The 42,286-nt window shown below is 71.8% G+C and carries 36 protein-coding genes and 1 riboswitch; of the genes, 21 read left to right on the top strand and 15 right to left on the bottom strand.

Annotated features, from left to right (window positions below; translation table 11 throughout):
• Positions 1 to 96: 96 nt before the first annotated feature.
• Together BM236_RS17590 and BM236_RS17585 are read right to left on the bottom strand one after the other, a co-directional pair.
• The gene (locus BM236_RS17590) at positions 97 to 672 is read right to left on the bottom strand and encodes a DinB family protein (RefSeq protein ID WP_091126466.1); all 576 of its coding nucleotides are present in this window, start codon (positions 670 to 672) and stop codon (positions 97 to 99) included.
• The gene (locus tag BM236_RS17585; protein ID WP_091126464.1) at positions 669 to 1,994 is read right to left on the bottom strand and encodes an MATE family efflux transporter; all 1,326 of its coding nucleotides are present in this window, start codon (positions 1,992 to 1,994) and stop codon (positions 669 to 671) included. The genes BM236_RS17590 and BM236_RS17585 overlap by 4 nt, the downstream gene beginning before the upstream one ends.
• A gap of 402 nt (positions 1,995 to 2,396) precedes the next feature.
• Here BM236_RS17585 and dnaB point away from each other — a divergent pair, with 402 nt between their 5' ends.
• The 3 genes from dnaB (at position 2,397) to BM236_RS17570 (ending at position 6,160) form a co-directional block, all read left to right on the top strand.
• Positions 2,397 to 4,358 carry a replicative DNA helicase gene (gene dnaB / locus BM236_RS17580; RefSeq protein ID WP_425434216.1) on the top strand — a complete coding sequence of 654 codons (1,962 nt, stop codon included), beginning with the start codon at positions 2,397 to 2,399 and terminating at the stop codon, positions 4,356 to 4,358.
• A gap of 142 nt (positions 4,359 to 4,500) precedes the next feature.
• Positions 4,501 to 5,508, top strand: coding sequence for an RNA polymerase subunit sigma-70 (locus tag BM236_RS17575; protein ID WP_245750410.1), 1,008 nt, complete (start codon positions 4,501 to 4,503; stop codon positions 5,506 to 5,508).
• 79 nt (positions 5,509 to 5,587) lie between these two features.
• Positions 5,588 to 6,160, top strand: coding sequence for a dihydrofolate reductase family protein (locus BM236_RS17570; protein WP_091126458.1), 573 nt, complete (start codon positions 5,588 to 5,590; stop codon positions 6,158 to 6,160).
• 35 nt (positions 6,161 to 6,195) lie between these two features.
• Here the strand turns inward: BM236_RS17570 and BM236_RS17565 are convergent, their stop codons facing one another.
• From BM236_RS17565 to BM236_RS17545, 5 genes are all read right to left on the bottom strand, one after another.
• Positions 6,196 to 6,963 (bottom strand): MerR family transcriptional regulator, encoded by a 768-nt coding sequence (locus tag BM236_RS17565; protein WP_091126457.1) that lies wholly within the window; start codon positions 6,961 to 6,963, stop codon positions 6,196 to 6,198.
• Between the two features lie 33 nt (positions 6,964 to 6,996).
• Positions 6,997 to 7,776, bottom strand: a complete 780-nt coding sequence (locus BM236_RS17560) for an ABC transporter permease (RefSeq protein ID WP_091126455.1) — start codon at positions 7,774 to 7,776, stop codon at positions 6,997 to 6,999.
• A gap of 1 nt (position 7,777) precedes the next feature.
• Positions 7,778 to 8,584, bottom strand: coding sequence for an ABC transporter ATP-binding protein (locus tag BM236_RS17555; protein WP_091126453.1), 807 nt, complete (start codon positions 8,582 to 8,584; stop codon positions 7,778 to 7,780).
• A 75-nt stretch (positions 8,585 to 8,659) separates the two neighbouring features.
• Complete coding sequence (locus BM236_RS17550) at positions 8,660 to 9,622, bottom strand: threonine dehydratase (protein WP_091126452.1); 963 nt, start codon at positions 9,620 to 9,622, stop codon at positions 8,660 to 8,662.
• A 58-nt stretch (positions 9,623 to 9,680) separates the two neighbouring features.
• Positions 9,681 to 10,487, bottom strand: a complete 807-nt coding sequence (locus BM236_RS17545; protein ID WP_175507741.1) for a MerR family transcriptional regulator — start codon at positions 10,485 to 10,487, stop codon at positions 9,681 to 9,683.
• Positions 10,488 to 10,579: 92 nt separating this feature from the next.
• Here BM236_RS17545 and BM236_RS17540 point away from each other — a divergent pair, with 92 nt between their 5' ends.
• The gene (locus tag BM236_RS17540) at positions 10,580 to 11,995 is read left to right on the top strand and encodes an MFS transporter (RefSeq protein ID WP_091126449.1); all 1,416 of its coding nucleotides are present in this window, start codon (positions 10,580 to 10,582) and stop codon (positions 11,993 to 11,995) included.
• Here BM236_RS17540 and BM236_RS17535 read toward each other — a convergent pair.
• Both BM236_RS17535 and BM236_RS17530 read right to left on the bottom strand, forming a co-directional pair.
• A complete protein-coding gene (locus BM236_RS17535) occupies positions 11,992 to 12,627 on the bottom strand; it encodes a DUF4396 domain-containing protein (RefSeq protein ID WP_245750409.1) in 636 nt (211 codons plus the stop codon). The two genes, BM236_RS17540 and BM236_RS17535, sit on opposite strands and share 4 nt — an antisense overlap.
• Positions 12,624 to 13,229 carry an NUDIX hydrolase gene (locus tag BM236_RS17530; protein WP_091126447.1) on the bottom strand — a complete coding sequence of 202 codons (606 nt, stop codon included), beginning with the start codon at positions 13,227 to 13,229 and terminating at the stop codon, positions 12,624 to 12,626. The genes BM236_RS17535 and BM236_RS17530 overlap by 4 nt, the downstream gene beginning before the upstream one ends.
• Positions 13,230 to 13,343: 114 nt before the next feature.
• Between BM236_RS17530 and BM236_RS17525 the strand changes: the two genes are divergently transcribed.
• The gene (locus tag BM236_RS17525; protein ID WP_091126445.1) at positions 13,344 to 13,973 is read left to right on the top strand and encodes an ATP-dependent Clp protease proteolytic subunit; all 630 of its coding nucleotides are present in this window, start codon (positions 13,344 to 13,346) and stop codon (positions 13,971 to 13,973) included.
• Entirely contained in the window at positions 13,973 to 14,575 is a 603-nt protein-coding gene (locus BM236_RS17520; protein WP_091126444.1) for a ClpP family protease, read from the top strand. The genes BM236_RS17525 and BM236_RS17520 overlap by 1 nt, the downstream gene beginning before the upstream one ends.
• 55 nt (positions 14,576 to 14,630) lie before the next feature.
• On the opposite strand, the gene BM236_RS17515 is transcribed toward BM236_RS17520, so the two are convergent.
• Both BM236_RS17515 and BM236_RS17510 read right to left on the bottom strand, forming a co-directional pair.
• Positions 14,631 to 14,951, bottom strand: coding sequence for a helix-turn-helix domain-containing protein (locus tag BM236_RS17515; protein ID WP_091126442.1), 321 nt, complete (start codon positions 14,949 to 14,951; stop codon positions 14,631 to 14,633).
• Between the two features lie 85 nt (positions 14,952 to 15,036).
• The gene (locus BM236_RS17510) at positions 15,037 to 15,609 is read right to left on the bottom strand and encodes a TetR/AcrR family transcriptional regulator (protein ID WP_091126441.1); all 573 of its coding nucleotides are present in this window, start codon (positions 15,607 to 15,609) and stop codon (positions 15,037 to 15,039) included.
• 106 nt (positions 15,610 to 15,715) lie between these two features.
• On the opposite strand from BM236_RS17510, the gene BM236_RS17505 reads away from it, so the two are divergent.
• The 4 genes from BM236_RS17505 (at position 15,716) to BM236_RS17490 (ending at position 20,088) form a co-directional block, all read left to right on the top strand.
• Complete coding sequence (locus BM236_RS17505; protein ID WP_091126438.1) at positions 15,716 to 16,972, top strand: MFS transporter; 1,257 nt, start codon at positions 15,716 to 15,718, stop codon at positions 16,970 to 16,972.
• 75 nt (positions 16,973 to 17,047) lie between these two features.
• A complete protein-coding gene (locus BM236_RS17500; protein WP_091126437.1) occupies positions 17,048 to 17,815 on the top strand; it encodes a lysophospholipid acyltransferase family protein in 768 nt (255 codons plus the stop codon).
• 79 nt (positions 17,816 to 17,894) lie between these two features.
• Positions 17,895 to 19,046 (top strand): benzoate/H(+) symporter BenE family transporter, encoded by a 1,152-nt coding sequence (locus BM236_RS17495; protein WP_091126435.1) that lies wholly within the window; start codon positions 17,895 to 17,897, stop codon positions 19,044 to 19,046.
• 37 nt (positions 19,047 to 19,083) lie between these two features.
• Positions 19,084 to 20,088, top strand: a complete 1,005-nt coding sequence (locus tag BM236_RS17490; protein WP_091126434.1) for an adenosine deaminase — start codon at positions 19,084 to 19,086, stop codon at positions 20,086 to 20,088.
• 183 nt (positions 20,089 to 20,271) lie between these two features.
• Here the strand turns inward: BM236_RS17490 and BM236_RS17485 are convergent, their stop codons facing one another.
• Positions 20,272 to 21,612, bottom strand: coding sequence for an FAD-dependent oxidoreductase (locus tag BM236_RS17485; RefSeq protein ID WP_091126432.1), 1,341 nt, complete (start codon positions 21,610 to 21,612; stop codon positions 20,272 to 20,274).
• A 197-nt stretch (positions 21,613 to 21,809) separates the two neighbouring features.
• A riboswitch (cobalamin riboswitch) is annotated at positions 21,810 to 21,954 on the top strand.
• A 102-nt stretch (positions 21,955 to 22,056) separates the two neighbouring features.
• Between BM236_RS17485 and BM236_RS17480 the strand changes: the two genes are divergently transcribed.
• The 3 genes from BM236_RS17480 (at position 22,057) to BM236_RS17470 (ending at position 27,481) form a co-directional block, all read left to right on the top strand.
• Positions 22,057 to 24,468: a ribonucleoside-diphosphate reductase subunit alpha gene (locus BM236_RS17480; RefSeq protein WP_091126430.1), complete on the top strand. Its 2,412-nt coding sequence runs from the start codon at positions 22,057 to 22,059 to the stop codon at positions 24,466 to 24,468.
• A complete protein-coding gene (locus BM236_RS17475) occupies positions 24,465 to 25,487 on the top strand; it encodes a ribonucleotide-diphosphate reductase subunit beta (protein ID WP_217645399.1) in 1,023 nt (340 codons plus the stop codon). Before BM236_RS17480 ends, BM236_RS17475 begins: the two co-directional genes overlap by 4 nt.
• A gap of 68 nt (positions 25,488 to 25,555) precedes the next feature.
• Positions 25,556 to 27,481: an acetoacetate--CoA ligase gene (locus BM236_RS17470; RefSeq protein WP_091126429.1), complete on the top strand. Its 1,926-nt coding sequence runs from the start codon at positions 25,556 to 25,558 to the stop codon at positions 27,479 to 27,481.
• Between the two features lie 241 nt (positions 27,482 to 27,722).
• Here BM236_RS17470 and BM236_RS17465 read toward each other — a convergent pair whose 3' ends face one another.
• Positions 27,723 to 29,099, bottom strand: a complete 1,377-nt coding sequence (locus tag BM236_RS17465; RefSeq protein WP_425434214.1) for an NAD-dependent malic enzyme — start codon at positions 29,097 to 29,099, stop codon at positions 27,723 to 27,725.
• Between the two features lie 52 nt (positions 29,100 to 29,151).
• Positions 29,152 to 29,667 (bottom strand): Lrp/AsnC family transcriptional regulator, encoded by a 516-nt coding sequence (locus BM236_RS17460; RefSeq protein ID WP_091126427.1) that lies wholly within the window; start codon positions 29,665 to 29,667, stop codon positions 29,152 to 29,154.
• 151 nt (positions 29,668 to 29,818) lie between these two features.
• On the opposite strand from BM236_RS17460, the gene hppD reads away from it, so the two are divergent.
• From hppD to fahA, 4 genes are read left to right on the top strand one after another with little or no spacing between them, the layout of a single operon-like run.
• Positions 29,819 to 31,024, top strand: a complete 1,206-nt coding sequence (gene hppD / locus BM236_RS17455) for a 4-hydroxyphenylpyruvate dioxygenase (protein WP_091126426.1) — start codon at positions 29,819 to 29,821, stop codon at positions 31,022 to 31,024.
• Between the two features lie 58 nt (positions 31,025 to 31,082).
• The gene (locus BM236_RS17450; protein WP_091126424.1) at positions 31,083 to 32,297 is read left to right on the top strand and encodes a homogentisate 1,2-dioxygenase; all 1,215 of its coding nucleotides are present in this window, start codon (positions 31,083 to 31,085) and stop codon (positions 32,295 to 32,297) included.
• A complete protein-coding gene (locus BM236_RS17445) occupies positions 32,294 to 33,163 on the top strand; it encodes a hypothetical protein (RefSeq protein ID WP_091126423.1) in 870 nt (289 codons plus the stop codon). Before BM236_RS17450 ends, BM236_RS17445 begins: the two co-directional genes overlap by 4 nt.
• Entirely contained in the window at positions 33,160 to 34,332 is a 1,173-nt protein-coding gene (gene fahA / locus BM236_RS17440; protein WP_091126421.1) for a fumarylacetoacetase, read from the top strand. Before BM236_RS17445 ends, fahA begins: the two co-directional genes overlap by 4 nt.
• Positions 34,333 to 34,350: 18 nt before the next feature.
• On the opposite strand, the gene BM236_RS17435 is transcribed toward fahA, so the two are convergent.
• Positions 34,351 to 35,823, bottom strand: coding sequence for an amidohydrolase family protein (locus tag BM236_RS17435; RefSeq protein WP_217645398.1), 1,473 nt, complete (start codon positions 35,821 to 35,823; stop codon positions 34,351 to 34,353).
• Positions 35,824 to 35,941: 118 nt separating this feature from the next.
• Between BM236_RS17435 and BM236_RS17430 the strand changes: the two genes are divergently transcribed.
• The 4 genes from BM236_RS17430 to BM236_RS17415 are packed head-to-tail and all read left to right on the top strand — an operon-like array spanning position 35,942 to position 42,169.
• Positions 35,942 to 37,393: a serine hydrolase domain-containing protein gene (locus tag BM236_RS17430; protein ID WP_091126418.1), complete on the top strand. Its 1,452-nt coding sequence runs from the start codon at positions 35,942 to 35,944 to the stop codon at positions 37,391 to 37,393.
• Entirely contained in the window at positions 37,390 to 38,991 is a 1,602-nt protein-coding gene (locus BM236_RS17425; RefSeq protein WP_091126416.1) for an ABC transporter substrate-binding protein, read from the top strand. The genes BM236_RS17430 and BM236_RS17425 overlap by 4 nt, the downstream gene beginning before the upstream one ends.
• A 20-nt stretch (positions 38,992 to 39,011) precedes the next feature.
• Positions 39,012 to 40,022, top strand: a complete 1,011-nt coding sequence (locus BM236_RS17420; protein WP_091126414.1) for an ABC transporter permease — start codon at positions 39,012 to 39,014, stop codon at positions 40,020 to 40,022.
• Positions 40,022 to 42,169, top strand: a complete 2,148-nt coding sequence (locus BM236_RS17415; protein WP_091126412.1) for a dipeptide/oligopeptide/nickel ABC transporter permease/ATP-binding protein — start codon at positions 40,022 to 40,024, stop codon at positions 42,167 to 42,169. Before BM236_RS17420 ends, BM236_RS17415 begins: the two co-directional genes overlap by 1 nt.
• Positions 42,170 to 42,286 lie beyond the last annotated feature (117 nt).

Genomic DNA, 42,286 nt, shown 5'->3' with positions numbered 1-42,286 from the left:
ATACGCGCCTCACGGCTTCGCAGGCTCAGCCCTGGCGCACTCGACCTCCCCGCCTCATCCGCCGCCTCGCAGGCTCGGCGGCGGGGCGGTGATGCTTCAGTACCGCTCGGCGAGCGCGGTCAGCTTGGCGACGTACGCCGGCCAGTCGTAGCCGTCGGGGACGTTGTCGCCCGGCCTGCGCCAGCCGACGGCCCCGTCGATCCCCTCGCGGAGGATGTCGACCTGGCCGCCGTGCTGGCAGAGGTCGTTGAAGTTGTGGATCAGGATCTCGTGCAGGGTGACCGCCCGGCCGCCCCAATGCTCGACGTGGCCGACCGCATCGAGGTCGAGCAGCTCGACGGTCTCCTCCGCGTGGGCGATCACCCGTCGGTAGAGGTCGATGATGCCTGCCAGCGTCTCGTGCTCGGTCGCGAACCAGTCCGTCTGAGGGTCGACGTCGTAGGACTCCTCGGGGACCAGCTCGTGCTCGCCGGGGAAGGGCCGGTCGAAGGTGAGGCCGAGGTAGATCGCCTCGACGTTCAGGACGTGCTTGACGATGCCGAGCAGGTTGGTCCCAGTCGGGGTCCGCGGCATCCGCGCATCGCGCTCGGAGAGGTCCTCGACCTTCCCGATGAGCGCCTCGCGCCGCTCGCGGTAGTACCGCTGCCAGACGGCCTTCGGATCTGTGGTCATGGAGCGACGCTAGTGGCGGCGCCGGTGACCAGCCACCGAGTTCCGCGCGCCCGGTGCACCAGCACCACGAGGCGGGCGCCCATGAAGATCGCCGAGAACGCGACCCACACCACGACGAGCGACGGGTGCAGCAGGACGACGACGGGCGCATAGACGGCGAGGGTGACCAGGCCGCCGTAGGCGAGGTAGCGGCCGTCCCCGGCGCCGATCAGCACGCCGTCGAGGACGAAGACGATCCCGCAGACCGGCTGGCCGATCGCCACCACGATCAGGACGGGGACGAGCAGGTCACGTACGGCATCGTCGCCGGTGAAGAGCGCGCCCAGGAACGGGCTCACCGCGACGACGGCGACCCCGGTGACCACGCCCGAGACCACCCCCCACCAGACCATTCGCGCGGCGATCGACCGGGTGCGCTCCACGTCTCCGGCGCCGAGCGACCGGCCGGTCAGTGCCTGCGCGGCGATGGCGATCGCGTCGAGGACGAACGCCAGGAAGGTCCAGAGCGTGAAGGCGATCTGGTGGGTCGCGAGCTGGGTGTCCTGGTCGGTGCCGGAGACCAGCGTGACGGCGTACGTCGTGACGAGCAGCGCGGCCCGGAGGGTGAGCGTGCGGACCACGAGCGCGACACCGGAGCGCGCCGCCTGCCGGATGCCGGGCAGGTCAGGCCGCAGGGACGCGTGGTGGCGGCGGGCGCCCCGGACGACGACGGCGACGAGCGTGGCGGCGGAGAGCGCCTGGGCGATCACCGAGCCGGTCGCGGAGCCCGCGATGCCGAGGTCGAGCCCGTAGACCAGCAGGAGGTTGAGGCAGACATTGGCGACGTTGCCGCCGATGGCGACGAGCATGGGTGTGCGGGTGTCCTGCAGGCCGCGGAGGACGCCGGTGGCGGCGAGCATCACGAGGAGCGGGGTGACGCCGAGGGCGGCGATGCGCAGGTAGGTGGTCGCCTCGTCGACGACAGCGCCGTGCGCGCCGACGGCCCTGGCCAGCGGCCGGGCGGCGAGCACGGCGGGGACCGTGACGAGCGCGCCGATGAGGACGGCCAGCCAGAGCCCGTCGACGCCTTGGGCGACGGCGCCGCGCACGTCACCCGCGCCCACCCGACGCGCGACGCTCGCGGTGGTGCCGTAGGCCAGGAACACGCAGATCCCGACGATGGTCTGCAGCACGACGCCCGCGATGCCCAGGCCGGCGAGCGGTGCCGTGCCCAGGTGGCCGACGATGGCGGAGTCGGCCAGCAGGAACAGCGGCTCGGCCACCAGGGCCAGGAAGGCCGGGACCGCCAGCCGGAGGATCTCGCGGTCGGGGGTGCGGTCCATGTCAGAGCACCCTAGGCGCGACGTCCGACCGGTGGATAACCGGGGGATAACTAGTGCGGGATGACCCGACCGGGTGCTTTGTCGACAAACAGGCCGGAAACGACCGGATGGCCCGGAAGTGAACTGGATCACGGCCGAAGTATTTCTGCTCCACACCCCTGGGAGGGCCGTTCCTGCAGGTCAGAGGGCCTTTCGCCGTCAGAGCAGAATGCGGGTCCACAGGCGCGTCCCCAGGTCGTGCACATGCCACCGCGTGTCGTCCACGGGGATTCCCAGGTTATGCACACCCCCCTGTGGACAAGGTGATTTCGCGGCGGCACCGATGGGACCTACGGTGACACGTCCGCGCACCCGCAGCAGCCTCTTCCGAGGCGCGCCGAGTGAGGTCGCGCGGGGTTGTCCATGGTCGCGTCTAGCGTGCAGGACAAGAGGGTCGAGTCGTCGAGCGGTGCGGAGGAGCGAGCAGTGAGCGTCACCGAGTCCGACTCCCGCAGCATCCCGGAGCCGCCCTTCGAGGAGTGGGGCGACGGGCCCGTCGCCTTCGAACCGGGCGAGCGTCGCAACTCCTCGCCGACCGACCGGACGCCTCCGCAGGACATGGCGGCCGAGCAGTCCGTGCTCGGCGCGATGCTCATCTCCAAGGACGCCATCGCCGACGTCACCGAGGAGATCCGGGGCGTCGACTTCTACCGACCCGCCCACGAGACGATCTTCGACGTCGTCATCGACCTCTACGGCCGCAACGAACCGGTCGACATGGTCACGGTCGCCGCGGAGCTGCAGCGTCGCGGCGAGCTGCAGCGGATCGGTGGGGCGCCGTACCTCCACACCCTGGCCGCCAACGTGCCGATCGCCTCCAACGCGGCGTTCTACGCCGAGATCGTCAAGGAGAAGGCGACGCTGCGTCGCCTGGTCGAGGCCGGCACCAAGATCGTGCAGATCGGCTATGCGGGTGAGGGCGACGTCGACGACATCGTCGACGAGGCGCAGGCCGAGGTCTTCCGGCTCACCGAGAAGCGCGCCAGCGAGGACTACGCCCCGCTGAGCGACATCATGGGCGGCGTCCTGGACGAGATCGAGGCGATCTCCAACCGCGAGGCGGGGATCTATGGCATCCCCACCGGCTTCGCCGACCTCGACGAGCTCACCAACGGCTTCCACGGCGGGCAGATGATCATCGTCGCGGCGCGTCCCGCGATGGGCAAGGCGCTCGCCCTCGACACCGTCCTGCCCACGCCGGGCGGCCGGACCACGATGGGCGAGGTGGCCGTCGGCGACCTGCTGCTCGACGCCCACGGTCGACCGACGCGCGTGGTCGCGGCGACCGAGGTGCTGATCGACCGTCCGTGCTACTCGCTGCGCTTCTCCGACGGGTCGGTGATCGTCGCCGACGCCGAGCACCAGTGGCTCACCACGCCTCTGGTCACCGACGGGGGCTCGGACGGCGGCTCGACCCCTGCGGATCCGGCCCCGGCGAGCATCGACGGCTCCTCCGCCGCCATCCGTACGACGGCCGAGCTGGCCGACTCCGTGACCCGGATCCACACGATCACGACTCCGGACGGCTACCTCGTGAAGGTCGAGGAGGTCCGCTCGGTGCCGAGCGTGCCGGTGCGTTGCGTCCAGGTCGACAACGACGAGCACCTCTACCTCGCCGGCCCGACCGGGATCCCCACCCACAACTCGACGCTGGCGCTCGACTTCTGCCGCGCGGCGTCGATCCACAACAACCTGACCAGCGTCTTCTTCAGCCTGGAGATGAGCCGCTCCGAGATCACCATGCGCCTGCTCAGCGCCGAGGCGAAGGTGCCGCTCAACCACATCCGCAACGGCAACATGACCGACGAGGACTGGAACAAGCTCGCCCGCAAGATGGGCGAGGTCTCCTCCGCGCCGATGTTCATCGACGACTCGCCCAACCTGACGATGATGGAGATCCGCTCCAAGGCTCGGCGGCTCAAGCAGAAGCACGACCTCAAGCTGATCGTGCTCGACTACCTCCAGCTGATGAGCTCGGGCAAGAAGGTCGAGTCGCGCCAGCTCGAGGTCTCGGAGTTCTCCCGGCAGATCAAGCTGCTCGCCAAGGAGCTCGACGTCCCGATCATCGCGCTCTCCCAGCTCAACCGTGGTTCCGAGCAGCGCGCCGACAAGCGCCCGATGGTCTCCGACCTGCGTGAGTCGGGGTCGCTCGAGCAGGACGCCGACATGGTCGTCCTCCTCCACCGCGACGACGTCTACGAGAAGGAGTCGACCCGCCCGGGCGAGGCCGACGTCATCGTGGCCAAGCACCGCAACGGCCCGACCCGCGACATCGTGGTGGCGTTCCAGGGTCACTACAGCCGCTTCGTCGACATGGCGCACTGACGATCCGAGCCGGCCCCGGCGTGGCACCGGTTGGCCGAGCAAGAGGGCGCCTGTGGGCGATCGGCGCGGCTCGGAGCGTTCCCGACGCGTCCGGATCGCCCAACGCCGCACTGGAACGCCCACAATGCGAGAGGATCCGACGGTGACCGGCGACCTGATCTCCCGCGCACGAGCGGGGGACGAGGACGCGTTCCGGGCACTGACCGATCCGCATCACCGCGAGCTCCAGGTGCACTGCTACCGCATGCTGGGCTCGGTGCAGGACGCCGAGGATGCGCTGCAGGAGACGCTGGTGTCCGCGTGGCGCGGCCTGACGGGCTTCGACGAGCGGTCTTCGGTCCGGACCTGGCTCTACCGGATCGCGACCAACATCTGCCTCAACGCGATCAGGACCACCAGGCGACGGCCCGTGAAGGCGTGGGACGTCCCGGGCGTCGTACCTCCCGAGCCGACGCGGCTCGGAGGGACCAGCTGGCTCGGCCCGTTCCCGGACTCGCTCCTCGGCGATCCCGGGGACCTCCCGGCGGGTCCCGAGGCCCGCTACGAGCAGTCCGAGTCCATCTCCCTGACGTTCGTCGCGGTGCTGCAGATGCTGCCCCCGCGGCAGCTCGCGGTCCTGGTGCTGCGTGACGTCATGGGGTTCAGGGCCCACGAGGTCGCCGAGATGCTCGGGGTGACCGTGTCCTCGGTCACCAGCGCGCTGAACCGGGCCCGAGCCGCGCTGGAGCGTCGGCGGCCGGCGCTGCGCTCCGTCGCCCGGGCCTCCGCCGCGGGCACGAAGGTCGAGGAGGCGCTCGCGGCGCGGTTCGTGCGGGCCTACGAGGCGGCCGACGTGCCGGCGCTGGTGGAGCTGTTCACCGACGAGGTGTTCCTGTCGATGCCGCCGCTACCGCTCGAGTACGTCGGCCGCGACGCCGCCGCGCAGTTCTTCGCGCTCCTGCTGCGCCCGGACCGGCGCTACCGGTTGGTCCCCTCGCGCGCCAACGGCGCCGCCGCGTTCGGCGCGTACGTGGTCGGGCCGGACGGAGCCCGTCGGGCGACCGGGCTGTTCGTCGTCGAGCTCAGCGGCGAGCGGATCGCGGCTCTCACCCGGTTCGAGAGCACCGAGCTGGCCCGGTTCGGGCTGCCGCTCACGCTCCCCGCCGGCTGAGATCTCCGACCAGCGCACAGTTCCTTGCCGTCGCGGTGTCGATACCGACGACCGACCACCAACCGCGAAGGGAACCACCATGGGCACGATCGTGATCACGAGCAACATCTCACTCGACGGGGTCGTCCAGGACCCCGACGGCCAGGAGGGCTTCGTCCGGGGCGGCTGGTTCCAGGCCCACGGCGGGCCGGACCTCGCCGCGTGGGCCGAGCTCGAGACCGCCGAGGCGCTCGAGGCGGACGCCGTCCTGCTCGGCCGCGCCAGCGACGAGTGGTTCGGCTCCCGCTGGAACGGGCGCGACGGCGAGTGGGCGGAGCGACTGAACGCGCTGCCGAAGTACGTCGTGTCCTCGACCGTGGAAGCGGCCTGCTGGACCAACGGCACCGTGCTGCGCGGTGACGTCGTCGACGAGGTGAAGCGCCTGAAGAGCGAGGTCGCCGGCGAGATCGTCGTCTACGCCAGCAACCAGCTCGTCCGGACGCTGATCGAGCAGCGGCTGGCGGACGAGCTGCGCCTCGTCGTCTTCCCCGTCGTCCTCGGGAGCGGCACCCGGCTCTTCGAGGACACGGCAGGCCCGGTAGGCCTGCGGCTCCGGGAGTCGCGCAGGCTGGGCGAGAACCTGACGTTCGTGTCCTACGCCATCGTCGGCTGAGGCCCGGACTTCCGCGCCCGGGACGGACCGTCGGTTCAGGCGCGCTCGATCCGGGACCAGCCGGTCCAGCCACGGTCCGCCAGCAGTTCCCGGACCCGCGCGATCTGGCGATGGCCGGACGCCATCGAGTCGAGCAGCTGGACGAGGCCGGCGTCGTCCATGTCGAGCTCCTGCTGCTCGAGCTGACCGGTCGCGGCCGCCGCCTCGAACATCTCGGTCAGCAGGTCGGCCATCTCCAGGGCCAGCTGCTCGTCCTCGGCCTCGGGGTCGGACGCCAGCCGGCCGATGAGCCGGTAGAACCGGACCGTCCTCGGGTCCTCGAGCTGCTGGACCTTGTCGGCCATGAACGCCGAGATGCGCTCGGGGTAGCGCGCCGCGATCAGGATCCAGGCGTCGCGCTCGGCCTCGATCAGCATCTCGGGCACCCCGAGCGCCCGCACCATGGCCAGATAGTCCGCCACCTCGTCGGGCACGGCCAGCGAGTCGCCCGAGGCGAGCTGGGCGATCCGGTGGCGGTGCTCCTGCAGGTCCCGGATCTGGGTCCGCAGGGCGCGGTCGATGTCGCGGGTCGCCTCGGCGAACGTGGCGGGGTCGGCGTCCAGCAGCTCCTGCACGCGGCCCAGGGGTACGCCGGCCTCGGCCAGCGTCCGGATCCGGATGAGCGTGACGACCGCCTCGGCGTCGTACGTCCGGTAGCCGGAGTGGTCGCGCTCGGGCTCCCGGAGCAGCCCGACCTGGTGGTAGTGGCGGACCGCGCGGATGGTCACCCCGGCGTACGACGCCAGCTGTCCGATCGTGAGCACCTGCTCAGCCTCCCGTGCCGGTGGACGTCGGTGTCAACTGATCCGGCGGCGGTAGGTGGCCATCGCGAGGCCGTAGGCGACCGCGAGGAGCCCGACGCACCAGGCGAGCGCGACCCACACGTCGGTGCCGACCGCCTGCTCGGCGAAGAGGGAGCGGATCGTGTCGACGATCGACGTCACCGGCTGGTGCTCCGCGAAGGCGCGCACCGGTCCGGGCATCGAGCCGGTCGGCACGAAGGCGGAGCTGACGAACGGCAGGAAGATCAGCGGGTAGGAGAACCCGCTGACCCCGTCGACCGACTTCGCGGTCAGGCCGGGGATGACGGCCAGCCAGGTCAGCGCCAGCGTGAAGAGGGCGACGATCCCGACGACCGCGATCCAGGCCAGCACGTCGGCCCCGGAGCGGAAGCCCATGCCCAGCGCGACGAGGACGACGATGGTCACCGAGACGAGGTTGGCGACGACCGAGGTGACGACGTGCGCCCACAGGACGCTCGAGCGGGCGATCGGCATGGACTGGAACCGCTCGAAGATGCCGCCCTGCATGTCCATGAAGAGCCGGTACGCCGTGTAGGAGATGCCCGACGCGACGGTGATGAGCAGGATGCCGGGCAGGAGGTAACTCACGTAGTCGTCCGAGCCCGTGTCGAGCGCTCCGCCGAAGACGTAGACGAACAGCAGCATCATGGCGACCGGTGTGATCGCGGTGGTGATGATCGTGTCGGGACTGCGCAGGATGTGGGTCAGCGAGCGCCTCACGAGGACGACGGTGTCGCCGAGGCCGTTCCCGAGGCCGGAGCTGGAGCGGGTCATGTCAGTTCTCCTTCGCGCTCGCGCTGGTGTTGGTGCCGCTGGTGATGGCAAGGAAGATCTCCTCGAGGGTCGGCTGCTTCTCGACGTAGGTGACCTCCGTCGGCGGGAAGAGCCGTTTGAGCTGGGCGAGCGTGCCCTCGGCGATGATCCGGCCCTCGTGCAGGATCGCGATGCGGTCGGCCAGCTGCTCGGCCTCGTCGAGGTACTGCGTGGTGAGCAGCACGGTGGCGCCGCCCGCCGCGAGCCGCTTCACCGCGTCCCAGACCTCGAGCCGGGCCTGCGGGTCGAGCCCGGTGGTCGGCTCGTCCAGGAAGATGACCGAGGGGTCCCCGATCAGGCTCATCGCGATGTCGAGCCGGCGCCGCATGCCGCCGGAGTAGGTCGCCACGCGGCGCCCGCCCGCGCCGGTGAGCGAGAAGCGGGCCAGCAGGTCGTCGGCGACCGTCCCCGGGTCCGCCAGGTGGCGCAGCCGGCCGACGAGCAGGAGGTTCTCCCGGCCGGTGAGGATCTCGTCGACGGCCGCGAACTGCCCGGTCAGGGAGATGGACCCGCGGACGCTCGCCGGCTCGGAACCGACGTCGTGCCCGTCGACGGTGGCCGTGCCGGCGTCGGCCTTGAGCAGGGTGGAGAGGATCTTGACGGCGGTGGTCTTGCCGGCTCCGTTGGAGCCCAGCAGGGCGACGATGTCGCCCTGGGCCACGTCGAGGTCGACGCCGCGCAGGACCTGCAGCTCGCCGTAGGCCTTCTCGAGGCCGCGCACGCTGATGGCCGGCCCGGAGGCCCGGCCGAGAGTCGCTGAAGTGGTCATGACACCAGCGTCCAGGGTTGACGCTGCGTCAAGGTCAAGGCCTGTTTTGCGGGCGCCCGCTCGGAGGCTCCCGGATCAGCCGCCGAAGACGCGCCGCAGCACCTCGAAGTCGGCGTTGCCGCCGGTCTGGACCACCGCGACCCGCTTGCCGGCGAGCCGGTCGCGCTCGCCGAGAGCGGCGGCCAGGGCGAGGCTGCCGGCCGGCTCGGGGAGGTTGTGGGTGGACCGGTAGTGCAGTGCCATCGCCGCCGCGGCCTGCTGCTCGCCCACCCGCACGATCCGAGCGGCGCCGCGGCAGATCGTGTCGACGGCCAGCGGGTCCGGCGTACGGCAGGCGACCCCGTCGACGAACGTGTCCGCCGTGTCGGTGGGGACCGGCTCGCCCGCCTCGAAGGAGAGTGCGTAGGCCGGCGCGTTCTCCGCGACGACGCCGACGATCTCGGTCCGCCGGCCGAGCAGGTCGCGCACCAGGATGTTGGCGCAGATCCCGCTGCCCATGCCGACCGGCACGTAGACGACGTCGAGGTCGGGGACCGCCTCGTGCAGCTCGGCCGCGTAGGTGGCGACGCCCTCGACGAGCCACGGGTGGATGGGCGGCACCGGGGTGAGCCCCTCCGCCTCCGCGAGGACGCCCGCGTGCTCCAGCGCCTCCTGGAAGTCGGCGCCGTGGACGACGAGGCGGGCGCCGAAGGCCTCGGTCGCGGCGTTCTTGTCCGGCGAGTTGCCCTCGGGGACCACGATCGTGACCGGGACGCCCGCAGCGGCGCCCGCGAAGGCCAGGCTCTGGCTGTGGTTGCCGCGGCTCGCGGAGATGACGCCGCCGCCCGGCCCCTCCTCGCGATGGTGCGCCATGAAGGTCAGCCCGCCGCGGACCTTGAACGCGCCGGTCGGGTTGTGGTTCTCGTGCTTGACCCACAGCCGCGTGCCGAGCGCCTGTTCGAGCAGCGGCCAGCGCAGCGTCGCGGTCGGCGCCACGTGCGGACGGACGACCTCCCGCGCGCGAGCCAGGGACTCATGGGTCAGCGTGAGCTCGGCCATGCCGCTGATCGTGGCGGAAGCCGGATCCAGATGGGAAGTCCGTGACGCGGCCGGGCGCTCACGCGACGGGCCAGCAGACCTCGGTGACGTGGGCGATCAGGTCGTCGGGGTCACCGGTCGGCAGGTAGCGCTCGCGCACCGGCCCGTCGGAGCTCCGCGCCTGCTCCCACACCCACGCGCCGACCGCGCTGTAGGCCTGGTCGAGGTCGACCAGCGGGCCGTCGTACGACGTCACCGCGACGCGCGCCCCGGGCACGGTGACCACCTGCACCCGACCGGCGACGGCGGGCACGGCCTCGGCAGGGATCGGGACGAACGCGACGAGCTCGCCGCGCTCGTCGGTGAATGCCTCGGTCGGGAAGATGGCGCCGTCCGGGCCGGTGCGGCTCAGCCCGCTCGCGCGCAGAGCCTGGTGGAGCTCGGTGAAGGCGCCCAGCCACCAGGGGACCCACTCGGCGGCGTCGACCGTCTCGACGACCGCGAGGGCGGTCACGGCCGGCTCGTCGCGATAGCTGACCGAGAGCTGGGTGGGCGTGGTGAGCAGCCGCTGCAGCGACTCGACCCTCGCCTGCGTCTCGGCCAGCTGGGTGCTCATCCGCTCGAGGTGGGCCACGATGACGCGGTTGCGCGACTCGTCGTCCGGCGCGGTCAGCACGGCCCTGACCTGGTCGACCGGCAGGTCGAGGGACCGGAACCGGCGGATCAGCTGCGCCGTGCCGACCTGGTCGAGACGGTAGTAGCGGTAGCCGCTGCTGTCGTCGATGCGCGCCGGCTCGAGCAGGCCCACCTCGTGGTAGTGCCGCAGCGTCTTCACCGACAGGAACGTCATCCGGGAGAAGTCCCCGATGCTCAGCAGGCCGTCCATGGGCATCAGTCTGGAGTCTCCCCCTGGGGGAGGGTCAACGGAGAAGAATCACCCGTTGACTCTCCCCTCGGGGGAGGCTCGACAACGGTGTCATGACCACTCTCCAGACACCTTCGCGCTCGACCGAGGCCTCAGCCACCCGGTGGCTGCCCCTCGCGGTCCTGCTGAGCGGCACCTTCCTGGTGGTGCTCGACTTCTTCATCGTCAACGTCGCCCTCCCCTCCATCCAGGGCGACCTCGGCGCCGGCGACTCGGCCCTCGAGTGGCTGGTGGCCGGTTACGGCCTGACCTTCGGCGGCCTGCTGATGGCGGTCGGCCCGGTCAGCCAGCGCTGGGGCCGGCGCCGGACGTACGTCGCAGGCGTGCTCGTCTTCGTGCTCGCCTCGGCCCTCTGCGGGGTGGCGCCCGACGTGCTCACGCTCAATGCCGCCCGGCTGCTCCAGGGCGTTGGCGCCGCGATGCTGGCCCCGATGGTGCTGGCGCTGATCGGCGACCTCTACGCCGGCCCGGAGCGGGTCCGTGCGATGAGCGCCTACGCCACGGTGATGGGTCTGGCCGCGGCCCTCGGCCAGCTGATCGGCGGCGTGCTCATCCGCGTCGACGTCGCAGGGCTCGGCTGGCGCACGGTCTTCCTCGTCAACATCCCCGTCGGACTGGCGATCGTCGCGGCCGCCCCGCGCCTGCTCCCGGCGGCGGGCTCTCGGCAGCGCGCGCCGCTCGACGTGCTCAGTCTGGTCCTGGTCGTGACGACCTCCGCAGCGGTGCTGCTGCCGCTGCTCGAGGGGCGGCGGCTCGGCTGGCCGCTGTGGACGTGGGAGAGCCTGGCGCTCGGTGCGCTGCTCGGCACCTGGCTGGCCCGGCGTACCCGTCGGCTGGCCGCCCGCGGCGGTCACCCACTCGTCGACCCGGCGGCCTTCCGCAGCCCGGCCGTGCGAGGTGGGCTCGTCGCCCAGGCGCTGCTCTTCTGCGGGATGGCGTCCTACTTCCTGGTCCTGGGCCTCTACCTGCAGGTCGGGCACGGCCTCGGCCCGCTGGGGTCGGGCCTGATCTTCACGGTGATGGCGGTGACCTACATGGTCGGCACGCGGCACGCGGCGGGGCTGGTCGCCCGGTTCGGCGCACGGGTGCTGCCGGTGGGCGCCCTGGTCTTCGCGGCCGGCCACCTGCTCACCTTCGCGGCCGTCGAGCAGATCGGCGTGACCGGCTCGGTGCTGTGGCTGGCGCCCGGCCTGGCGGTGTCCGGGCTCGGGATGGGCGTCTGCCTCAGCTCGCTCGTGGCCTCCGTCATGGCCGGCGTCGAGCCGGTGCATGCGGCGGGGGTCAGCGGCTCGCTGTCGACGGTGCAGCAGCTCGGCAACGCGCTCGGTGTGGCGCTCATCGGGCTGGTCTTCTTCGGGGCGACCGACCGCGGTGTCGACGTGGCCTTCACCCAGAGCCTGCTCTGGCTGGCCGGTGCCACGCTCGTGCTGGCGGCCGTCACCGCCCGGCTCGGCCGGTGGGTGGCCTAGAGCCGGTCGGCGATCGACACGACCAGCCCGCCCAGGATGAAGGCGACGATCACGGCGACGAGCGACCCGGTGGGAAGCGTCGGGATGAACCGACGCACGCCGGTCGCCTCGTCGCCGGCGCCGTGGAACCGGTGGGTGAGGGCGTGGCCCTTGCCGCGCTGGAGCAGGAACCGGTTCACCGGGTACGCCGCGGCGAACGCCGCCACCAGCGAGAGCATCAGGCTGATCCAGAACGTGACGTTCACCAGCCCGGCGTCCATCGCGCCCGGGATGACGGCCACCACGAGGTTGTCGACCACCTCCATCGTCGCGATCGAGAGGGTGTCCGCCGCGAGGACGATGCCGAGTGCGGCACCGACCCCCAGGCCGGCCTTGACCAACGGGAGCGTCGACAGGGTGAAGCCGAAGACGAAGGCCAGCGCGATCGAGAGCGCGATCGTCCAGCCGTTGCCCAGCCCGGCGCCCGTCCCGATCAGGAGGCCGACGATCTCGCCGATCGCACAGCCGGTCAGGCAGTGCAGGGTCGCCGACACCGCCATCGCGTCGACGCCGCCGTGAGCACCGTGATCGCCGTGATCGCCCTGACCCTCCGGCCCGCCGTGGCCGGGACGGTCGTGGGCGGTGCCGCTCACGGTGCTCGGTGGCCGGCGGCTGCCGGCACCGTCGACTCCTCGATCTCGCCCCCGTCGAGCGGGGGCCGGTCCGGGCGGCCGGCCGCGGCGTCGGCTCGGCGTACCTCCGCCTCGGACCAGATCTCGAGGACGTTCGCCGGCCAGATGTCCTCGTCGGTGGCCTCGAGCTCCTCGCGGGTCCACCAGCGGTGGGCGGTCATCGTGATCCGCTCCTCCTCGGTGTGGCCGGCGTCGGAGATCTCGAAGGCCGGCACCCAACAGGCGTGGAAGGCGTCCTCCTGGTCGATGAGGACGTCGGTGTAGCCGTGCACGACCCGGCGGACCAGGATCGGCCCCAGCAGCCGATCGGGCGTGACCCGCAGGCCGGTCTCCTCCTCGAGCTCGCGCACGCCGGCCTCGAGGTCGTTCTCGCCCGGGTCGACGCCGCCGCCCGGCGTGATCCACCAGCGCGTGCCCGGCAGCCCCGGGTCGGTGTCGCGGAAGAGCAGCAGCCGGTCGCAGTCGTCGACGACGAGGAGCCGGACCGTCCGGCGCGTGCGACGGGGTCGCTCGGCGGGCGGGACTGGGACGAGCGTGCGGGCGGATCCGGAGTCGGTGCTCACCGGGCCATTGTGTCCTCTGCCTGAGATCGCTCGCCCGGCCTCCTCTGCTGTGGGCAGATCCGCCGTCGGGCGAATCGCTTGGGCGCACGTCCGGCGCGGACGAGGCTCGACGGCATGAACGACGACCGAACCACCGGACCGCTCGACGACCAGCTCGCCGTCCGGCTCCAGCACCAGCGCATCATTGTCCTCGGCCAGGAGGTCGACGACCCCGTGGCCAACCGCATCTGCGCCCAGCTCCTGCTGCTCAGCGCCGAGGACCCGCACCGCGACATCAGCCTCTACATCAACTCCCCGGGCGGCTCCGTCACCGCGGGCATGGCCATCTACGACACCATGCAGCTGATCCCCAACGACGTCTCCACGCTCGCGATGGGGCTCGCGGCGAGCATGGGCCAGTTCCTGCTCACGGCGGGTACGCCGGGCAAGCGGTTCGTCCTCCCCAACGCCGAGGTCCTCCTCCACCAGGGCTCGGCCGGCTTCGGGGGCTCGGCGAGCGACATCGAGATCCAGGCGGCCCGGCTGGCCCGGATCAACCAGCGGATGCTGGAGATCACCGCCTCGCGGACCGGCCAGTCGGTCGAGCGGGTCACCGAGGACTCGCTGCGGGACAAGTGGTTCACCGCTGTCGAGGCGTGCTCCTACGGCCTCGCCGACGCGGTGCTCGCCGACGTGCACTCGGTGACGCCGGCCCGCCGCTCCGCCTTCGGCCTGGCCGGGGAGCTGTCCGGGGTGGGTGCCTGATGTCGAGCTACACGATCCCGTCGGTCATCGAGAAGACCCGTACCGGGGAGCGCGCGGTCGACGTCTACAGCCGGCTGCTCACCGACCGCATCGTCTACATCGGCACCCCGATCGACGACGGCGTCGCGAACGTGGTGATCGCCCAGCTGCTCCACCTGGAGTCGGAGAACCCGGACGCCCAGATCAACCTCTACCTCAACAGCCCCGGCGGCGAGCCGACCGCGATGCTCGCGGTCTACGACACCGTCCAGTTCATCCGGGCGCCCGTCGCGACCACCTGCGTCGGGCAGGCGGCCAGCACGGCGGCCGTCCTGCTGGCCGCGGGCGAGCCCGGCCGGCGCACGGTCCTGCCGCACGCGCGGATCGTCCTCGACCAGCCGCAGGCCGGCACCCGCGGGGCGCTGCCCGACCTCCAGGTGGAGGCCAAGGAGATCGCACGGATGCGGACCGAGCTCGTCGACCTGCTCGCCCACCACACCGGCCGCAGCGTCGAGCAGGTGCGCGCCGACACCGAGCGCGACCTGGTCCTGGGCGCTGCCGACGCGGTCGCCTACGGCGTCGTCGATGCCGTGCTGGAGAGCCGGAAGCTGACGGCGGTCTGAGGCTGTCGCTGGTGTCGAGACGGGCCTGGCGGCCCTCCTCAACCAGCGGGGGATCTCAGGCGGCCAACGCGACCGGGCCGCGCGGCCGCGCGGCGACCAGGCGGCGGGTGACCCGGGCGGTGAGGTCGACGAGGCCCAGGCCGAGGGCGCCGCCGACGGCCTCGATCACCTCCGAGCTCGGCTCCTTGCGGCCGCGCTCGACCTCGGAGAGGTACTGCGTCGACACACCAGCGTCGCCGGCGACGTCGGCGAGGGTGCGGTCCTGGCCGAGCCGCTCCTCGCGGAGCTCGTGGCCCACCGCTTCGCGCCACAGCGGCGCCGGCTCGATCTCGGCCGGCCGGGCCGCGGGCTGCGGGAAGCGGATGACGTCACCCATGTGCTCAACGTAGGCCGGTGCCTCGGCCCGCGACAGGTCCGTTCGCCGCGGGCGAACGGCCGACGTCATCGACAGGACCGGGCGATCAGTTGCGCGGTGCCGTGGTCAGCACCAGCTCCGCCATCTGCCGGGCGACCGCCACCGCGCCGCGGTTGGCGTCGAGCTGGGTGTTGGCGACGGCCCCGTCGTAGAGCAGCCGGACCCGCTCGGCCACACCGGCCGGGTCGGCGTACCCCGCCTCGGTGGCGAAGGAGAGCACGAGCTCGTCGAACCAGCCGCGATAGCGGCGCAGGGCGACCGCCTCGACGCTGTCGGGGCCGCTGGCCTCGGCGGCGGCGTTCGCGAAGGCACAGCCCCGGAAGCCGGACTCGGCGACGGCCTCGGCGAGCGCGTCGAAGACGGCCAGCAGCTTGGCGACGGGGTCGGTCAGCCCGGCGGTGTGGCGCTCGATGCGGGCCCGGCGGCGCTCGCCGCGCCCGTCGAGGTAGGCGGCGACGAGCTCGTCCTTGCCGGAGAAGTTGTAGAACAGCGACCCCTTCGCGACGCCGGCCTCCTCGATGATGCGGTCGATGCCGACGGTGTGCACGCCCTCGGCGTAGAAGAGCCGGTCGGCCGCGTCGAGCAGCCGCTCGCGGGCGGGGGAGCGCTTCGTGGTCATGCCTGCGAGGATACCCAGACAGATCTGTCTAAAAAAGCCCTTGCGGCCATTGAACAGATCTGTCTAACATCGAGGCACTAGACAGACCTGTCTAAAAGGAGCCCCGATGTCTCGCACCCTCTCGCCGACCGCCGCGTTCGCCGGCGTCGCCGCGGTGTTCGCCGCGTTCTTCCTCGCCGCAGGGGCTCCCACGCCGCTGCTCGCCCTGCGCCAACAGGAGTGGGGCTTCTCGGCCGGCACCCTCACCCTCGCGTTCTCCGTCTACGCGCTCGCCCTGCTGGCCGCGGTCCTGGTCGGCGGCTCGCTCTCCGACCACCTCGGCCGGCGGCCGGTCCTGCTCGGCGCGCTCGCCGGCGAGCTCGTCGCCATGCTGATCTTCGTCGCCGCACCCGACATCACCTGGGTGATCGTCGCCCGGATCGCGCAGGGTCTGGCGACCGGCTTCGGCACCAGCGCCTTCAGCGCAGCGATCGTCGAGCACGCGCCGGACCACCTCAAGAAGCTCGGCGCGAGCTTCGCCGGCACCGCGGCGGCAGGCGGGCTCGGTGTCGGCGCCCTGCTCACCGGTGCCGCCGTGCAGTTCACCCCGGACGCCAACACGCTCGTCTTCGGTGTGCTCGCTGCGGTGATGGTCGCCGGCTTCGCCGTCGTGGCGCTGACCGGGGAGACGGTCACCCGGCGGCCGGGCGCCCTGCGCTCGCTCGACCCACGCATCACCGTCCCGGTCAGGGCCCGCCGCGAGCTCCTCGGCGGCATCCCGGTCCACCTGCCGGGCTGGATGATCGGCGGCTTCTTCATGGGTCTCTCCCCGGCCTTGCTGCGCGGTCAGTTCGACCTCGACGGCGGGCTGGTCGCCGGGTTCACCGCCTTCCTCGCCCCGTTCGCCGGTGCGGTGGCCACGCTCGCCTTCGGCCGGCTCTCCGCCCGGCGCACGACGCTCACCGGCGTCGGCCTGGTCCTCCTTGGCGCCGTGCTCCTCATGGTCGGCGTCGAGGTGGAGTGGATCGCGCTCGTCTGGTTGGGCGGGATCGTGGGCGGCGCCGGGTTCGGCGCCTCGTTCGCCGGGCACCTCCGCCTGATCGGCCCCCACGTCGAGGCCCACGAGCGGGCCGGCGTCTTCGCGGGCGTCTACACGACGGCGTACCTCTCCTTCGGCATCCCGGCGATCATCGCGGGCCAGCTGGTCACCCACGTCGGGCTGGTCCCCACCGTCGAGGGGTACGGCGCCGTGGTGCTCGCCGCGGCCGTGGTCGGCATCCTCGTGCAGCTCGCGCTCGCCCGCGGCGACCGGGCGGTCGAGGTGGAGCCGGTCCTCGAGCCGGTCCTCGAGCCGGTCCTCGAGCCCGTCCACGAGGCGGCGTGACGGACGGCTCTCAGCCGGCGCCCGAGGGTCGTCTGGGAGGATTCACCGCGGCATCCCCCACGGTGAGGAACCTCCATGGTCGACATCAGCTACCCGATCACGATCGCCGCCGCGCGGGCCTGGTTCCGGCTCGGTGACGTGAGGCTGCGGATGAGCGGCCTCGAGCACATCCCGACGTCCGGGGGCGCCCTGATCGCCATCAACCACGTCTCGTTCGTGGACTACGTGATGGCCGGCTTCCCCGCCGCCGAGCGCGGCCGGTTGACCCGGTTCATGGCCAAGCGCGAGGTCTTCGAGCACCCGATCGGCGGGCCGGTGATGAGGTCGTTCCACCACATCAGCGTCGACCGCGAGGCCGGGGCCGAGTCGATGGCGGTCGCGGCCCAGAGGCTGCGCGACGGCGAGGTCGTCGGGATCTTCCCGGAGGCCACGCTGTCGCGGAGCTTCCTCATCAAGCCGCTCAAGACCGGCGCAGTGCGGATCGCCGCCGACGCCGGCGTACCGCTCATCCCGATCGTGCTCTTCGGCACCCAGCGCTTCCTCACCAAGGGCCGCAAGATGGACCTGTCGCGGCACAAGACCGTCGGCATCGAGGTGGGCGCGCCGATCCACCCGAGTGGCGACGACCCGGTCGGCGAGACCGCGGCGCTGCAGGCGACGATGGAGGGGATGCTCGACCGGCTGATCACCGACTATCCCGCCGAGGAGCGGCCGCCCGGCGCCTGGTGGGTGCCGAAGGCGTACGGCGGCTCGGCGCCCACCCTGGAGGAGGCCGAGGCGATGTATGCCGAGGAGCGCCGGCAGCGGGCCGAGCGCAAGGCCGCGAAGCGCTCGGAGCGCTGACGTCGCGGGACCGGCGCGTGCTGACGAACATTCGGACGCCGCCGACCACCGCCCCGGCCAGCCCCTAGCGTTCTCGTCCATGGAACGCACCGTGGCCGCCGGCATCATGACGGCGCTGATCGGCTTCACCAGCTCCTTCGCGGTCGTACTGGCCGGGCTGCGCGCGGTCGGCGCGACCCCCGCCCAAGCGGCGTCCGGCCTGGTCGCCGTCTGCTTGGCCCAGGGGCTCGGCATGCTCTGGCTCACCAGTCGCTACCGGTTGCCCCTCACGCTCGCCTGGTCCACGCCCGGTGCCGCGTTGCTCGCTTCGACGGGAGCGGTGGCCGGCGGGTGGTCCGCGGCCGTCGGCGCGTTCCTGGTGACCGGCGGGCTCATCCTGCTGACGGGCTTCTGGCCGCGGCTCGGCGCTCTGATCGCCGCCATCCCGGCACCGATCGCGCAGGCCATGCTGGCCGGCGTGCTGCTCGCGCTCTGCGTCGAGCCGGTCCGCGGCCTGGTCGACGACCCGTTGCTGGTCGCGCCGATCGTGGTCACGTGGTTGGTGCTGGTGCGGTTGGCGCCGCGCTGGGCCGTGCCCGTCGCCTTCGTCGTGGCGCTGGCCGGGATCGCGCTCGACCTGGCTCGGGACGGCGGGCTCGACGGTCCACTGCTCCCGCACGTCGAGCTGACCGCCCCCACTCTCACCTGGTCAGCGGTGCTGTCGCTGGCGATCCCGCTCTACGTGGTCACGATGGCCTCGCAGAACGTCCCGGGCGTCGCGGTCATGTCGTCGTTCGGGTACGTCGTCCCCTGGCGCGCCACGATGACCGTCACCGGCCTCGGAACCGTCGTCGGTGCGGTCGCCGGGGGGCACGCGGTCAACCTCGCTGCCATCACCGCCGCCCTGGCGGCGGGCCCGGAGGCGGACCCCGATCCGGGGCGTCGGTGGCGTGCGGCGAGGACGGCGGGCTGGACCTACCTGGTGCTGGCGGCGCTCGCGACCGTGCTGGCGGGCGTCGCGGCGGCCGCACCGGCCGGCGTCGTCGGTGCCGTCGCGGGACTGGCGCTGCTGGGGACCCTCGGGTCGGCGCTGGCCGGAGCGACGTCGACCGTGGACGGGCGGGAGGCCGCGGTGGTGACGTTCGTGGTCGCCGCGAGCGGCGTGAGCCTCGCCGGGATCGGCGCCGCGTTCTGGGCGGTGGTCGCCGGCCTCGCCGTGCGGGCGGTCACCCACCGCCGCGTACCCGCCTGACGATGCGCGGCCGCTCGGTCGGTGGCACGATCGCGTCGTGCGCGACTTCATCCAGGGCCTCCCCAAGGCCGAGCTCCACGTCCACCACATCGGCTCCGTCTCACCGCGGATCGTCTCCGAGCTGGCGTCCCGTCACCCGGGCGTCGTACCCACGGACCTCGAGGAGCTGCGGAAGTACTTCGAGTTCCGCGACTTCGGCCACTTCATCGACGTCTACCTCTCCGTGGTCGACCTGGTCCGCACGCCGGAGGACATCCGCTACCTCACCTACGAGGTCGCCCGCGACATGGCCGAGGGGCAGTCGCTGCGGTACGCCGAGCTCACCTGCACCCCGCACACGTCGGTGATCCGCGGCATCCCGATCGAGGCCTACACCGAGGCGATCGAGGACGCCCGGGTGGCGGCGGAGCGCGACTTCGGGCTGGTCCTCCGGTGGATCTACGACATCCCCGGCGAGCTGGGCGTCCCGGCGGCCGAAGCGACGCTGGGCTACGCGCTCGACCACCGCGTCGACGCGCTGGTCGGCTTCGGTCTCGGCGGGCCCGAGGTGGGCGTGCCGCGGCCGCAGTTCCAGCCGCACTTCGAGGCCGCTCTCGCCGCCGGCCTCCACTCGGTCCCGCACAGCGGTGAGACCACGGGGCCCGAGACGGTCTGGGACGCCGTACGGCTGCTCGGCGCGGAGCGGATCGGGCACGGCACGTCGTCCGCGCACGACTTCACCCTGCTCGAGCACCTCGCCGAGGAGGGCATCGCGCTCGAGGTCTGCCCGTCCTCCAACGTCGCCACCCGCGCGGTCGCGTCGCTCGAGGAGCACCCGCTGCGGAGGTTCGTCGAGGCCGGCGTCCTCGTCTCGATCGCGTCCGACGATCCGCCGATGTTCAACACCACGCTCAACCGCGAGTACGAGATCGCCGCCGAGCTGCTCGACCTCGACCGCGACGGCATCGCCGACCTGGCCCGCACCTCGGTCGACGTCTCCTTCGCCCCCGACGACGTCAAGCAGCGCATCCTCGGCGAGATCGACTCCTACCTCGCCGGCTGACCCTCCCCCGCCGAGGAGTCGATCCCTCAGCACCGAGGAGTCACCCCCTCCGCATCGAGGAGTCACCCCAGACGCACCGAGAGGTCAATCCGCCGGAGCGGATCGACCTCTCGGTATGAACGGATGGACTCCTCGGGCCGTCAGGATCGACCCCTCGGCGCTGAGGGAATGACTCCTCGGCGGTCAGGAGCGGGAGATGCGGATCATCTCGTCGCGGGGGACGACCTTGATGCGCTCGCGACCGTGGGGCTCGCCGAGCGACATCTCGTGGGCGTCGAGGAGCGCCCAGCCTGCCTCGGTGGTGTACTCCACGCCGCGGGCCTCGAGGTGCTCGACGATCGCGTCGGCGCCGCCGGCCTCGGGGGCCGGGGTCGAGTCGAGGTCGGCGAGCAGGTGCTCGATGGTCTCCTTGGCGTCAGACTTGGTGTGCCCGATGAGGCCCACCGGGCCCCGCTTGACCCACCCGGTGACGTAGACGCCCGGCACCTGCTGGCCGTCGTCGAGGACGCGGCCGCCGTCGTTCGGGATGACGCCGTTGCTGTCGTCGAACGGCACGTCGGGGAGAGCCGACGAGAGGTAGCCGACGGCGCGGTAGACCGCCTGGACGGGCGTGTCGGTGAACTCGCCGGTGCCGCGCACGGTGCCGTCGCCGTTGTACTCGGTCCGCTCGGAGCGGATCGCGACCACGTTGCCGTCTTCGCCGAGGATCTCGACGGGGTTCTGCATCATGTGGATGCGGATCTGGTGCGGGGCGCCGGTCGGCTCCGCCTCGAGGTACTTCAGCAGCGTGTCGACGACGAGCTTGGTGCCCTTGTGTGCCGAGATCGCGGCCTGGCCGGCGTCGTCGATCTCGAAGCCCTCCTCGGTGACGAACACGTCGACCGAAGGGGAGTGGGAGAGCTCGCGCAGCTCCATCGGGGAGAACTTGATGTGCGCCGGGCCCCGGCGGGCGAAGACGTGCACGATCTTCGCCCGGTTGGCCTTCAGGCCCTGGTAGACGTTGTCGGCGATCTCGGTGACGAGCTGCTCGTCGGCCGGCTTGGCCAGCATGCGGGCGACGTCGAGGGCGACGTTGCCGGCGCCGACGACGGCGACGGACTCGGCGTCCAGCGGCCAGTCACGGGGTACGTCGGGGTGGCCGGCGTACCACGACACGAAGTCGGCGGCGCCGTAGCTCTGCGGCAGGTCGGCGCCGGGGATGTTGAGCGCGCGGTCGGCCATGGCGCCCGTCGCGAAGATCACCGCGTCGTAGTAGCGGCGCAGGTCGTCGAGCTTGAGGTCGTTGCCGAAGTCGACGTTGCCGAAGAAGCGGATGCGCTCGTTGTCGAGCACCCGGCGGAGGGCCTTGATGATCTCCTTGATGCGCGGGTGGTCGGGCGCGACGCCGTAGCGCACGAGGCCGTAGGGCGCGGGCAGTCGCTCGATGACGTCGACGTGAGCCTGCTCGTGCTCACGGGTCAGGATGTCGGCGGCGTAGATGCCGGCGGGTCCGGCCCCGACGACGGCCACACGGATGGGTCGCATGAAAGGTTTCCTCCAAAGGCTGCTAAGGGAAGCCTAACGAGCGGCCGGTGACCCGACCCCCCGAGTCGTCTCACGGGCCGGACGTTGTGGCCGACCTCACGCCGGCTCGCGCGGAGCGGCCGAACGACCGGCCGCCGGGCAGAGCCGCGACACGCCGACCCAACATCTGGGTCCCGCGCTCCGGTGTCGCCACTACATATGGTGGTCGACGCAGCTGGTTCCCCGCGTCGCAAGGCGCGGGGAGACAACAGGGAACCCGGTGGAAGTCCGGGACTGCCCCGCAACGGTGAGCGCCTCCCCAGGAGGCACGAGTCCGACACCTGCCAGCGCACCGCATCCGCCGGATGTGGTGGTCCGAGGCCCCGAGGGAGGGCCGACGCCCTGGTGGTGCTCGCGCGCTGCCTCGTCGTCCCCCCTCGAGCCTGACTCCGAGGGGAGAGACCGATGACGGTCACCGAAGCACCACCCCGCATGGCCGTGCGCAAGCGCAACGGCGACACCGAGCACGTCGACGTCAACAAGATCGTCCGTGCCGTCGACCGCGTGAGCGGCGACCTGCCCGACGTCGATCCGATGCGGGTCGCGACCCGCACGATCAGCGGCCTGTACGACGGCGCGACGACCGCCGAGCTGGACCGGCTGTCGATCCAGACCGCCGCCGAGCTGATCAGCGAGGAGCCGGCGTACTCCCGGCTGGCCGCGCGCCTGCTGGCCGGGTACGTCGACAAGGAGGTCCGCAACCAGGGCGTCGCGTCCTTCAGCCAGGCGATCGCGCTCGGCCACGCCGAGGGGCTGATCGGCGACGACACGGCCCGGTTCGTCAAGGACAACGCCCGCAAGCTCGACGTCGCCGTCGACCCGGACGGCGACCAGCGGTTCGAGTACTTCGGGCTTCGCACCGTCTACGACCGCTACCTGCTGCGCCACCCGACCAGCCGGCAGGTCATCGAGACGCCGCAGTTTTTCCTGCTCCGCGTCGCGTGCGGCCTGGCGCAGCGGCCGGCCGAGGCGATCGGGTTCTACCGGCTGATGTCGTCGTTGGCCTACCTGCCGAGCAGCCCTACCCTCTTCAACTCGGGCACGCGGCACACCCAGATGTCCTCGTGCTACCTCGTCGACTCGCCGCGCGACGAGCTGGACTCGATCTACAGCCGCTACGCCCAGATCGCGAAGCTCTCCAAGTTCGCCGGCGGGATCGGGCTGTCGTTCTCGCGGGTCCGTGGCCGTGGCGCGCTGATCCGCGGGACGAACGGCCAGTCCAACGGGATCGTGCCGTTCCTGCGCACCCTCGACGCGAGCGTCGCCGCCGTCAACCAGGGCGGCCGCCGCAAGGGTGCCGCCTGCGTGTACCTCGAGCCCTGGCACCCCGACGTCGAGGAGTTCCTCGAGCTGCGCGAGAACACCGGCGAGGACGCCCGGCGCACGCACAACCTCAACCTGGCCCACTGGATCCCCGACGAGTTCATGCGCCGGGTCGAGGCGGACGCCGACTGGTCGCTCATCGACCCCGACGAGGCGCCGGAGCTGCCGGACCTGTGGGGCGAGGCGTTCGACGCGCGCTACCGCGAGCTCGAGGCGGCCGGCACCGTCGTCCGGACCGTCAAGGCGCGGACGCTCTACGGCCGGATGATGCGCACGCTCGCCCAGACCGGCAACGGCTGGATGACGTTCAAGGACCCGTCCAACCGGCTCTCCAACCAGACCGCCGTCACCGGCAACGTCGTCCACCTCTCCAACCTGTGCACCGAGATCATCGAGGTCTCCTCCGACGGCGAGACCGCGGTGTGCAACCTCGGCTCGGTCAACCTCGCCCAGCACCTCGTGCCGCTGGACCGGGAGGGCACCCAGCGCCCGCCGCTGGCGCGGGGCGTCGACTGGGACAAGCTGCGCGCCACCGTCCGCACGGCGGTGCCGCTGCTCGACCGCGTCATCGACATCAACTACTACCCGAGCGAGGAGTCGGCCCGCTCCAACCCGCGCTGGCGCCCGGTCGGGCTCGGCGTGATGGGCCTGCAGGACGTCCTCTTCGCGCTGCGGCTGCCCTTCGACTCGCCCGAGGCCCTCGAGCTGTCGACGCGCATCCAGGAGGAGGTCTACCTGACCGCGCTCGAGGTGAGCACCGAGCTCGCCGAGCGGCACGGTCCTCACCCGGCGTACGCCGACACCCGCGCGGCCCGAGGCGAGCTGCAGCCCGACCTCTGGGGCGTGACGCCGACCCAGACCGAGCGGTGGGCGGCGCTGCGCGGCCGGATCGAGGAGCACGGGCTGCGCAACAGCCTGCTCGTCGCGATCGCGCCGACGGCCACCATCGCGAGCATCGCCGGCTGCTACGAGTGCATCGAGCCGCAGGTGTCGAACCTGTTCAAGCGCGAGACGCTGTCCGGCGAGTTCCTGCAGGTCAACAGCGCGCTCGTCCGCGAGCTCAAGGACCGGGGGCTGTGGACCGCCGAGATCCGCGAGGCGGTCAAGCGCGCCGACGGCTCGGTGCAGGGCATCACCGCGCTGCCCGAGGAGGTGCGGGCGCTCTTCCGGACCGCGTGGGAGCTGCCCCAGAAGGCGCTCATCGACCTCGCGGCCGCCCGAGCGCCGTACGTCGACCAGAGCCAGTCGCTCAACCTCTTCATCGCCGGTCCGTCGATCGGGCGGCTCTCGTCGATGTACCTCTACGCGTGGAAGGCGGGGCTCAAGACGACGTACTACCTGCGCTCGCGCCCCGCCACGCGCATCCAGCAGACAACCGTGCGTGGGGCCGTCGAGCCGGCACTGACCACCGTCGCCACCGCCACCACCGCCACCACCGAGGAAGCCATCGCGTGCTCCCTCGAGAACCCCGAGAGCTGCGAGGCCTGCCAGTGAGCACCCAGACCACCACCCACCAGATGCTGCTCGACCCGGGCATGAACCTCACGCTGCGGCCGATGCGCTACCCGCACTTCTACGACCGCTACCGCGACGCCATCAAGAACACCTGGACCGTCGAGGAGGTGGACCTGCACTCCGACCTCAAGGACCTCGCGCGGCTCACCGAGGCCGAGCGGCACCTGGTCGGCCGGCTGGTCGCGTTCTTCGCGACCGGCGACACGATCGTCGCCAACAACCTCGTGCTCAACCTCTACCAGCACGTGAACTGCCCGGAGGGGCGGCTCTACCTGAGCCGGCAGCTCTTCGAGGAGGCCGTGCACGTGCAGTTCTACCTGACCCTGCTCGACACCTACGTCCCCGACGAGCGAGAGCGGCACGAGGCCTTCGCGGCCGTCGACAACATCGCGTCGATCAAGCACAAGGCCGACTTCTGCTTCCGGTGGATCGACTCGCTCTTCGAGGTCCAGGAGCTGCGCACCCGGGAGGACCGGCGGGCGTTCCTGCTCAACCTGATCTGCTTCGCGGCGGTGATCGAGGGGCTGTTCTTCTACGGCGCGTTCGCCTACGTCTACTTCCTGCGCTCCCGGGGCCTGCTCAACGGCCTGGCGTCGGGCACCAACTGGGTCTTCCGCGACGAGTCGATGCACATGGGCTTCGCCTTCGACGTCGTCGACACGGTCCGGGAGGAGGAGCCCGACCTCTTCGACGACGACCTCGCCGCCGCGGTGAAGGAGATGCTGATGGAGGGCGTCGACGCTGAGGCGCAGTTCGCCGCCGACCTGCTCGGCGGCGGCGTCGCCGGCCTGTCCACGGCCGATATGCGGTGCTACCTGGAGTACGTCGCCGACCGCCGGATGGAGCGTCTCGGGCTGCCGGTCATCTACGGCTCGAGCAACCCGTTGGCCTTCATGGAGCTCCAGGACGTGCAGGAGCTGTCGAACTTCTTCGAGCGCCGGGTGTCGGCCTACCAGGTCGGCGTCAGCGGCACGGTGGGCTTCGACGAGGACTTCTGAGCCCGTCTTGTGAGCGTGAGAGTGACCTCGAGGTCACCCTCACGCTCACAAGGCGCTATGAAAGACCCATGTGGACGCCGTCGCAGGAGCAGGTCGAGGCCACCGAGCTCTACGCCTTCCAGACCGAGCAGGGGTACGCCGACTACGAGTCGCTCCGGGTCTGGTCGGTCGAGCACCCCGAGGAGTTCTGGCGGGCCGTCTGGGACCGCTACGGCGTCGTCGCCGACGGTGACCCGACGACGGTGCTGGCGTCCACGGAGATGCCCGGTGCGCAGTGGTTCCCCGACGTCGCGCTGTCCTTCTCCGAGCACGTATTCCGCGGGAAGGCCGACGACGCCGTCGCCCTGACGCACGCCTCCGAGCTGCGCGAGGCCGAGACGTGGACGTGGGGCCGCCTGCGGGCCGAGACCGCGCGGATCCGGGCCGGCCTGCGCGTGCTCGGCGTCGGCCGCGGCGACCGGGTCGCCGCCTACCTGCCCAACATCCCCGAGGCGCTCGCGGCCATGCTCGCCACCACCTCGCTCGGCGCCGTCTGGTCGTCCTGCTCGCCGGACTTCGGCTCCTCGACGGTGCTCGACCGCTTCGACCAGATCGAGCCGACCGTGCTGCTCGCGGTTGACGGCTACCGCTACGGCGGCAAGGACTTCGACCGCCGCGACACCGTCGCCGAGCTGGCCGCCGGTCTGCCGACCGTGACCCGGACCGTGACGCTCGGCTACCTCGACCCGGCGGCCGGGGACTGGGACGAGGCGTTCCCGGATCTCGCGGCGGGCGACCGGCCGCTGGAGTTCGAGCGGGTGCCCTTCGACCACCCGCTCTGGATCCTCTACAGCAGCGGCACCAGCGGGAAGCCGAAGGCGATCGTGCACGGTCACGGCGGGATCCTGCTGGAGAGCCTCAAGATCACCCACCTCCACCTCGACGCCGGCCCCGACGACCGCGTCTTCTGGTTCACCACCACCGGCTGGATGATGTGGAACTTCCTGGTCTCGGTGCTCCTCACCGACGCCCAGATCGTGCTGTACGACGGCAACCCGACCGCGCCCGACCCGGCGGTACTGTGGGAGCTGGCCGAGCGAACCGGCATCACGATCTTCGGCACCAGCGCGGCCTACCTGCACGGCCAGCTCAAGCTCGGCGTCGAGCCGACCGCGGGCCGTGACCTCAGCGCCCTCCGGGCGGTCGGGAGCACCGGGTCGCCGCTGTCGGTGGCCGGCTTCGAGTGGGTCTACGACCACCTCGGCCGCGACGTCTGGCTCTTCTCGATCTCGGGCGGGACCGACGTCTGCTCCGCCTTCGTCGGCGGCGTGCCGACGCTGCCGGTCCACGTCGGGGAGCTCCAGGCGCGCGCCCTCGGCGTGGCCCTGGAGGCCTGGGACGAGGACGGCCGGCCGGTGCCGCCCGGTGTCGTCGGCGAGCTCGTCGTCACCCGGCCGATGCCGTCGATGCCGGTCGGATTCTGGAACGACCCCGACGGCCACCGCTACCGCGAGGCCTACTTCGACCACTTCGACACCACGCCGCCGGTGTGGCGCCACGGCGACTGGATCGAGCTCACCGAGCACGGGTCGGCGATCATCCACGGCCGCTCCGACGCCACCATCAACCGCGGCGGCGTCCGGATGGGCACCGCCGAGATCTACGCGGCCGTCCTGTCGGTGGAGGGCGTGACCGACGCGCTCGTCGTCGACATCCCCGACACCGACCCGGCGGCGGACTCGTGGATGCCGCTCTTCGTGGTCACCGACCGTGACCTGACCGATGCGATGGTGGCCGAGATCCGGCAGCGGGTGCGGGAGGAGTGCTCCCCGCGGCACATGCCCAACGTCGTCGTACGCGTCCCCGCGGTCCCGCGCACGCTCACCGGCAAGATCCTCGAGGTCCCGGTCAAGAAGCTCTTCCTCGGCGCCGATCCCGAGAAGGTCGCCGCCCGGGACGCGCTCGCGAACCCGGATGCCTTCGACTGGTTCGTGGACTACGTCAACCGGCGGTGAGTCAGCTCGCCCCGCCCGACTCATCGACCGGCCTCGGGCTGCCGATGACCTCTTGGGGCGGCTGCGCCTGCCGGTGCCGCTGAGCCGCCTCGCCGGTCACATCCTGCACTTCCACACCAAGGGGTCCTCCGCTGAAGACCCCTTGGTGTGGTCGGGGCCAGCGTGACCGATGAGGCGGCGCATCCGCCCCAGCGCGCGCACCGGCCTCAAGAAGTCTTCCGCCGGCACAGCGCCGTGCGGTTCAGTGCCCCGAGATCGCCGCTGCGACGGCGGTGTGCACGTCGTGGTGGAAGACCGACGGGATGATGAAGCTCGGGTTGAGCTCGGCGTCGCTGACCACGAGGGCGATGGCCTGCGCCGCCCGCAGCATCATCTCGGTCGTGACCTGCTTGGCGCGGATGTCGAGCAGGCCGCGGAAGACACCGGGGAAGGCCAGCACGTTGTTGATCTGGTTGGGGAAGTCCGAGCGACCGGAGGCGACCACGGCGGCGTAGCGCGCGGCCGCGGCGGGGTCGACCTCGGGGTCGGGGTTGGCCATCGCGAAGACGATGGGGTCAGCGGCCATGTCACGGATCCACTCCGGGTCGAGGACACCCGGCGCCGAGACGCCGATGAAGACGTCGGCGCCGGTCAGGCCGGTGCGCAGGTCGCCCGCGACGCGACGCGGGTTGGTCACGGCGGCGAGGTCGGCGTGCGCCGCCGAGAGGCCGGGGTCGCCGGCCACCAGGCAGCCGTTGCGGTCATAGACGACCACGTCGGCCACGCCGGCGGCGAGGAGCAGCCTCACGATCGCCGTGCCCGCGGCGCCGCCGCCCGAGACGACCACCTTGACCTGCTCGATCTCCTTGCCGACGACGCGCAGCGCGTTGGTCAGGCCGGCGAGCACGCAGATCGCGGTGCCGTGCTGGTCGTCGTGGAAGACCGGGATGTCGAGCCGCTCGCGCAGGCGGGCCTCGATCTCGAAGCAGCGCGGCGCGGCGATGTCCTCGAGGTTGATGCCGCCGAAGCCCGGCGCGATCAGCTCGACGGCGCGCACGATCTCGTCGGTGTCCTGCGTGTCGAGGCAGATCGGCCACGCGTCGATCCCGCCGAACCGCTTGAACAGCGCGGCCTTGCCCTCCATCACCGGCAGGGCGGCGCCGGGGCCGATGTTGCCGAGGCCGAGTACGGCGGACCCGTCGGTCACCACCGCGACGGAGTTGCCCTTGATGGTCAGCCGGGAGACGTCCTCGGGGTGCTCGAAGAGGGCGCGCGACACGCGGCCGACGCCGGGCGTGTAGGCCAGCGACAGGTCGTCACGCGTCTTGAGCGGCACCTTGGAGCCGACCTCGATCTTGCCGCCCAGGTGGAGCAGGAAGGTCCGGTCGGAGACCTTGTGGACGGTCACGCCCGGGACGTCCGCGACGGTCTTCTCCAGCTCGATCGCGTGGTCGCCGTCGGCGGCCGAGCAGGTGACGTCGACGACGAGCCGGTCGTGGCGCGAGTCGGTGACGTCGATGGCGGTGACCACCCCGCCCGCGCTCGAGATGGCGGTCGCGACGGCGCCCACGACGCCGTGGTCCGGCGCGGTGTGGAGGCGCATGGTGATGGAGTTCGAGGAGGCGGTCGCGGTCTTCACGCATTCGACTATCCGCCAGCGGATGGCTTACTCGGAAGTAGCGGCGCCGGCGTCAGGACCCGGCGGAGCGGTAGGCCGGCGCGCGCGAGACCGGAGCGGCGCGGCTCTCCAGCAGCGGGAGAGCCCGGGGCGGGATCAGCTCGGACAGGATCACCACGCTCACCGACCGGCGCACCGACGGCGACTGGTCGATCCGGACCAGGACGTCCTGCAGCTGGGCGTGGGAGGCCGTCGCGACGCGGCACACGACGTCGTAGGCGCCGGTGGTCACGTGGGCCTCGAGGACCTCCGGGATCGCAGCCAGGTCGGCGGTGACCTCGTCGAGGGCGCCCTGCGCGATCTCGAGCGTCACGAACGCGTGCACGGCGAAGCCCGCCGCGCTGACGTCGAGGGTCGGCGCCCAGTCGCGCACGACGCCCGCCTCGTCGAGCCGGCGGAGGCGGCTCTGCACCGTCGCGCGGGCCACCTTGACGGTGCGGGAGAGCTCCAGGTCGCCGGCGCGCGGGTGCTCGTGGAGGGCGCGGAGCAGCGCGACGTCGAGGGCGTCGGTGATCGTCTCGTCCACCATGGGAGCAAGATAGTCGATCTGACCAGCCGGAGCGCCGGCTGCAGGGCCGATCTGGCCGGAATGACCATCACGAGACCGACAGGTTGCCCACCCGGGCGCTCTACTCCTTGACTGACGCCGACGACGCCATCGGCCATCGGAAGGAGCGCGCATGTCCCTCAGCGACACCCTCACCAGCGAAGAGGTCCTCGCCGACCTCGACCTCGACACCCTCAAGCAGCTCGTCGGGCTGGTCGAGCACGACCCCGCCCAGGACCCGTTCCCGGTCAGCGGCTGGGACGCGGTGGTGTGGGCGGTGGGCAACGCCACGCAGAGCGCGCACTTCTTCCAGTCCGCCTTCGGCATGGACCTGGTCGCCTACTCCGGCCCGGAGACCGGCAACCGCGACCACGTCGCGTTCGTCCTGCGCAGCGGCGGCGTGCGGTTCGTCGTCAAGGGCGGAGTCAGCTCCGACAGCCCGGTCGCCCAGCACCACGCCCGGCACGGCGACGGCCTGGTCGACATCGCCCTCGAGGTGCCCGACGTCGACAAGTGCGTCGAGCACGCCCGCACGATGGGCGCCACGATCGTCGAGGAGCCCCACGACGTCACCGACGAGCACGGCACCGTCCGGATCGGTGCCATCGCGGCGTACGGCGAGACCCGGCACACGCTCGTCGACCGCAGCCGGTACGACGGCCCCTACCTGCCCGGGTACGTCGCCCGCACCTCGTCGTTCCGCAAGCGCGACGGCGCCCCGAAGCGCGTCTTCCAGGCGCTGGACCACGTCGTCGGCAACGTCGAGCTCGGCCGCATGGACGAGTGGGTCGGGTTCTACAACAAGGTCATGGGCTTCACGAACATGGCCGAGTTCATCGGCGATGACATCGCGACCGACTACTCAGCGCTGATGTCGAAGGTGGTTGCCAGCGGCAACCACCGGGTGAAGTTCCCGCTCAACGAGCCGGCCCCGGGCAAGCGCAAGTCGCAGATCGACGAGTTCCTCGAGTTCTACGAGGGCCCGGGTGCCCAGCATCTCGCGCTCGCGACCAACGACATCCTGCAGACCGTCGACGTGCTGCGCGCCGAGGGCGTGGAGTTCCTGTCCACGCCGGACTCCTACTACGAGGACGCGGAGCTGCGGGCCCGGATCGGCGAGGTGCGCGTCCCGATCGACGAGCTGCAGCGGCGCGGCATCCTCGTCGACCGCGACGAGGACGGCTACCTGCTGCAGATCTTCACCAAGCCGATCGGCGACCGGCCGACCGTGTTCTTCGAGTTCATCGAGCGGCACGGCTCGCTCGGCTTCGGCAAGGGCAACTTCAAGGCGCTCTTCGAGGCGATCGAGCGCGAGCAGGAGCGACGCGGCAACATCTGACACTGGTCGAGGAGGTCGCCCAGCGACCGTCGCGAGACCACGTCAGCGAGGAGGAGTCATGGCCTACTACCGCTCGGCGGGGCACGTCCCGCCCAAGCGCCACACGCAGCACCGCTCGCCCGACGGCGCCCTCTACTTCGAGGAGCTGATGGGCGAGGAGGGCTTCTCGTCCGACTCGGCGCTGCTCTACCACGCCAACATCCCGTCTGCGGTGGTCGCCTACCGGTCGTGGGACCTCCCCGACCAGTCGCTCGTCCCGAACCACCCGCTGATCTCGCGGCACCTCACGACGCACAAGCTCTTCGAGGAGGGCGGCTCCGGGGTGGACGGTGTGACCGGGCGGCGGCTGCTGCTCGGCAACGCCGACGTCCGGATCGCGTACGTCGTCGCCGACGCCGTGTCGCCGTACTACCGCAACGCGATCGGCGACGAGTGCCTCTACGTCGAGTCCGGCTCCGCGACGCTCGAGACGGTCTTCGGCGACCTGCCGGTGGCCGACGGCGACTACGCGATCGTGCCGCGCGCGACGACGTACCGCATCGTCCCCGACGGCCCGGTCCGCCTCTACGTGATCGAGGCGAACTCCCACATCGCGCCGGCCCGCCGCTACCTCTCGAAGTTCGGCCAGTTCCTCGAGCACGCGCCGTTCTGCGAGCGTGACCTGCGCCCGCCGGGCTCGCCGCGCGTCGTCGAGGGGACCGACGTCGAGGTGTTCATCAAGCACCGCGGCTCCGGCCCGGGCGGCCTGGCCGGCACGGTGCACACGCTGCCGCACCACCCGTTCGACGTGGTCGGCTGGGACGGCTGCCTCTACCCCTACGCCTTCAACGTCAGGGACTTCGAGCCGATCACCGGGCGGGTGCACCAGCCGCCGCCGGTCCACCAGGTCTTCGAGGGCAACAACTTCGTGATCTGCAACTTCGTGCCGCGCAAGGTGGACTACCACCCGCTGTCGATCCCGGTGCCGTACTACCATTCCAACGTCGACTCCGACGAGGTCATGTTCTACTGCGGCGGCGACTACGAGGCCCGGAAGGGCTCGGGGATCGGGCCGGGCTCGATCTCGCTGCACCCGGGCGGCCATCCGCACGGCCCGCAGCCCGGCGCCTACGAGCGCTCGATCGGCGCGGAGTTCTTCGACGAGCTGGCCGTCATGGTCGACACCTTCCGGCCGCTCGAGCTCGGCGAGGCCGCCCGGGCCTCCGATGACGGCGCCTACGCCTACTCCTGGGCCAAGGGCGACCGCGGCGAGACCGGGGCGACCGACGGATGAGCCCGTTCCGCGGACTGTTCACCGGCCTGCTCGACGACGCCGCGATCTTCCCGCCCGGTGACCTGCCGCTCGCGCAGGCGGTGCCGGCGCACCTCGCCCATCGCCAGTCCGGGTACGGCGACCTGGTCGGCCCGTTCGTCGTCGGCGCCGCCACGCTCGACGAGCTGGCCGGGGTCGTCGACGTGCTGCGACCGGGATCGTTCGACATCGCCCTGACCGTGCCGGCGCCGTCTCTCACCCAGGCCCTGGACGAGGCCGACCGCCTGCCGGCCCTGCGTGTCGTGGCGGTCGAGGTGTCCGTGCCCGACGGGATGGCACCGGACGAGGCTGTCGACCTGCTCAGGCGTCGCCCGGTCGGCGACGGCTTCGCCCGGTCGGCGGACGACGTCGCGGCGGTCTACGTCGAGCTGCCCCGCGACGAGCGCCGTGCGCCGCTGCTGGACGCTCTCGCGTCGGCCGGCTACGCCGCGAAGCTGCGCACGGGCGGCCTGACCCGTGACGCCCACCCGGGGGAGGACGAGCTCGCGTCGGCAGTGGTCGCGGCGGTCCGGGCCGGCGTTCCGTTCAAGGCCACCGCCGGGCTGCACCACGCGTTCCGCAACACCGATCCGCGCACGGGCTTCGAGCAGCACGGGTTCCTCAACCTCCTGGTCGCCACGGCGGCGGCCCGCGCCGGCGCGACCACCTGCGAGGTGGCCCGGCTGCTGGCCGAGTGCGACCCCGAGCGGGTGCTCGCCGACGTGCGCGAGGCGGACCCGTCGGTGCGTGCGTCGTTCCGGTCCTTCGGGACGTGCAGCATCACTGAGCCGGTCGACGAGCTGGGCGACCTCGGTCTCCTCCGCGACGCCGCCGAGGTCCGCGCGTGACGCGGCTCGAGGTCGGTGCCGACTCGCTCTTCGGCATCGCCAACCTCCCCTACGGCGTCTACTCCGTGCCCGGCCAAACCCCGCGGGTCGCCACCCGGTACGGCGACCACGTGGTCGACCTGGCCGTGCTGCTGTCCAACCCGGTGTTCGCGGAGCCGTCGCTCAACCCGTTCATGGCGCAGGGCCACGCGCGGTGGGTGGAGGCGCGCGAGCGGCTCCGGGACGCGGTCGCGGTCGACGTACCGGACGAGGCGGTGCACGCGCTCGACGACGTCACCCTGCACCTGCCCTTCGAGGTCGCCGACTACGTCGACTTCTACGCCTCCGAGCACCACGCGGCGAACCTCGGCCGGCTCTTCCGGCCGGACAACCCCGACCCGCTGCTGCCGAACTGGAAGCACCTGCCGGTCGGCTACCACGGCCGCTCCGCGTCGATCGTGGTCTCCGGGACCGACATCGTCCGGCCGAGCGGCCAGCGCAAGGGACCCTCCGGCCCGGTCTTCGGCCCGGCGGCGCGGCTCGACATCGAGGCAGAGATCGGCTTCGTCGTGGGGACGGGAAACCCGATGGGCACGCCGATCCCGGCAGCCGACGCGGCCGAGCACATCTTCGGGGTCGTCCTCTTCAACGACTGGTCGGCGCGCGACATCCAGGCCTGGGAGTACGTCCCGCTCGGCCCCAACCTCGGCAAGTCCTTCGCCTCGACCGTCTCGCCGTGGGTCGTCCCGTTGCTCGCACTCGACACCGCGCGAGTGGCGGTCCCCGACCAGCGCCCCGCCGTGCTGCCCTACCTCCACCTGCCGGAGCCGTGGGGCCTCGACCTCACGCTGGAGGTCACGTGGAACGGCGCGGTCGTCTCGCGCCCGCCGTACGCCGCGATGTACTGGTCCCCGGCCCAGATGCTCGCCCACCTCACCGTCAACGGCGCCCCGACCCGGACCGGCGACCTGTTCGCCTCCGGCACCGTGTCCGGCCCGGCCGGCGACGAGGTCGGCTCGTTCATCGAGCTGACCTGGGGCGGCGAGTTCCCGGTCACCGTCGCCGGCGAGGAGCGGACGTTCCTCGAGGACGGCGACGAGGTCGTCCTGCGTGCGACGGCGCCCGGTGCCGACGGCGCGCGCATCGGCTTCGGCGAGTGCCGTGGCCGGATCCTCCCGGCCCGCGCCTGACGCTTCGAGTGGAGCCGCTCAGCGGAGCGTCGCGCGGATCGGACGACCGGGGTAGGCGGACGTGTCGAGCTCGCCGTCGCGGACGACGAAGGTGCCGTCGACGAGCAGGTGCCGGACGCCGGTGGAGGGTCGGGTCGGGTCGACGTACGTCGCCCGGTCGCTGATCGTCGAGGGGTCGATCACGACCAGGTCGGCGTCGGCGCCGACCCCGAGCCAGCCCTTGCCGGCCGCCGAGCCGGCGAAGCCGGCGACGACCTGGGCCGGCAACCACGAGCACCGGCGGAACGCCTCGGCCCACGACCAGGTGCCCGTCTCCACGACCATCCGGCGCAGGGAGCGGGCGAACGTGCCGGCCGTCCGGGGGTGCGTCTGGCCACCGGGCGGCAGCGGCCACTCGCGGGAGTCGGTCGAGCCGTCCGGCCACTCCACGTGCATCGCGTCGCTGGCGACGATCGAGTCTGGGAAGGCCAGCGCCCGCTGCAGGAGCGCGGCGTCCTCCGGGTCGGACTCGTCCAGGAAGGCGACCACACAGACGGCGCCGGGGTCGGTCGCCCGCAGCTCGGCGAGGCGGGAGACCGACGCGATCCGCTCGCCGGTCGACACCATCGTGATCGACGACGGCACGAGGCCCCACGCGGACAGCCGCTCGGGGGACAGGAAGAAGGCGCCGATCGCGGTGCTCCCGGCGCCGTACGGGTAGGCCTCGACCGTGACGCGCGACCCGTTCGCGCGCGCCGTGTCGAGCAGGTCGAGCACCCGGTCGACGTGGCGGCGGGAGGTGCTGTTGACGTGGCAGTGGTGCATCGCCGCGCCGGTCTCGGCGGCGGCACGGGTGATCTCGAGCGAGCCGTCGATCGGCGTCGTCGGGTCGGCCTCGACGATCTCCCGCACGTGGGTGAAGGTGGCCGTCCCGGTCGACGCGGCCAGGCGGGCCACCTCCAGGAACTCGGACGGGTCGGACCGCGGGGCGTAGCCCATCAGCACCCCGATCCCGAGCGCCCCGGCCTCGAGCTCGGACTCGAGAAGGCGCAGCCACACCGCGCGCTCGGCCGGGGTTGAGGTCCGCTGCCAGTCCGGGTCGCCCAGCATGGCCAGGGACGCGTGGAGGTCGGCGCCCGGCGTGACGCCGAGGTGCGCCGTCGCGCGGGCGTCGCCCCACGAGGCGGAGACGCCGTAGTGCAGCAGCCGACCGTCGGCCGCGGCACGCGCGTAGGCCTGCTCGACCGGCATCAGGCCGGCCTCGAGGTCGAGCGTCGCCGTCACGCCGTCGAGCGCCTGCAGCCGCTGGCCCGCGATCGAGTGGACGTGGCTGTGCAGGTCGACGAAGCCCGGCCCCACCACGAGCCCGCTGACGTCCAGGACCTCCGCCGACTCGGCGCCCGGCGGCAACGAACCGACCGCGACGACCTTCCCGCCGTCGACGACGACGTCGACCACCCGTTCGGTCCCGGAGCGCGGGTCGGCCACGAGGCCGCCTCGAAGAATCAGCACGCCTCCATCCAACCTCGACCGACGCACGTGTCTCATTGGGCGATCGGACAAGGAGGAACCCTCTCGGTTGGCCGATCGAACGGATACTGCCGTCCGTCCGCCGCCTAGCGTGGCCGCCATGTCGGAGAAGAACGGCCTGGATGCTGCCGCCACGTGGCTGCTGGAGAGCTTCGCCCGCCTCGTTGCCGAGCACGACGTCCCCGGTGCCACGGTCGCGGTTCTGGCCGACGGCCGGATCGCGACCGCCACCGGCGGCGTCACCAGCCTTGCGACCGGCGTCGCGGTCGATGCGGACACGGTCTTCCAGATCGGCTCCATCACCAAGATCTGGACCACCACGCTCGTCCTGCAGCTCGTCGACGACGGCCTGGTCGACCTCGACGAGCCGCTGCTCACCTACCTGCCCGAGCTCGTGATCGGCGACATGGAGGCGGCGAAGGTCATCACGGTCCGCCACCTGCTCACCCACACGGCCGGCTTCGAGGGCGACATCTTCACCGACACCGGTCGGGGCGAGGACGCCATCGAGAAGTACGTCGCCACGCTCACCGACCTGCCCCAGCTCTTCGCCCCGGGCGAGACGTTCTCCTACAACAACACCGGGTTCGTCGTCCTCGGGCGCCTCGTCGAGGTCCTCCGCGGCAAGCCGTACGACGAGGTGCTGCTCGAGCGGATCGCGCAGCCGCTCGGCCTGGCCCGGGTCAGTCCGAGCCCCTACGAGGCGATCCTCCACCGCGCGGCGACCGGTCACGTGGCAGGGGAGGATGGCTCGACGCTGACAACCGCACCGACCTGGGCGCTGGCCCGCTCCAACGCCCCGGCCGGCTCCATGCTCGCCATGACGCCGACCGACCTGCTCGGGTTCGTCCGGATGCACCTCGACGGCGGCACCGCCCCCGACGGCACCCGCGTGCTGAGCGCGGAGTCGACCGAGGCGATGCAGACCCGCCAGGTCGACCTGCCCCGCCTCTCGGGCATGGGCGACGCCTGGGGGCTGGGCTGGGAGCTGTTCGACACCCCGCAGGGCACCGTGGTCGCCCACGACGGCGGCACGATCGGCCAGGCCGCCTTCCTCCGCGTCGTCCCCGAGGCCGGGGTCGCGATCGCGATGCTGACCAACGGCGGCGACTTCTTCGGGCTCTTCAACGACGTGGTCGCGAAGCTCCTGGCGGACCTGACGGGCGTCGTACTCCCCGCCCGGCCGACGCCGCCCGAGCACCCGGACACGGTCGATGTGAGCCGCTACCTCGGCCACTACGCCGACACGATCTACGACATCCGGGTCACCCAGGACGCCGACGGCAGGGTCTGGCTCGACCGCGAGCCCAAGGACATCATCGCCGAGATCGGCGAGAGGCCGATCCGCTTCGAGCTCGTCCACCTCGCGGAGGACTCCCTCATCTCGGTCGAGGCCTTCCACGGCATCCACGTCGTCTTCGCCTTCATCGGCGACACCAACGGCGACGGCACCGGGAAGGCGAAGTACGTCCACTACGGCCGCGTCGTCTCGCGCGTCGACACCCCCGTCTCGGGGAACCCCCTTCACCCGAAGAAAGAGGAACGCTCATGAGGCCGGTCCGATCGAGTGCCTTCCTGGCGCTCTCCCTGTCCGTTGCCGCCGTCGGCCTCACCGCCTGTGGCGGCGGGTCGGACGACAACGGCGGCGGCGGAGGCAGCAGCAAGTACGCCGACGGCAAGACCTTCACCCTCGTGCTGGCGACGGACCCCGGGGCCCTCGACCCCCAGAGCTCGCCGGTCAGCGCCGCCGTCCAGGTCGCCCAATTCGCCTACGACGCGCTCGTGCACGTCGACGTGAAGGGTGAGGTCCAGCCCCAGCTCGCCTCGAAGTGGACCGTCGACGGCAACACGGTCACCTTCGACATCAAGGACGGGGTCACCTGCTCCGACGGATCGACCTTCGACGCCCAGACGGTGGCCGACAACCTCACCTACGTCGGGGACCCGAAGAACAAGAGCCCGTACCTCGGTGTCTACATGCCCGTCGGCGCCACGGCCGCCGCGTCCGGCTCCACGGTCACCCTGACCCTGGCCTCGCCGTCGCCGTTCGTGATCAACGGCCTGGCCAACCTGCCGATGGTCTGCGAGTCCGGCCTCAAGGACCGGGCCAGCCTCAAGGCGGGCACCGCCGGCACCGGCCCCTACACGCTCAAGGAGGCCGCTCCGGGCGACCACTACACCTACGCCGTCCGCAAGGACTACGCCTGGGGCCCCAACGGCGCCAAGACCTCGGCCGAGGGCACGCCGGCCACCATCGAGGTCAAGATCGTCAGCAACGAGACGACCGCTGCCAACCAGCTGATCAGCGGCGAGGCGAACGCGGCCCAGATCCTCGGCCCCGACGCCAAGCGCCTCTCCGGTGCGCAGATCAAGGCCGTGAACACCGAGATCGTGACCGGCGAGCAGTGGTACAACCACGCCGAGGGGCGGGTCACCAACGACCCGGCCGTCCGGATGGCGCTCACCCAGTCGCTCGACCTGGCCGAGCTGCAGAAGGTCATCACCTCCGGCACCGGAGGGCCCGCGACCGGCCTGGCCATCCTCGCCCCGGCCGCCTGCCCGGGCGACACGGTCAAGGGCAACGTCCCGGCCACCGACACCTCGGCCGCGGCCGCCGCGCTCGAGAGCGCCGGCTACGCCAAGGGCGCCGACGGCGTCTACGCCAAGGACGGCAAGAAGCTCTCCGTCACGTTCCTCTACGACACCGTCCTCGGCAGCGGCGGCTCAGCCGCGGCCGAGCTCGCGGCAAAGGCGTGGAAGGACCTCGGCGTGGACGTGCAGGCCAAGGGGGCCAACACCACCAACCTCCAGCCGATCCTCTTCGGCAGCGGTGACTGGGACATCGCCTGGGAGCCGATCAACGTCAGCTCGCCCGACCAGATCGTCCCGTTCTACTCGGGCCCCACGGTGAAGGACGGCGGGACCAACTTCGCCGGCATCCAGAACGCCGACTACGAGGCCAGTGTCAAGACGGCCATGGGCAAGGCCGGCACCGACGGCTGCGACGACTGGGCCACGGCCGAGAAGGCGCTCTTCAAGGCTGCCGACGTCGTGCCCTTCGCCAACAACGTGACGCCGACCTTCCACAAGGGCGCCGACCTCGAGATCTCCGGCTGGATCGTCCCGACCAGCATCAAGATGCTCGGCTGACCAGGACCACGACCAGAGCCATGACCACACTGACACCGGCAGCCGCCCCGATCCGGCCCGCCCCCCGCACCAGGGGGATCCCGGGCGGGAGGTGGACGCGCTTCGTCGTCCGCCGCACGGGACGGCTGCTGGTGTCGCTGTGGGTGCTGGTCACGGCCAGCTTCCTGATGATCCACCTCGTGCCGGGCGACCCGGTGCGAGCGGCCCTCGGCCTGACCGCGCCCCCCGACCTCGTCGCCGCCAAGCGAAAGGCGCTGGGACTCGAGGACCCGCTGCTGACGCAGTACCTCCACTACGTCGGCCACCTCTTCCGCGGCGACCTCGGGGAGTCGATCCAGAGCCAGCTGGCCGTCAGCGACACCATCAGCCAGCGACTCCCCGCCACCGCCTCGCTCGCACTCCTGGCCTTCGCGGTGGCGGTCGCGGTCGCCATCCCGCTCGGTGTCGCGGTCGCGGTCGCGACCCGACGCGGTCGCCGTCGGCGTACGGAGCTGACGTTCGCCGGCACCAGCGTCGTGCTCGGCTCGATCCCCGACTTCCTCGTCGGCGTGGCCCTGGTCGCGGTGCTCGCCGTCAACCTCGGCTGGTTCCCGGTGGCGGGACGCAGCGGTGCCACCTCCTACGTCCTCCCGGTGATCGCCCTCGCGATCGGCCCGGCCGCCGTCCTCGCCCGCATCGTGCGGGTCGAGATGCTCAGCGTGCTCGACACCGACTACATCCGCACCGCCCGCGCCAAGCGGCTGCCGTCACTGCGGATCAACCTGCGCCACGCGCTCCCGAACGCCGTCACCGCGACGCTCACGCTCGGCGGCATGTTGCTGGCCTCGATGGTCGCGGGCACCGTCCTGGTCGAGAACGTCTTCGCCTGGCCCGGCCTGGGCAGCACGATCGTGCAGTCGATCACCACGAAGGACTACCCGATGGTGCAGGGCACCGTCCTCGTGTACGGCGTCATCGTGCTCGTCGTCAACACGCTGGTCGACGTCGCGCTGGCCCTCATCGACCCCCGCTCGACGATCGGGGACAGCTGATGCGCCGCTGGTCGCGGGTCCTGCGCACGCCGGTCGGGATCGCCGGCGTCACGATGCTCGGCCTGGTGCTGCTGCTGGCCGTCCTGGCGCCGCTCGTGTGGGGTGACCACGCGGACGCCGTCGACACCGACAACCTGCTGGCCGGCCCCTCCGGCCAGCACTGGATCGGCACCGACAACCTGGGCCGCGACCTGCTGTTCCGCGTCCTCGTCGCGACCCGGCTCTCCGTCGCGCTGGCGCTGCTGGCGACCGCTATCGGAACCACCCTCGGCCTGCTGCTGGGCGTCGCTCCGCTCTTGCTCGGCCGTCGGGTCGGCCGCCTCGTGGTGGCCGTCGTCAACATCCTCGTCGCCTTTCCCGGGCTGCTGCTGGTGCTCTTCTTCGCCGTCGTCTTCGGGGTCGGCACCCGTGGCGCCGTCCTGGCCGTCGGCGTCGCGATCGCCCCGGGGTTCGCCAGGCTCGTCCAGACGTTCGTCGCCGGCATCGCCGAGCGCGACTTCGTCGCTGCCGCCCGGATCGCAGGCGTGAGCCGGCTCCGCATCGTCGTGCGCCACGTGCTGCCCAACATCGCCGAGCCGCTCATCGTCAACGCGACGATCACGGCCGGCGGCGTCCTGCTCTCCTTCGCCGGGCTCTCGTTCCTCGGCCTCGGCGTGCAGCCGCCCTCCTACGACTGGGGCCGGCTCATGCAGGAGGGCCTCTCCGGCATCTACATCCACCCGCTCGCCGCGCTCGCTCCGGGCATCGCGGTGATCCTCGCCGGTCTCGCGTTCAACCTCACCGGCGAGGCGATCGCCGGCGCCTTCGGCGTCTCGACCGTCACGGGCACGGCGGACCCGCTCCCGCACGTCCCCGCCGGCGAGACGCCCGAGGGCCGCGCGGCCCACGAGGGCACCGTCCGCGACGACCTGGTCCTCGACGTGCGCGACCTCGCCGTGTCGTTCCCGGGCGGCGTCCGTCCGGTCCGCGGCGTCTCGTTCGGCATCGCCGCGGGTGAGGCGCTCGGGGTGGTCGGCGAGTCGGGCTCGGGCAAGTCGCTGACCGCGCTGTCGATCGCTCGGCTGGTCGAGGAGCCGGGGCGGGTCGACGCCCGCCGGCTCACCTTCTGCGGCACCGACCTCCTCGAGCAGGCCGACCACGACGAGCTGCTCGGCACCTCACTCGCGGTCGTCTTCCAGGACCCGATGACCTCGTTCAACCCCGTCATGCGGATCGGCACCCAGCTCGCCGAGGTCGGCCGCCACCACCAGGGGCTCTCCCGCCGGAGCGCCCTCGCCCGGGCGGTCGACCGCCTGGCCGCCGTACGCGTGCGTGACCCGGAACGCCGGGCGCGTCAGTACCCCCACGAGTTCTCCGGCGGCATGCGGCAACGGGCCATGATCGGCATGGGTCTCATGGGCAGCCCGCGGCTGATCATCGCCGACGAGCCGACCACCGCCCTCGACGTCACCGTGCAGAGCCAGGTGCTCGAGCTGCTCCAGGGCGTACGCCGGGAGCAGAACGCCGCGCTGCTGCTGATCAGCCACGACGTCTCGGTCGTCGCCGACGTCTGCGGCCGCGTGCTCGTGATGTATGCCGGCCGCATCGTGGAGGACCTGCCGACGGACGCCCTCCGGACGGACGCGCGACACCCCTACACCCGCGCCCTGGTCGCCGCCGTGCCCGACATGGCCACCGCCCTCGACGCACCGCTGGCGACGATCCCCGGCCAGCCGGTCGACCCGGCGCACGTCCCGGCCGGGTGCGCCTTCGCCGCCCGCTGCCCGATCGCCAACGACCGCTGCCGCACCGAGGAGCCCGTCCTCCGGGACGACGGCACCGGCCACCGGGTCGCCTGCTGGCACACCGCCGAGGAGGTCGAGCTGCTCAGCATCGGGACCGCCGGTGGTCTCGATACGCCCTCGCCCAGGGGCTCGGGCTACTCGACCACCGACGACGGTTCCGGCTACTCGACCACCGGCGATGGTTCGGGCTACTCGACCACCGGCGATGGTTCCGGCTACTCGACCACCGGCGATGGTTCGGGCTACTCGACCACCGGCGATGGTTCGGGCTACTCGACCACCGGCGATGGTTCCGCTGGTCGAGTAGCGAGCGCCAGCGAGCGTATCGAGACCAAGGCGCCGGGCGAGGAGGTCGCGCGATGAGCACGCTCGAGTTCGACCGCGTGACCGTCCGCTACGGCGCCAGCACGGTGCTCGACGACGTCTCGCTGACCGTCCCGGACGGGCAGATCGTCGGCCTCGTCGGCGAGTCCGGCTCCG

This window comes from Nocardioides terrae (assembly GCF_900112345.1).
Taxonomy (GTDB): Bacteria; Actinomycetota; Actinomycetes; order Propionibacteriales; family Nocardioidaceae; genus Nocardioides; species Nocardioides terrae.
Note: the sequence above shows the minus strand (reverse complement) of the source record. Positions and strands in the feature narration are given on the sequence as shown.

Coding starts and splice junctions, on each gene's coding strand:
- BM236_RS17590 (WP_091126466.1), bottom strand. CDS start 672: ATGACCACAGATCCGAAGGCCGTCTGGCAGCGGTACTACCGCGAGCGG.
- BM236_RS17585 (WP_091126464.1), bottom strand. CDS start 1,994: ATGGACCGCACCCCCGACCGCGAGATCCTCCGGCTGGCGGTCCCGGCC.
- dnaB (WP_425434216.1), top strand. CDS start 2,397: ATGGTCGCGTCTAGCGTGCAGGACAAGAGGGTCGAGTCGTCGAGCGGT.
- BM236_RS17570 (WP_091126458.1), top strand. CDS start 5,588: ATGGGCACGATCGTGATCACGAGCAACATCTCACTCGACGGGGTCGTC.
- BM236_RS17560 (WP_091126455.1), bottom strand. CDS start 7,776: ATGACCCGCTCCAGCTCCGGCCTCGGGAACGGCCTCGGCGACACCGTC.
- BM236_RS17555 (WP_091126453.1), bottom strand. CDS start 8,584: ATGACCACTTCAGCGACTCTCGGCCGGGCCTCCGGGCCGGCCATCAGC.
- BM236_RS17550 (WP_091126452.1), bottom strand. CDS start 9,622: ATGGCCGAGCTCACGCTGACCCATGAGTCCCTGGCTCGCGCGCGGGAG.
- BM236_RS17545 (WP_175507741.1), bottom strand. CDS start 10,487: ATGGACGGCCTGCTGAGCATCGGGGACTTCTCCCGGATGACGTTCCTG.
- BM236_RS17540 (WP_091126449.1), top strand. CDS start 10,580: ATGACCACTCTCCAGACACCTTCGCGCTCGACCGAGGCCTCAGCCACC.
- BM236_RS17525 (WP_091126445.1), top strand. CDS start 13,344: ATGAACGACGACCGAACCACCGGACCGCTCGACGACCAGCTCGCCGTC.
- BM236_RS17520 (WP_091126444.1), top strand. CDS start 13,973: ATGTCGAGCTACACGATCCCGTCGGTCATCGAGAAGACCCGTACCGGG.
- BM236_RS17515 (WP_091126442.1), bottom strand. CDS start 14,951: ATGGGTGACGTCATCCGCTTCCCGCAGCCCGCGGCCCGGCCGGCCGAG.
- BM236_RS17510 (WP_091126441.1), bottom strand. CDS start 15,609: ATGACCACGAAGCGCTCCCCCGCCCGCGAGCGGCTGCTCGACGCGGCC.
- BM236_RS17505 (WP_091126438.1), top strand. CDS start 15,716: ATGTCTCGCACCCTCTCGCCGACCGCCGCGTTCGCCGGCGTCGCCGCG.
- BM236_RS17500 (WP_091126437.1), top strand. CDS start 17,048: ATGGTCGACATCAGCTACCCGATCACGATCGCCGCCGCGCGGGCCTGG.
- BM236_RS17495 (WP_091126435.1), top strand. CDS start 17,895: ATGGAACGCACCGTGGCCGCCGGCATCATGACGGCGCTGATCGGCTTC.
- BM236_RS17485 (WP_091126432.1), bottom strand. CDS start 21,612: ATGCGACCCATCCGTGTGGCCGTCGTCGGGGCCGGACCCGCCGGCATC.
- BM236_RS17480 (WP_091126430.1), top strand. CDS start 22,057: ATGACGGTCACCGAAGCACCACCCCGCATGGCCGTGCGCAAGCGCAAC.
- BM236_RS17470 (WP_091126429.1), top strand. CDS start 25,556: ATGTGGACGCCGTCGCAGGAGCAGGTCGAGGCCACCGAGCTCTACGCC.
- BM236_RS17460 (WP_091126427.1), bottom strand. CDS start 29,667: ATGGTGGACGAGACGATCACCGACGCCCTCGACGTCGCGCTGCTCCGC.
- hppD (WP_091126426.1), top strand. CDS start 29,819: ATGTCCCTCAGCGACACCCTCACCAGCGAAGAGGTCCTCGCCGACCTC.
- BM236_RS17450 (WP_091126424.1), top strand. CDS start 31,083: ATGGCCTACTACCGCTCGGCGGGGCACGTCCCGCCCAAGCGCCACACG.
- BM236_RS17445 (WP_091126423.1), top strand. CDS start 32,294: ATGAGCCCGTTCCGCGGACTGTTCACCGGCCTGCTCGACGACGCCGCG.
- BM236_RS17430 (WP_091126418.1), top strand. CDS start 35,942: ATGTCGGAGAAGAACGGCCTGGATGCTGCCGCCACGTGGCTGCTGGAG.
- BM236_RS17425 (WP_091126416.1), top strand. CDS start 37,390: ATGAGGCCGGTCCGATCGAGTGCCTTCCTGGCGCTCTCCCTGTCCGTT.
- BM236_RS17420 (WP_091126414.1), top strand. CDS start 39,012: ATGACCACACTGACACCGGCAGCCGCCCCGATCCGGCCCGCCCCCCGC.
- BM236_RS17415 (WP_091126412.1), top strand. CDS start 40,022: ATGCGCCGCTGGTCGCGGGTCCTGCGCACGCCGGTCGGGATCGCCGGC.